At 54.7% G+C, this 57671-nt stretch carries 54 protein-coding genes and 1 pseudogene (1 of these 55 running past the window's edge); 18 read left to right on the top strand and 37 right to left on the bottom strand.

The genetic code is table 11. The annotated features are described in order from the left end of the window. From HX884_RS05300 to HX884_RS05265, 8 genes are all read right to left on the bottom strand, one after another. Positions 1–438, bottom strand: partial view of a DUF3748 domain-containing protein gene (locus HX884_RS05300; protein WP_178327795.1) — the 5' end (the start) only. The gene continues 792 nt to the left of window position 1, outside the view; only the first 438 of its 1230 coding nucleotides appear in the window; its start codon is at positions 436–438; the stop codon falls past the left edge of the window. A 50-nt stretch (positions 439–488) separates the two neighbouring features. Next, positions 489–1826, bottom strand: coding sequence for an MFS transporter (locus HX884_RS05295; protein WP_161496901.1), 1338 nt, complete (start codon positions 1824–1826; stop codon positions 489–491). Positions 1827–1942: 116 nt separating this feature from the next. Continuing rightward, entirely contained in the window at positions 1943–3091 is a 1149-nt protein-coding gene (gene dgoD / locus HX884_RS05290; protein ID WP_013094786.1) for a galactonate dehydratase, read from the bottom strand. Next, positions 3088–3705 carry a 2-dehydro-3-deoxy-6-phosphogalactonate aldolase gene (locus tag HX884_RS05285; protein ID WP_020685439.1) on the bottom strand — a complete coding sequence of 206 codons (618 nt, stop codon included), beginning with the start codon at positions 3703–3705 and terminating at the stop codon, positions 3088–3090. Before HX884_RS05285 ends, dgoD begins: the two co-directional genes overlap by 4 nt. Further along, on the bottom strand, positions 3689–4567 hold the full coding sequence (locus tag HX884_RS05280) for a 2-dehydro-3-deoxygalactonokinase (protein ID WP_095427761.1): 879 nt from the start codon (positions 4565–4567) through the stop codon (positions 3689–3691). Before HX884_RS05280 ends, HX884_RS05285 begins: the two co-directional genes overlap by 17 nt. Continuing rightward, positions 4564–5253 (bottom strand): D-galactonate utilization transcriptional regulator DgoR, encoded by a 690-nt coding sequence (dgoR, locus tag HX884_RS05275; RefSeq protein ID WP_003861109.1) that lies wholly within the window; start codon positions 5251–5253, stop codon positions 4564–4566. Before dgoR ends, HX884_RS05280 begins: the two co-directional genes overlap by 4 nt. A gap of 226 nt (positions 5254–5479) precedes the next feature. Further along, positions 5480–6292 (bottom strand): sugar-phosphatase, encoded by an 813-nt coding sequence (gene yidA, locus HX884_RS05270; protein ID WP_020685441.1) that lies wholly within the window; start codon positions 6290–6292, stop codon positions 5480–5482. A gap of 114 nt (positions 6293–6406) precedes the next feature. Next, positions 6407–7432: an NAD(P)-dependent alcohol dehydrogenase gene (locus HX884_RS05265; protein ID WP_178327794.1), complete on the bottom strand. Its 1026-nt coding sequence runs from the start codon at positions 7430–7432 to the stop codon at positions 6407–6409. Positions 7433–7543: 111 nt separating this feature from the next. On the opposite strand from HX884_RS05265, the gene HX884_RS05260 reads away from it, so the two are divergent. Further along, entirely contained in the window at positions 7544–8479 is a 936-nt protein-coding gene (locus HX884_RS05260) for a LysR family transcriptional regulator (protein WP_178327793.1), read from the top strand. A gap of 33 nt (positions 8480–8512) precedes the next feature. Here HX884_RS05260 and gyrB read toward each other — a convergent pair whose 3' ends face one another. From gyrB to dnaA, 4 genes are read right to left on the bottom strand one after another with little or no spacing between them, the layout of a single operon-like run. Then, positions 8513–10924, bottom strand: coding sequence for a DNA topoisomerase (ATP-hydrolyzing) subunit B (gene gyrB / locus HX884_RS05255; protein WP_013094780.1), 2412 nt, complete (start codon positions 10922–10924; stop codon positions 8513–8515). Positions 10925–10952: 28 nt separating this feature from the next. Then, entirely contained in the window at positions 10953–12026 is a 1074-nt protein-coding gene (gene recF, locus HX884_RS05250; RefSeq protein WP_013094779.1) for a DNA replication/repair protein RecF, read from the bottom strand. After that, positions 12026–13126: a DNA polymerase III subunit beta gene (dnaN, locus tag HX884_RS05245; RefSeq protein WP_008500170.1), complete on the bottom strand. Its 1101-nt coding sequence runs from the start codon at positions 13124–13126 to the stop codon at positions 12026–12028. Before dnaN ends, recF begins: the two co-directional genes overlap by 1 nt. A gap of 4 nt (positions 13127–13130) precedes the next feature. Next, positions 13131–14528 carry a chromosomal replication initiator protein DnaA gene (gene dnaA / locus HX884_RS05240; protein WP_014830027.1) on the bottom strand — a complete coding sequence of 466 codons (1398 nt, stop codon included), beginning with the start codon at positions 14526–14528 and terminating at the stop codon, positions 13131–13133. A 637-nt stretch (positions 14529–15165) separates the two neighbouring features. Here dnaA and rpmH point away from each other — a divergent pair. The 8 genes and pseudogenes from rpmH (at position 15166) to HX884_RS05195 (ending at position 20889) form a co-directional block, all read left to right on the top strand. Next, complete coding sequence (rpmH, locus tag HX884_RS05235; protein WP_000831330.1) at positions 15166–15306, top strand: 50S ribosomal protein L34; 141 nt, start codon at positions 15166–15168, stop codon at positions 15304–15306. A gap of 16 nt (positions 15307–15322) precedes the next feature. Further along, the gene (gene rnpA, locus HX884_RS05230; protein WP_028028049.1) at positions 15323–15682 is read left to right on the top strand and encodes a ribonuclease P protein component; all 360 of its coding nucleotides are present in this window, start codon (positions 15323–15325) and stop codon (positions 15680–15682) included. Beyond that, entirely contained in the window at positions 15646–15903 is a 258-nt protein-coding gene (gene yidD, locus HX884_RS05225) for a membrane protein insertion efficiency factor YidD (RefSeq protein WP_001307474.1), read from the top strand. The genes rnpA and yidD overlap by 37 nt, the downstream gene beginning before the upstream one ends. Before the next feature lie 2 nt (positions 15904–15905). Beyond that, positions 15906–17546 carry a membrane protein insertase YidC gene (gene yidC / locus HX884_RS05220; RefSeq protein WP_020685445.1) on the top strand — a complete coding sequence of 547 codons (1641 nt, stop codon included), beginning with the start codon at positions 15906–15908 and terminating at the stop codon, positions 17544–17546. Positions 17547–17618: 72 nt separating this feature from the next. Then, positions 17619–18983 (top strand): tRNA uridine-5-carboxymethylaminomethyl(34) synthesis GTPase MnmE, encoded by a 1365-nt coding sequence (gene mnmE, locus HX884_RS05215; RefSeq protein WP_020685446.1) that lies wholly within the window; start codon positions 17619–17621, stop codon positions 18981–18983. 98 nt (positions 18984–19081) lie between these two features. Continuing rightward, positions 19082–19390 (top strand): annotated as a pseudogene (locus HX884_RS05210) (hypothetical protein); the annotation flags it as partial. Between the two features lie 149 nt (positions 19391–19539). Next, entirely contained in the window at positions 19540–20286 is a 747-nt protein-coding gene (locus HX884_RS05200; protein ID WP_013099416.1) for a 4'-phosphopantetheinyl transferase superfamily protein, read from the top strand. Positions 20287–20322: 36 nt separating this feature from the next. Beyond that, positions 20323–20889, top strand: coding sequence for an NADPH-dependent FMN reductase (locus HX884_RS05195; RefSeq protein ID WP_013099415.1), 567 nt, complete (start codon positions 20323–20325; stop codon positions 20887–20889). 61 nt (positions 20890–20950) lie between these two features. On the opposite strand, the gene adeP is transcribed toward HX884_RS05195, so the two are convergent. Then, positions 20951–22288: an adenine permease AdeP gene (gene adeP / locus HX884_RS05190; RefSeq protein WP_023621401.1), complete on the bottom strand. Its 1338-nt coding sequence runs from the start codon at positions 22286–22288 to the stop codon at positions 20951–20953. 165 nt (positions 22289–22453) lie between these two features. Between adeP and yieH the strand changes: the two genes are divergently transcribed. After that, complete coding sequence (gene yieH / locus HX884_RS05185) at positions 22454–23119, top strand: 6-phosphogluconate phosphatase (protein WP_045901847.1); 666 nt, start codon at positions 22454–22456, stop codon at positions 23117–23119. 50 nt (positions 23120–23169) lie between these two features. On the opposite strand, the gene phoU is transcribed toward yieH, so the two are convergent. From phoU to asnC, 20 genes are all read right to left on the bottom strand, one after another. Beyond that, positions 23170–23895, bottom strand: coding sequence for a phosphate signaling complex protein PhoU (gene phoU, locus HX884_RS05180; protein WP_008500182.1), 726 nt, complete (start codon positions 23893–23895; stop codon positions 23170–23172). A 14-nt stretch (positions 23896–23909) separates the two neighbouring features. Beyond that, positions 23910–24683 (bottom strand): phosphate ABC transporter ATP-binding protein PstB, encoded by a 774-nt coding sequence (pstB, locus tag HX884_RS05175; RefSeq protein WP_008500183.1) that lies wholly within the window; start codon positions 24681–24683, stop codon positions 23910–23912. A gap of 47 nt (positions 24684–24730) precedes the next feature. After that, on the bottom strand, positions 24731–25621 hold the full coding sequence (gene pstA, locus HX884_RS05170; RefSeq protein ID WP_020690249.1) for a phosphate ABC transporter permease PstA: 891 nt from the start codon (positions 25619–25621) through the stop codon (positions 24731–24733). Beyond that, positions 25621–26580 (bottom strand): phosphate ABC transporter permease PstC, encoded by a 960-nt coding sequence (gene pstC / locus HX884_RS05165; protein ID WP_013099411.1) that lies wholly within the window; start codon positions 26578–26580, stop codon positions 25621–25623. The genes pstA and pstC overlap by 1 nt, the downstream gene beginning before the upstream one ends. A gap of 127 nt (positions 26581–26707) precedes the next feature. Next, positions 26708–27748 carry a phosphate ABC transporter substrate-binding protein PstS gene (pstS, locus tag HX884_RS05160; RefSeq protein WP_013099410.1) on the bottom strand — a complete coding sequence of 347 codons (1041 nt, stop codon included), beginning with the start codon at positions 27746–27748 and terminating at the stop codon, positions 26708–26710. A gap of 322 nt (positions 27749–28070) precedes the next feature. Beyond that, on the bottom strand, positions 28071–29900 hold the full coding sequence (gene glmS / locus HX884_RS05155; RefSeq protein WP_020690250.1) for a glutamine--fructose-6-phosphate transaminase (isomerizing): 1830 nt from the start codon (positions 29898–29900) through the stop codon (positions 28071–28073). A 237-nt stretch (positions 29901–30137) separates the two neighbouring features. Continuing rightward, positions 30138–31508 (bottom strand): bifunctional UDP-N-acetylglucosamine diphosphorylase/glucosamine-1-phosphate N-acetyltransferase GlmU, encoded by a 1371-nt coding sequence (glmU, locus tag HX884_RS05150; protein WP_013099408.1) that lies wholly within the window; start codon positions 31506–31508, stop codon positions 30138–30140. A 137-nt stretch (positions 31509–31645) separates the two neighbouring features. Then, a complete protein-coding gene (locus HX884_RS05145) occupies positions 31646–32065 on the bottom strand; it encodes a F0F1 ATP synthase subunit epsilon (protein ID WP_006177560.1) in 420 nt (139 codons plus the stop codon). Between the two features lie 20 nt (positions 32066–32085). After that, positions 32086–33468, bottom strand: coding sequence for a F0F1 ATP synthase subunit beta (atpD, locus tag HX884_RS05140; protein ID WP_003862362.1), 1383 nt, complete (start codon positions 33466–33468; stop codon positions 32086–32088). Between the two features lie 31 nt (positions 33469–33499). Further along, positions 33500–34363: a F0F1 ATP synthase subunit gamma gene (atpG, locus tag HX884_RS05135; RefSeq protein ID WP_003862364.1), complete on the bottom strand. Its 864-nt coding sequence runs from the start codon at positions 34361–34363 to the stop codon at positions 33500–33502. Positions 34364–34414: 51 nt separating this feature from the next. Continuing rightward, positions 34415–35956: a F0F1 ATP synthase subunit alpha gene (gene atpA / locus HX884_RS05130; RefSeq protein ID WP_003862367.1), complete on the bottom strand. Its 1542-nt coding sequence runs from the start codon at positions 35954–35956 to the stop codon at positions 34415–34417. 12 nt (positions 35957–35968) lie between these two features. Beyond that, complete coding sequence (atpH, locus tag HX884_RS05125) at positions 35969–36502, bottom strand: F0F1 ATP synthase subunit delta (protein ID WP_038982271.1); 534 nt, start codon at positions 36500–36502, stop codon at positions 35969–35971. 14 nt (positions 36503–36516) lie between these two features. Then, positions 36517–36987 carry a F0F1 ATP synthase subunit B gene (gene atpF, locus HX884_RS05120; protein WP_013099406.1) on the bottom strand — a complete coding sequence of 157 codons (471 nt, stop codon included), beginning with the start codon at positions 36985–36987 and terminating at the stop codon, positions 36517–36519. Between the two features lie 48 nt (positions 36988–37035). Further along, positions 37036–37275 carry a F0F1 ATP synthase subunit C gene (gene atpE / locus HX884_RS05115; RefSeq protein WP_000429386.1) on the bottom strand — a complete coding sequence of 80 codons (240 nt, stop codon included), beginning with the start codon at positions 37273–37275 and terminating at the stop codon, positions 37036–37038. A 49-nt stretch (positions 37276–37324) separates the two neighbouring features. After that, complete coding sequence (gene atpB / locus HX884_RS05110) at positions 37325–38140, bottom strand: F0F1 ATP synthase subunit A (protein ID WP_062729987.1); 816 nt, start codon at positions 38138–38140, stop codon at positions 37325–37327. Positions 38141–38148: 8 nt separating this feature from the next. Next, complete coding sequence (atpI, locus tag HX884_RS05105) at positions 38149–38529, bottom strand: F0F1 ATP synthase subunit I (RefSeq protein ID WP_008500194.1); 381 nt, start codon at positions 38527–38529, stop codon at positions 38149–38151. A gap of 616 nt (positions 38530–39145) precedes the next feature. Then, the gene (gene rsmG / locus HX884_RS05100) at positions 39146–39769 is read right to left on the bottom strand and encodes a 16S rRNA (guanine(527)-N(7))-methyltransferase RsmG (protein ID WP_178327792.1); all 624 of its coding nucleotides are present in this window, start codon (positions 39767–39769) and stop codon (positions 39146–39148) included. 107 nt (positions 39770–39876) lie between these two features. After that, positions 39877–41766, bottom strand: a complete 1890-nt coding sequence (gene mnmG / locus HX884_RS05095) for a tRNA uridine-5-carboxymethylaminomethyl(34) synthesis enzyme MnmG (RefSeq protein ID WP_008500196.1) — start codon at positions 41764–41766, stop codon at positions 39877–39879. Between the two features lie 374 nt (positions 41767–42140). Beyond that, on the bottom strand, positions 42141–42590 hold the full coding sequence (gene mioC / locus HX884_RS05090) for an FMN-binding protein MioC (protein ID WP_014833824.1): 450 nt from the start codon (positions 42588–42590) through the stop codon (positions 42141–42143). A 90-nt stretch (positions 42591–42680) separates the two neighbouring features. Continuing rightward, positions 42681–43139 carry a transcriptional regulator AsnC gene (gene asnC, locus HX884_RS05085; protein ID WP_008500198.1) on the bottom strand — a complete coding sequence of 153 codons (459 nt, stop codon included), beginning with the start codon at positions 43137–43139 and terminating at the stop codon, positions 42681–42683. A 151-nt stretch (positions 43140–43290) separates the two neighbouring features. Here asnC and asnA point away from each other — a divergent pair, with 151 nt between their 5' ends. Beyond that, positions 43291–44283, top strand: coding sequence for an aspartate--ammonia ligase (asnA, locus tag HX884_RS05080; protein WP_058661683.1), 993 nt, complete (start codon positions 43291–43293; stop codon positions 44281–44283). Here the strand turns inward: asnA and viaA are convergent, their stop codons facing one another. Further along, on the bottom strand, positions 44284–45735 hold the full coding sequence (gene viaA, locus HX884_RS05075; RefSeq protein ID WP_013099400.1) for an ATPase RavA stimulator ViaA: 1452 nt from the start codon (positions 45733–45735) through the stop codon (positions 44284–44286). Then, a complete protein-coding gene (gene ravA / locus HX884_RS05070) occupies positions 45729–47225 on the bottom strand; it encodes an ATPase RavA (protein ID WP_178327791.1) in 1497 nt (498 codons plus the stop codon). The genes viaA and ravA overlap by 7 nt, the downstream gene beginning before the upstream one ends. A 223-nt stretch (positions 47226–47448) precedes the next feature. Between ravA and kup the strand changes: the two genes are divergently transcribed. The 7 genes from kup (at position 47449) to rbsR (ending at position 55365) form a co-directional block, all read left to right on the top strand. After that, on the top strand, positions 47449–49317 hold the full coding sequence (gene kup, locus HX884_RS05065; RefSeq protein ID WP_013099398.1) for a low affinity potassium transporter Kup: 1869 nt from the start codon (positions 47449–47451) through the stop codon (positions 49315–49317). Positions 49318–49511: 194 nt separating this feature from the next. Then, entirely contained in the window at positions 49512–49931 is a 420-nt protein-coding gene (rbsD, locus tag HX884_RS05060) for a D-ribose pyranase (RefSeq protein ID WP_058679268.1), read from the top strand. 7 nt (positions 49932–49938) lie between these two features. After that, complete coding sequence (rbsA, locus tag HX884_RS05055) at positions 49939–51444, top strand: ribose ABC transporter ATP-binding protein RbsA (RefSeq protein WP_020690258.1); 1506 nt, start codon at positions 49939–49941, stop codon at positions 51442–51444. Between the two features lie 4 nt (positions 51445–51448). Next, the gene (gene rbsC, locus HX884_RS05050) at positions 51449–52414 is read left to right on the top strand and encodes a ribose ABC transporter permease (RefSeq protein ID WP_029883505.1); all 966 of its coding nucleotides are present in this window, start codon (positions 51449–51451) and stop codon (positions 52412–52414) included. A 27-nt stretch (positions 52415–52441) separates the two neighbouring features. Then, entirely contained in the window at positions 52442–53332 is an 891-nt protein-coding gene (gene rbsB, locus HX884_RS05045; RefSeq protein ID WP_013099394.1) for a ribose ABC transporter substrate-binding protein RbsB, read from the top strand. 107 nt (positions 53333–53439) lie between these two features. Continuing rightward, positions 53440–54369, top strand: a complete 930-nt coding sequence (gene rbsK / locus HX884_RS05040; RefSeq protein ID WP_038982504.1) for a ribokinase — start codon at positions 53440–53442, stop codon at positions 54367–54369. A 3-nt stretch (positions 54370–54372) separates the two neighbouring features. Then, complete coding sequence (rbsR, locus tag HX884_RS05035) at positions 54373–55365, top strand: ribose operon transcriptional repressor RbsR (protein ID WP_013099392.1); 993 nt, start codon at positions 54373–54375, stop codon at positions 55363–55365. On the opposite strand, the gene mdtD is transcribed toward rbsR, so the two are convergent. Both mdtD and HX884_RS05025 read right to left on the bottom strand, forming a co-directional pair. Next, positions 55331–56764: a multidrug transporter subunit MdtD gene (gene mdtD / locus HX884_RS05030; protein ID WP_178327790.1), complete on the bottom strand. Its 1434-nt coding sequence runs from the start codon at positions 56762–56764 to the stop codon at positions 55331–55333. The two genes, rbsR and mdtD, sit on opposite strands and share 35 nt — an antisense overlap. Continuing rightward, positions 56761–57468, bottom strand: a complete 708-nt coding sequence (locus HX884_RS05025; protein ID WP_013099390.1) for a FadR/GntR family transcriptional regulator — start codon at positions 57466–57468, stop codon at positions 56761–56763. Before HX884_RS05025 ends, mdtD begins: the two co-directional genes overlap by 4 nt. Positions 57469–57671: the final 203 nt, after the last annotated feature.

Here is a 57671-nt window from a genome sequence, read left to right as displayed (position 1 = left end):
ATGGTCGTTATAGGTGAAGCTGACGAACTGCCCGTTCGGGCTAAAGACGTGTACATGGCTACCGCCACGGAGTGCGCCTGCGGTATAGGGCGCGGTGATATCCATGGCATCGAGGTTGCTCGCCTGGCCGTTATGGACAATCACGCCCTGGCGATGGTGAAAATCGTATTGCCAGTCTGCATCCGGGTTTTTCGGGCCGTGGATAAAGACGTATTTGTCTTGTGCAGGATGAACGGTCACCACCCCGACATGCGCGCCGTGCGTGGCACGATAAATCACCTCAACCTCGCCCGTACCGACGTTTACCCGCTCTATGGTTTCGCCGGTGAACGATGCCCCGGACGGGCGCACATCGTAGACCAGCCACTGGCTGTCCGGTGTCCAGGTATTGGTATTGGTGAGCTGGTGGTTGCGGGAAGCAAAGGTGATTTGTTTCATGGGATACCCTGATGCGCAGTTATCGCATCAGGGTAAAACATCCGAAGGGATTAGCCTACTCGTTTCACGTCGCCGACCAGCAGGATGTAGGAGAGCGCTCCAATCAACGCCACGGCGGAGATGTAGACCAGGGCCGGGCCAAAGCCGTAGTCCTGCGCCAGGTAGCCGATGACCAGCGGCACAGTGATCCCGCCGAGTCCACCGACGAAGTTGAACACACCACCGGTCAGGCCAATCAGACGCATCGGCGCCAGAGACGACACCAGCGACCAGGTGATAGAGGCAAAACCGTTGCCGAAGAACGCAAGCGCCATCAGGGTCATAATCCACACCGGATCGTTGGTGTAGTTGGCGCCCATGATGCAGGTTGAGATCAGCAGCCCGCAGATAATCGGCGTTTTACGCGCAACACCTAATGAGACGCCTTTTTTGACCAGCTTATCCGCCAGCCAGCCCGAGAGCAGCACGCCAAAGAATGCGGCAAGGAACGGCACGGTGGTCATAAAGCCCGCTTTCAGCGCGGTAATCCCCTTTTCCTGGGTGAGGTAATTCGGGAACCAGGTCAGGAAGAACCACAGCGTCGACGTAACCGCAAACTGGCCGAGATAAACCCCCACCAGCTTACGATGGAAGACCAGCTTCCAGTCCGCGCGGGTCAGCGGCTGACGCGCCTCTTTTTTCACTGGCGCATCGCCGTCTACCAGGCCGCCACCGTCGCGGATGTAGTCCAGTTCCGCTTTGGTGATATTTTTTGTCAGACGCGGCGGTTGATAGACCTTGAACCAGATCAGGGACCAGATAATGCCGATCCCACCTGTGACGATAAACACCCAGTGCCAGCTTAGCAGCTCCTGGATCCAGATCAGCAGCGGGGTCAGGAACGCCAGGCCGACAAACTGCCCGGAGGTGTAAAAGCCCACCGCAGAGGCACGCTCATGCTCCGGGAACCAGCTGGTGACCATACGGTTGTTGGTGGGGAACGCGGGTGCCTCGAAAACGCCGGTGATAGCACGCAGGCCAATCAGCGACATCAGCCCGGTCGCGAAGCCCTGGAACAGGGTCGCCACGGACCAGCCTAAAATGGCGATGAAGTAGGTCAGACGCGACCCCACGCGGTCGAGGAACCAGCCGCCCGGGATCTGGCAGAGCGTATAGAGCCAGGCAAACGCCGAGAAGACGTAGCCCATTTCCGCCTTGGTGATCCCAAACTCTTCCTGAATATGGGCCGAGGCCACGGCAAGGTTGGCGCGGTCAACATAGCAAATGACCACGGTAATAAAGATCATGATTAGCGTCAGGTAGCGGCGACGCCCGGTCTTTGTAGCAGTAACTGGAATATCCATCGCAATCTGTCTCCAGATTTTGGGCATAGCGAAGCCGCTCACCATGCCCTGTAATTTACAGAGGGTTATATTTTTGTATGTACGTTTTTATTGCCCGGTGGCGCTTCGCTTACCGGGCCTACGAGAGAGTAGGCCGGATAAGCGTAGCGCCATCCGGCGATTTACCACTCGGCTACGGAGCCATCTTCATGACGCCACAGCGGGTTACGCCAGTCCGGCGCATTTTTACTGAGCTCAATGACTTTGGCTTCGTCAATGTCTACGCCAAGGCCCGGCTTCATTAATGGTTTGAAAAAACCGCCTTCCATGCTGAAGTCTTCTTTGTTTTTCACAAAGTCGAGCAATTCCGCGCCCTTGTTATAGTGAATACCCATGCTTTGTTCCTGGAACACGGCATTGCGGGAGACAAAATCCACGTGCAGGCAGGCCGCCAGCGCAACGGGCCCCAGCGGACAGTGCGGTGCCAGCGCCACATCGTAGGCTTCTGCCATCCCGGCAATTTTGTAGCATTCGGTGATACCGCCCGCATGGGAGAGATCCGGTTGCAGGATCGCAATACCGCCCGCCTCCAGCACACGTTTGAACTCGAAGCGCGAGAACATACGCTCACCCGCGGCGATAGGAATATGGGTCTGTTCAGCCAGTTTCGGATAGTATTCCGCCTGCTCGGCCAGGACGGGCTCTTCAATAAACAGCGGACGATAGGGCTCCAGCTCTTTAATTAGCACTTTGGCCATTGGCGCACTGACGCGTCCGTGGAAGTCCAGACCAAACTCAATCTCGTTACCGAAAGCTTCACGGATTTGCGCCACGGTATTCACCGCCCGGTCCACCGCGCGCGAGTTGTCAATCACACCCATCTCTTCACAGCCGTTAAGCTTAAAAGTATCGAAGCCGATATTGCGCAGCTGCGTAATGCCGTCGATCACTTCCGCAGGGCGGTCGCCACCCACCCAGCTGTAGGCTTTGATTTTGTCGCGTACCAGGCCGCCCATCAGCTGCCAGACCGGGGCATTCAGCACTTTGCCTTTGATATCCCACAGCGCCTGGTCAATACCGGCGATGGCGCTCATCAGGATTGGGCCACCGCGATAAAAGCCCGCCCGGTACATCACCTGCCACAGGTCGTTAATGCGTGCCGGATCCTGTCCAATCAGGTATTCCCCCAGTTCATGCACCGCGGCCTCCACGGTGCGCGCGCGCCCTTCTATCACCGGTTCGCCCCAGCCAACCACGCCTTCATCGGTTTCAATTTTCAGGAACATCCAGCGCGGGGGTAAACGGTACGTGGTGAGTTTGGTTATTTTCATTGCACTGCCTCTCGATACGCTTTCACAAATGCTGCCGCCTGCTGCGCGGTACGTTCAACGGACTGTCCGGCGCGATAGAGATCGCTGCCCAGCCCCGCGCCCACACAACCGGCGTTAATCCACTGCGCCAGGTTTTCTGGCGTCACGCCGCCCACGGCAAAGACCGGCACGCTGGCGGGCAAGACCGCTTTCAGTGCTTTGATATAGTCAGGACCAAAGGCTGAAGAGGGGAAAATTTTGAGCGACTGCGCACCCGCATCGAGGGCGGTAAAGGCTTCGGTTGCCGTCGCGCATCCTGGACACACGGTCATTCCATAGCTCACCGCGCGGCGGATCACCTCGGGGTTGATGTTGGGGGTGACGATGAGCTTGCAGCCCATCTTTGCCAGCCTCTCCACCTGCTCCGGCTGCAAGACGGTTCCTGCGCCAATCAGCGCTTTATCACCAAAGGCCTCCACCACTGTCGGAATGCTTTTTTCCCATTCGGGGGAGTTGAGCGGGATTTCCACCGCGTCGAATCCAGCGTCGATCACGGCACCGACGTGCGCTAGCGCCTCGTCGGGGGTAATGCCGCGCAAGATTGCGATAAGGGGAAGACTAGTTTGCCACTGCATGAGCGATGCTCCTTATTCCTGCCTGAAATGCCGTGTCGCCGGGTACCATTGATACTTCACGGCCAATCGCGCGAAACGCCTGCTCGTAGCGCGACGTCAGCGCTGCACCAGCGACAATCGTGACAGCCTGCTCGCGCCCGACGAACTCACGCATGCTGGCGACTTCTGCGCCAATCAGCAGGCCAGAAAGAAACTCGCTGACCTGCTCGCGCGGGAGATTTCCCAGCACGTGCGAGGCGCGAACCTCAAAAAGTTGCGGCAAAACATCAGGAGAAGCGATCCCACGAGCAAGGCCAGCAGCAAACGCCTCCGGCGACGGAACCTGCTCCGGCAAACCGGCCCCCAACAGCGAATGATTAAGCAGCAAATGGTGCAATTCGCCGGTCATTACGGTGCGAAAATCGTGGATATGCTGTGCATCTGCCTGGACCCACTTGCAGTGCGTGCCGGGCATGACGTAGACAGAAGAAGGAGAAAGCGTGCGCGCACCGAGCAGCTGTGTCTCTTCACCGCGCATCACGTTATGGTTATCGTCGCGCGAGACGCACAAACCGGGAACAATCCAGATATTGTCGCCAACGGACGTTAACTGCTCGCCAATGGCGGAGAAAGGAGCAGGAACAGGCAGATAAGGCGCGATTTTCCAGCCCACGTTGCTGCCCACCATCCCCGCCATCACCACGGGCGTGGCGCTGTCGCGCCAGTTTTGTGTGACCTCTGCTAACACCGCCTCGGGGGATTTTCCGTTCAGACGCGTCACGCCTGCTTCTGATTGCCTGCTCTCCAGGCACTGCTCGCCCTGGTACAGCCAGGCGCGCAGATTGGTCGATCCCCAGTCAATTGCGATGTAGCGTGATGTCATGTGATTTCCTTCAGCCTTCGTGTTGAGCTGGCAATCATGGTGAGCGCCGCCTGCTCTGCCGCATCGCCGTCCTGATGCCGTATCGCATCGAACAGCGCTTTATGTTCCTGGAGCGTTTTTGGCATATTGGCCTCATCACCCATCCAGGTACGTTCAAATACTGCTCGCTGTAGCGAGCTGATCGCCACGCTAAGCTGCTGTAACACCGGGTTATGCACCGACTGCAGTACCGCCTCGTGGTAGCGAATATCCGCCTCGTTAAATGCCTCACGGTTCTGGTTATTGGCGATCATGTCGTTCAGCGCCGACTCAATCTGCGCCAGGTCACCTGAGGTGGCGCGCTCTGCCGCCCAGCGGGCGATAGCCGGTTCTACCAGGTTTCGTACCTCGCTCATGGCGCCAATCAGCCGCGGGTCGTAATCGTTTTCCAGTACCCACTGCAGAACATCGGTATCGAGGTAGTTCCACTGGTTACGCGGGGCAACAAACGCGCCGCGATAGCGTTTCATTTCAATCAGCCGCTTCGCCATCAGCGAGCGGAACACTTCCCGGATGATGTTGCGGGAGGTTTCAAACTCCTCACACAGTTCTGCCTCTGCCGGCAGCGGCGAGCCGGGAACATATTTGCCACCCACAATCTGTGTACCCAGCGTGATGACAATGCGATCGGTTTTATTGAGAGTCATGGAGAGTCCTTGTGCTCTGTAAGTCCATCACTACTTTACCGCGACCGCTGAATTTCGCCTCACTTTTGCAGTACAAACGTGAGGTCTTTCGCCTTTGCTGTGATGACAATGTAGTACAACCAGTTAATGTTGTACTACAATCCAGATCACAAAAAGAACAATTCAATAAACTCAGGGCCAAAAAAAGCCCCGGTTGATAACCGAGGCTGATGATTAAGGGCGACTGTTAGGAGAGGACAAATTTCTCAATCGCGTAAGCCACGCCGTCTTCCAGGTTAGATTTGGTGACGAAGTTCGCCACTTCTTTCACTGACGGGATGGCGTTTTCCATCGCCACGCCCATACCCGCGTATTCAATCATTGCGATGTCGTTTTCCTGATCGCCCAGGGCCATGATCTCTTCAGGCTTAATGCCCAGCGCGTCGGCAAGCGACTTCACGCCGGTGCCCTTATTGACGCGTTTATCGAGGATTTCGAGGAAGTACGGTGCGCTTTTCAGCACGGTGTATTTCTCTTTGACCTCCGCCGGGATGCGCGCAATGGCTTTATCGAGGATCTCTGGCTCATCGATCATCATCACTTTCAGGAACTGAGTGTTCGGATCCATTTTTTCTGCTTCACAGAACACCAGCGGAATGGTGGCGACATACGATTCGTGCACGGTGTAATAGCTGATGTCGCGGTTAGCGGTGTAGAGCGTTGTACGATCGAGCGCGTGGAAGTGAGACCCGACTTCACGGGACAGTTTTTCCAGGAACAGATAGTCATCATAATTCAGCGCGGTTTGCGCAACCGTGCTGCCGTCCGCCGCTTTCTGCACCAGCGCGCCGTTATAGGTGATGCAGTAATCACCCGGCTGATTCATGTGTAGCTCTTTGAGGTAGCTGTGCACGCCCGCATACGGACGCCCGGTGGTCAGTACCACATTCACGCCCTTTGCGCGCGCCGCGGCGATTGCGTTTTTAACGGCTGGAGAGATAGTGTGGTCTGGCAGCAGCAGCGTGCCGTCCATATCGATTGCAATGAGTTTGATAGCCATGAGGTCCCCGGGATAAATGAGTGCTACCTCATGCTAACGCGATTAAGCACACAAAAATAGAGCTACATTGCGCAACAGAAAACCCCTTTTTCCGCAATCCCGGGGAACGTTGACTCACTCGCGGGTGAGGACGATTTTACCAAACGCGCCGCGATCGAGGTGTTCCAGCGCCTGCTCCAGCTGGTCAAAACGGTAGCGCTGCTCAATGACCGGTTTCAGCCCTGTCACCTCCACGGCGCGGACAAACTCTTCCAGCGCACGGCGATGCCCGACACCAATCCCCTGAATAACCGGGGATTTCAGCAACAACTCACCCGCTGATAGCGTAATCTCGCTCCCGGCCAGCACGCCAATCACCGAGATGCGTCCATGAACGGCAACGGCACGCAGGGAGTGCTGCAGGTTTTCTCCCCCCACGGTTTCAATTATGTGGTCAATGCCGCGATCCTGAGTCAGCGTTAAAAGCGCTTCAGCCCAGTCGCCTTTCAGCCGGTTGATACCCCGATCGGCTCCCAGTTTTTTGGCCCGCGCCAGCTTTTCATCACTCCCCGAGGTCACGTAAACCTCTGCACCGAGTGCTTTTGCAATTTGCAGTGCGAAAATCGCCACCCCGCCGGTGCCTTGTACCAGCACCGATTGTCCGGCTCGCAAGTTCCCGCGCTCCACCAGCGCAAACCAGGCGGTTAGCCCTGCACAAGGTAATGTGCTGGCCTCAACGTCATCCAGGGTTTCCGGAGCGGCCACCAGCCCGTTTTCATTCACGATCACGTACTCAGCCAGCATCCCCGGGAAGTACCCTCCGCTCGTTTTATAGGGCAAATGACGGGCATCCGCCTGCGGCCTGCTGTCGATCCACTCCGGGAAGAACGTCGAGATGACGCGAGCGCCGGGTTGAAAACGCGTCACGCCTTCACCAATGCTGTCCACCACGCCGGCCATGTCAGACGCCGGTGTGAACGGGAAGGAAAGCGGGATCGGCATCATGCCTTCAATAACCATTTTATCGCGATAGTTGAGCGCAACGGCATTCACCCGCATGCGCACTTCGCCTGGACCTGGCTTCGGAACAGGTTCCTGGGTGAGTTTAAGATTCTCCCGTCCGAGAGCGTTCATTGACCAGCGTTGCATTGTCTCTGCCATCGTTTTTCTCCTGCCGTTAAATAAGCTTCAGTATCGACAGTCTACCGTTGACTCCTTGTTGCCAGTGGCGATAACTTTTCCCACTATTGACGCCATAATGGGAAACAATCCATGACCAGTACGCTGAAGGATATTCCCGTTTTCGTGGCCGCCGTGGAGGCGGGCAGTTTTGCGCAGGCCGCGATCCGCCTGCATTTGTCGCGCTCCGCGGTGGGGAAAAGTATCGCTCGCCTGGAAGAGCGGCTGGGAGTCCGTCTGTTTCACCGCACCACCCGCAGCCAAAGCCTGACCGATAACGGGGCGCTTTTTTACGAGCGCTGCCTGCGCGCGCTGGAGGAGATTAGGGGCGCGGAATCGCTGCTGGAAACGGGGAAGCAGCAGATCAGCGGCCGCCTGCGTGTGGCCATGCCGGTGCTGTTTGGTCGCCAGTGTGTCGCGCCACTGCTGATAGAACTGGCGCAGGAACATCCCGGTCTTGAACTGGAAATGTCATTCAGCGACCGCGTGGTGGATCTCGTAGAGGAAGGGTTTGATATGGCGGTGCGCAACGGCACGTTGCAGGACAGTAGCGTTCTGGTCGCCAGAAGGCTGGGAGAACACCGCATGGTGCTCTGTGCTGCGCCAGAATATCTGCAAAAAAGCGGTCAGCCAGACACCGTTGCTGATTTACCCCACCATACTGCCATTAACTATCTGCGGGCAGGCAGAGTGTTACCCTGGCAGCTAATGGATAACGAAGGGAGATCGCACACCTTTACTCCCCGCTCATCCCTCAATATGGATGATTTACAGGCGATTTGCGACGCAGCGCTGGCAGGATACGGCATTGCATGGTTGCCCTGCTGGATGGCCCGCAGAGAAATACAGCAGGGGAAACTCATCCCGCTTTTAAAGCAGGCACCGGACGTACGCTTCGACGTTCATGCAGTCTGGCAACAGACGCCGCATCTGCCACTCAGAGTCAGAATTGCCGTCGATACGCTTGCCAGCCGTTTACCGTCAGTGCTGTCGCTGGATATGCCTGCGCCCAAAAAAAAGCCGCGCTAAATGCGCGGCCTGAGTCGTGCTGTATAACAACGATTAAATATCGATATTCGCCGCTTTCAGTGCGTTCTCTTCGATGAAGGCACGACGAGGTTCAACCGCATCGCCCATCAGGGTCGTGAACAGCTGGTCGGCAGCAATCGCGTCTTTAACGGTAACGCGCAGCATGCGACGGCTTTCCGGATCCATGGTGGTTTCCCACAGCTGATCCGGGTTCATTTCGCCCAGACCTTTATAACGCTGGATAGAGAGGCCGCGACGGGACTCTTTCACCAGCCATTCCAGCGCCTGTTCGAAGCTGGCCACCGGCTGACGACGTTCGCCACGTTCGATGAACGCATCGTCTTCAATCAGACCACGCAGCTTCTCGCCGAGAGTGCAGATACGACGGTATTCCGGGCCGGTCACAAACTCGTGCTCCAGCGGGTAATCGGTATCGACGCCGTGGGTACGCACGCGAATAATCGGCTCAAACTGCTGCGCCGCGTTCTGCTGAACGTCGAACTTCCACTGGCTACCGTGCTGCTCTTTCTCGTTCAGCTCGCTCACCAGCGCGTTCACCCAGCGGGTCACCGCCTGCTCGTTGCTCAGATCGGCTTCAGTCAGGGTTGGCTGATAGATCAGCTCCTTCAGCAGCGCTTTTGGATAGCGACGCTCCATACGACCAATCATTTTCTGCGTGGCGTTGAACTCAGACACCAGACGCTCCAGCGGCTCACCTGCCAGTGCCGGAGCGCTGGAGTTCGCATGCAGGGTCGCACCATCAAGTGCGATCGCGATTTGGTACTGATCCATCGCGTCGTCATCTTTGATGTACTGTTCCTGTTTGCCTTTCTTCACTTTGTACAGCGGCGGCTGTGCAATGTAGACGTGGCCGCGTTCAACGATTTCCGGCATCTGACGGTAGAAGAAGGTCAACAGCAGCGTACGGATGTGCGAGCCGTCGACGTCCGCATCGGTCATAATGATGATGCTGTGATAGCGCAGCTTGTCCGGGTTGTATTCGTCACGACCAATGCCGCAGCCCAGCGCGGTGATCAGCGTCGCCACTTCCTGAGAAGAGAGCATTTTGTCGAAACGCGCTTTCTCAACGTTGAGGATTTTACCTTTCAACGGCAGGATGGCCTGGTTCTTACGGTTACGGCCCTGCTTCGCAGAACCGCCCGCGGAGTCCCCTTCCACAAGGTACAGTTCGGACAGCGCCGGGTCGCGTTCCTGGCAGTCAGCCAGTTTGCCCGGCAGACCCGCTAAGTCCAGCGCGCCTTTACGGCGGGTCATTTCACGGGCTTTACGCGCCGCTTCACGGGCACGCGCCGCATCGATAATTTTACCGACAACAATTTTCGCGTCGTTCGGGTTTTCCTGCAGGTAGTCGCTCAGCAGTTCGTTCATCTGCTGTTCAACCGCCGATTTCACCTCAGAGGAGACCAGCTTGTCTTTGGTCTGTGAGGAGAACTTCGGATCCGGCACTTTCACGGAGACAACAGCAATCAGGCCTTCACGGGCGTCATCACCGGTGGCGCTGACTTTCGCTTTTTTACTGTAGCCTTCTTTGTCCATGTAGGCGTTCAGGGTACGGGTCATCGCCGCACGGAAGCCCGCAAGGTGCGTACCACCGTCACGCTGTGGAATGTTGTTGGTGAAGCAGTAGATGTTTTCCTGGAAACCGTCGTTCCACTGCAGAGCCACTTCCACGCCGATACCGTCTTTTTCAGTAGAGAAATAGAAGATATTTGGGTGAATTGGCGTTTTGTTCTTGTTCAGGTATTCAACGAACGCTTTGATACCACCTTCATAGTGGAAGTGGTCTTCTTTGTTGTCGCGTTTGTCACGCAGACGAATTGAGACACCGGAGTTCAGGAACGACAGTTCACGCAGGCGTTTTGCCAGGATGTCATACTCGAACTCGGTGACGTTGGTGAAGGTTTCGAGGCTCGGCCAGAAACGCACCATGGTACCGGTTTTTTCGGTATCGCCGGTCACGGCCAGCGGCGCTTCAGGCACGCCGTGCTGATAGATCTGGCGGTGAATTTTGCCTTCGCGCTGGATAACCAGTTCCAGTTTCTGCGACAGGGCGTTTACCACGGAAACACCTACGCCGTGCAGGCCGCCGGAGACTTTATAGGAGTTATCGTCAAATTTACCGCCTGCGTGCAGAACGGTCATGATCACTTCTGCGGCAGACACGCCCTCTTCCGGGTGGATACCGGTCGGGATACCACGGCCGTCATCCTGTACGGAAACGGAGTTATCGGCGTGGATGGTGACGATAATGTCTTTACAGTGACCCGCGAGCGCTTCGTCGATAGCGTTATCTACCACCTCGAATACCATGTGGTGCAGACCGGTGCCGTCATCCGTATCGCCGATATACATACCCGGGCGCTTACGCACCGCATCCAGCCCTTTCAGGACTTTGATACTGGAGGAGTCATAAGAATTCGACATCAACGTTTCTCGCTCATTTCAACTTGGGTTAATCCGTTATTTTACCCTTTTCCACGGTAAACATCTTCGAATTTTCGTCCGACATGTCCATAACGTGTTCAGCGCTAATGGCGCTGACGAAAACCTGCGACTGCGTGGCTTTCAGGCGGCTGGCAAGCAGCCCGCGCCGCGCGTCGTCAAGTTCCGAGGCAAAATCATCTATCAGGTACAGGCAGCGTCGCCCGCTTTCGCGGGTGAGGAACTCCCCCTGCGCCAGGCGCAGCGCGCACATCAGGAGCTTGAGCTGCCCGCGCGACAGGGTGTCTTCTACCGGCGCACCGTCAGCACGAATGCGGAAATCCGCCTTGTGCGGGCCGTGCGCGGTGTAGGTCAACATACGGTCGCGCTCGAAGTTTCTCTCCAGCACCTCGGCATAATCCGTCTCTTTTTCCCAGCCGCGCTGGAAGGAGAAGGTGAGAGAAAATTCAGGTAAAAACTGTTTGCAGGTGTCGGCCATATCTTCGGCGATGCCTGCGCTGTATTCGGCACGCCAGCGGCTGATTTGTTCCGCAAGAGGAATTAATTCCATGTCCCACGGGCGCAGCTGGGCGTAGCGCGTGACCTGGCGCAATGCTGCGTTACGCTGCTTAAGCAGACGCTTCAGGTTGCTCCAGGCGTTAAAGAAACCGGCTTCGTTGTGAAAGCATCCCCAGTCGAGGAACGCTCTTCTGTATTTGGGGCCGCCGTTGAGTAAAGTAAACCCCTCCGGCGTGATCAGCTGCATCGGCATCAGCAGCGCCAGCTCCGCCACTTTGTGGCCGTCGGTACCGTCGATGCGCACCTTGCTGTCGCCCTGCTTGTCTTTGGTCAGGCCAATGGCGGTTTCCCGCTCCTCACCCTGCAAACGCCCGTGCAGGACAAAGGATTCCTGTTCGTGGCGAATCACGCGACCAATCTGCAAACTGCGAAACGCCCGGCCATGGCCGAGCGTATAGATGGCTTCAAGCACGCTGGTTTTGCCGCTGCCGTTTGCGCCAACCAGGAAGTTAAAGCCAGGGGATAAAGCGAGATCCGCGCTTTCGATATTGCGAAAGTCGCGGATCAACAGACGGGTGAGCGACATTACAGTCTCATTGGCATAACAACATACGCAGCCGACTGTGATGCGGCATCTTCAATCTGTACGCTCGAAACGGAGTCAGTCAGCAGAATGCGAACGTTCTCGCATTTCAGTGCATTCAGCACGTCCAGCACGTAGCTGACGTTAAACCCGATTTCCATCTCAGCCCCGGCGTAGGTGACGTCCAGAATCTCTTCTGCCTCTTCCTGCTCCGGGTTGTTGGCGGTGATTTTGATCTGGTTTTCACTTACGTACAGGCGCACACCGCGGAATTTCTCGTTCGAGAGAATGGCCGCACGGGCAAACGCCTGCTTGAGGCTATCGCAACCCGCTTCCAGCGTTTTGTCCGGGTTCTTCGGCAATACGCGGCGATAATCCGGGAAACGACCGTCAACCAGCTTGGATGTGAAGACGAAATCGCCCACGTGAGCGCGGATGTTGTTGCTGCCGATCTGCACGCGCAGCGGCGTGTCGCCACCGTCGAGCATACGCATCAGCTCAATTACGCCTTTACGCGGCACGATCACCGAATGGTTAGGTAGTGAGTCGCCAATTGGCATGGAACAGACCGCCAGACGGTGGCCGTCGGTGGCAACGGTACGCAGCTCTTCCCCTTCGGTTTCGAACAGCATGCCGTTTAAATAGTAACGAACGTCCTGGTGCGCCATAGAGAACTGCGTGGCTTCAATCAGACGCTTCATCGTCGCCTGCGGCAGGGTGAATTCGACTTCACTTTGCCAGTCGTCCAGGTTCGGGAAGTCCGCAGCAGGCAGCGTGGAGAGGGAGAAACGGCTGCGGCCAGAGCGCACCAGCATGCGGTCGCCTTCCAGCTGCACCGCGATCTCTGCGCCTTCCGGCAGCCCGCGGCAGATATCAAAGAATTTACGTGCCGGAACCGTGGTCGCGCCTGCGTCATGCGGCTGAGTCAGCGTAACGCGCGCGATCATTTCCATTTCCAGGTCTGTGCCGGTCAGCGACAGCGTACCGTCCGCGACCTGAAGCAGCAGGTTTCCGAGAATAGGCAGCGTTGGGCGGCCACCTAGTGGGCCACTCACCTGTTGCAGCGGTTTTAATAAATGTTCACGTTCAACGGTAAATTTCATAGCGTCACGATGATAATGTTCTGATTAAATTGGAAAAATCTTCTTTTATGTCGTGGCTTTCTTCGCGTAACTGCTCAATCTTGCGACAAGCGTGCAGCACGGTCGTATGGTCACGGCCACCAAACGCATCGCCGATCTCCGGCAGACTGTGGTTGGTTAACTCCTTTGCCAGCGCCATCGCCATCTGACGCGGGCGCGCCACCGAGCGGGAACGACGTTTAGACAGTAAATCTGCCACTTTGATTTTGTAGTACTCGGCCACCGTCTTCTGAATGTTGTCGATAGTGACCAGTTTTTCCTGTAGTGCCAGCAGATCGCGCAGCGCTTCACGCACAAAATCGATAGTGATCGCGCGGCCGGTAAAGTTGGCATTGGCGATTACGCGGTTCAGCGCCCCTTCCAGCTCACGAACGTTGGAACGCAGACGCTTGGCAATAAAGAACGCCACTTCACCCGGCAGGCGAATGTCGTTCTCATCGGCTTTTTTCATCAGGATCGCGACGCGGGTTTCCAGTTCCGGCGGCTCGATCGCCACGGTCAGGCCCCAGCCGAAGCGGGATTTCAGACGATCTTCCACACCGTTGATCTCTTTTGGATAACGATCCGAGGTCAAAATGATCTGCTGGTTACCTTCCAGCAGCGCATTGAAGGTGTGGAAAAACTCCTCCTGCGATCGTTCTTTATTCGCAAAGAACTGTATGTCATCGATCAGCAGCGCATCAACAGAACGATAATAGCGTTTAAACTCTTCGATCGCATTGTTTTGCAGGGCCTTTACCATGTCCTGAACGAAGCGCTCGGAGTGCATATACACCACTTTCGCATTTGGCTTGCGCGCCATAATGCCGTTACCCACCGCGTGCAGAAGGTGCGTTTTACCCAGACCCGTGCCGCCATAGAGGAACAGCGGGTTATAGGCTCCACCGGGGTTGTCTGCCACCTGGCGAGCCGCCGCGCGTGCCAGCTGGTTCGATTTACCTTCCACGAAGTTATCGAAGGTGTGTTTGACGTTAACGTTAGAGCGGTAGGTCGGTTCTGCCGGGGCAGGCACATTATCCCAACCCGGACGTGCAGCAGGAGCAACGCGAGGAGCCGGAGCGGGTGCCGCCTGAGCAGGCGCTGCCACGTTTACGGTTTCGCGCACCGTCTGGGTAACCGGCTTTGTGCCTACTTCAAAGCGCAGCTGCGGGGCATCTGACCCGCAGAAATCATTCAGCAGTCCGTTGATGTTATTAAGGTACTTGTCCCTTACCCAATCGAGCACAAAACGGTTTGGCGCATACAAAGCCAGCGTGTTATCGCTCAGTTCCGCCTGCAACGGGCGGATCCACATACTGAATTCTGTGGCTGGTAACTCATCCTGCAATCGGGCAAGACACTGCTGCCAAAGCGAAAGTGACACGGCGGACTCCACTCGAACAATAAAAGAAAACTATTGAATATTCATGATTGTTGGCGCACATCGACATGACCCAATGAGGGGGATGTGCGAACCGCTATCTGCGGTTATACACGCCATCGTTGAAACAACCTGAACGATATTGTGTTTATGCCCGGCCAGCATCGCTGGATCCCGATCGGGACCGCGGATCATAGCCTAAACTGAGCCAGAGATCTTCTGTTTCTCACAGATTCTTCCCGATTTATCCACAGGAAGATCCGAAACCGGGTAAGTGTAAACGATCCTGGCGGGAGTGCCCCACGATTTAGCCCGCATATTGGAAAATTTAATGAGAACAGACAATTTTTTGCTTAAATGATCTAACGAAGATCCAGGACGATCCTTGCGCTTTGTTGATGAGACCGTATAATCCTCGACCCGGCGCGTGATGCTCTTCTTCCTGCGTCGTCCGTTGCTCATTTTCCACGCGAAATCGTGCGGAAATACGCGGGAAATAAGGAAAGAGAATTGACTCCGGAGTGTACAATTATTACAATCCGGCCTCTTTAATCACCCACGCTGAGGCGTTAGTCGTTCGAATCTCGTTCGGGTATACGCAAAAGTCAGTGAATTTATTCAAGTTTAGGTAGAAATCGCCATGAAACGCACTTTTCAACCGTCTGTACTGAAGCGCAACCGTTCTCACGGCTTCCGTGCTCGTATGGCTACTAAAAATGGTCGTCAGGTTCTGGCACGTCGTCGTGCTAAAGGCCGCGCTCGTCTGACCGTTTCCAAGTAATAAAGCTAACCCCTGAGTGGTTAAGCTAGCATTTCCCAGGGAGTTACGTTTGTTAACTCCCGCTCATTTCACTTTCGTCTTCCAGCAGCCACTACGGGCTGGCACGCCGCAAATCACCATCCTCGGCCGCCAAAATTCGCTGGGGCATCCCCGCATCGGTCTTACTGTCGCCAAGAAAAACGTTAAGCGTGCGCATGAACGCAACCGGATTAAACGTCTGACGCGTGAAAGCTTCCGTTTACGTCAGCACGAACTGCCTTCTATGGATTTCGTGGTGGTGGCGAAAAAAGGGGTTGCCGACCTCGATAACCGTGCTCTCTCGGAAGCGTTGGAAAAATTATGGCGCCGCCACTGTCGCCTGGCTCGCGGGTCCTGATAGCCCTCATTCGGGTCTATCAACGCCTGATTAGTCCGCTACTCGGGCCACACTGCCGTTTCACGCCAACATGCTCAAGCTACGGAATTGAGGCATTGCGCAGGTTTGGAGTGATAAAAGGCAGTTGGTTGACGGTGAAACGCGTATTAAAATGCCACCCTTTACACCCAGGTGGAGACGACCCCGTCCCCCCAGGACCCTTTGATACCAGAGAACACTAACGATGGATTCGCAACGCAATCTTCTTATCATCGCTTTGTTGTTCGTGTCTTTCATGATCTGGCAGGCATGGGAGCAGGATAAAAATCCTCAACCCCAGCAGCAGACCACGCAGACAACGAGCAGCCAGGGGAGTGCCGCCGACCAGGGCGTACCGGCCAGTGGCCAGGGGAAACAGATTACGGTTAAGACCGATGTGCTTGAGCTGACTATCAACACCCGTGGTGGTGATGTTGAGCAGGCGCTGCTGTTGACCTACCCGAAAGAGCTGAAGTCTACCGAGCCGTTCCAGTTACTGGAAACCACGCCAGAGTTTATCTACCAGGCGCAGAGCGGCCTGACCGGTCGTGATGGCCCGGATAACCCGGCTAACGGTGCGCGTCCACTGTACAACGTCGAAAACGACACCTTTGTACTGGCTGATGGCCAGAACGAACTCGTTATTCCGATGACCTACACCGACGCGGCAGGCAACACCTTCACTAAAACCTTCACCCTGAAACGCGGTGAATATGCAGTGAACGTGGGCTACAGCGTACAGAACGCCGGTGCGAAACCGCTTGAAGTATCGACCTTTGGTCAACTGAAGCAGTCCATCAATCTGCCGTCTCACCGTGACACCGGAAGCAGCAACTTTGCGCTGCATACCTTCCGTGGCGCGGCATACTCCACGCCTGACGCGAAGTATGAGAAATACAAATTCGACACCATTGCCGATAACGAAAACCTGAACGTCAGCTCCAAAGGCGGTTGGGTGGCAATGTTGCAGCAGTATTTCGCAACGGCATGGATCCCAAATAACGACGGTACCAATAACTTCTACACCGCGAATCTGGGCAACGGTATTGCGGCTATCGGCTACAAATCTCAGCCGGTTCTGGTTCAGCCGGGTCAAACCGGTAAGCTGGCAAGCACCCTGTGGGTCGGCCCGGAAATCCAGGACAAAATGGCTGCTGTTGCACCGCACCTGGATCTGACCGTTGACTACGGCTGGTTGTGGTTCATCTCTCAGCCGCTGTTCAAGCTGCTGAAGTTCATCCACAGCTTCCTGGGTAACTGGGGCTTCTCCATCATCGTTATCACCTTCATCGTACGTGGCATCATGTACCCGCTGACCAAAGCGCAGTACACCTCCATGGCGAAGATGCGTATGCTGCAGCCGAAGATTCAGGCAATGCGCGAGCGTCTGGGCGATGACAAACAGCGTCAGAGCCAGGAGATGATGGCCCTGTATAAAGCAGAGAAAGTGAACCCGCTGGGGGGCTGCTTCCCGCTGCTGATTCAGATGCCAATCTTCCTTGCGCTGTACTACATGCTGATGGGTTCCGTTGAGCTGCGCCATGCGCCGTTCGCCCTGTGGATCCATGACCTGTCCGCACAGGACCCGTACTACATCCTGCCGATCCTGATGGGCGTGACGATGTTCTTCATCCAGAAGATGTCTCCGACCACCGTGACCGACCCGATGCAGCAGAAGATCATGACCTTTATGCCGGTCATCTTCACCGTGTTCTTCCTGTGGTTCCCGTCAGGTCTGGTGCTGTACTATATCGTCAGCAACCTGGTGACCATCATCCAGCAGCAGCTGATTTACCGTGGTCTGGAAAAACGTGGCCTGCATAGCCGCGAAAAGAAAAAGTCCTGATTCGGTAAGTTAACGCTAAAATAAGGGCGGTCGATTGACCGCCTTTTTTATTTGTATTCAACGAGAGCAACCATGAGCCATAACGACACTATCGTCGCCCAGGCAACCCCACCGGGACGCGGTGGTGTAGGCATTTTGCGTATCTCCGGCCTGAAGGCGCGCGAGGTCGCTGAAGCGGTACTGGGTAAACTGCCAAAGCCGCGCTACGCTGATTATCTGCCGTTTAAAGACAGCGACGGTACCCCACTGGACCAGGGCATTGCGCTGTGGTTCCCCGGCCCGAACTCCTTTACCGGTGAAGACGTGCTGGAGCTGCAGGGTCACGGTGGCCCGGTCATCCTCGACCTGCTGTTAAAACGTATTCTGACTCTGCCGGGCCTGCGCATTGCGAAGCCGGGCGAGTTCTCCGAACGTGCCTTCCTCAACGACAAGCTCGACCTGGCGCAAGCCGAGGCGATTGCAGACCTGATCGACGCCAGCTCTGAACAGGCGGCTCGCTCCGCCCTGAACTCGTTGCAGGGCGCGTTTTCCGCACGCGTAAATCACCTTGTGGAAGCACTTACTCACCTCAGGATCTACGTCGAAGCAGCGATTGACTTCCCGGATGAAGAAATCGACTTTCTCTCTGACGGTAAAATTGAAGCCCAGCTCAATGATGTGATGGCCGATCTCGATGCCGTTCGCGCCGAAGCGCGCCAGGGGAGCCTGCTACGTGAAGGGATGAAGGTGGTCATCGCGGGTCGTCCAAACGCCGGTAAATCGAGCTTGCTGAATGCCCTCGCGGGCCGTGAGGCGGCGATCGTGACCGACATCGCCGGGACCACCCGCGACGTGCTGCGCGAGCATATTCACATCGACGGCATGCCGTTGCATATCATCGACACTGCGGGTCTGCGTGATGCCAGCGACGAAGTGGAGCGTATTGGTATCGAGCGCGCCTGGCAGGAGATTGAGCAGGCCGACCGTGTGCTGTTTATGGTAGATGGCACCACGACCGACGCCGTAGACCCGGCGGAGATCTGGCCGGACTTTATCGCCCGTCTGCCAGCTAAACTGCCGATCACCGTGGTGCGTAACAAAGCAGACGTCACCGGCGAAACGCTGGGCATCAGCGATGTGAATGGTCACTCACTTATCCGTCTGTCGGCCCGCACCGGCGAGGGCGTTGACGACCTGCGTAACCATCTCAAGCAGAGCATGGGCTTTGACACCAGCATGGAAGGCGGCTTCCTGGCGCGGCGTCGCCACCTGCAGGCGCTGGAAGAGGCGGCACGTCACCTCGAGCAGGGCAAAGCGCAGCTGATTGGCGCATGGGCGGGAGAATTGCTGGCGGAAGAGTTGCGCCTGGCGCAGCAGAATCTGAGTGAGATCACCGGGGAGTTTACGTCGGACGATCTGCTTGGGAGGATCTTCTCGAGCTTCTGTATTGGTAAGTGACCCCCGTTACTGAAGGGTGATTTCCCCCCGGGAAATCACCCTTGTCCAGTCGATTGCCGTACTCAAAGAGAGCCATCCGGCCGAAAGCTACTGAACCGTTTTTTATTAGTCGGTTATTGAACGCTACCCTGTGCGTGGCGGCGATCCTCACCTATGTAACCGTTTCCCCGGTGCTGCTGATGGAAACCATGGGTTTTAATCGCGAGCAGTATTCCACGATGGTCAGTATGGCGGTCTCGTTCTTGACGCCGTTTGCGCGCAATATGCTGATCGGGATTCTGATTGGCTGTAGCATGCTCTGCATCCTTTTACTTATGGTCCTCCAGCCCTTCACGCAGATCTGGCATAAACGGAACAGCCATAATCCGAAAATCCTCTGGCTACGCGAGACCATCAAGGCGTTATAGGGTGTCAGCGATCCAATTTTCGCCTAAGAAAATGTAAAGTTCGGTCCTCAGCCTTTTCTTACTATCATTTACTGATTAAAACAGGAGTTGAGTTAAGCGATAATGATGTAACCGTTTAACCGACTACGACCATTATCAAGGAGCGAAAAATGGCTACGCACTTTGCAAGAGGGATACTGACAGAAGGTCGTCTCGTATCGGCCAGAATTTCTTCAGCGTGTCACAGTGAAGCGCTCAAACTTCCTGAGCACCGTCGGTCGCGTTTTTTGGCGTCCCGGGCGCTTCTTGCTGAACTGCTATTTATGCTGTACGGCACCAGTGAGCTGCCGGACATCATCATCCAACCTGAAGGTCGTCCGGTCTTTGCCGACCCGGAGCTGCCGCGTTTCTCCATTGCCTATACGGGCAATATTATTGGCGTGGCACTCACCACCGAAGGCGATTGCGGGCTGGATATGGAGCTTCAGCGCGCGACACGCGGTTTTCACGGCGCCAGCCCGCATGATGATTACCCGCTCTCCAGCAATGAACAGCTGTGGGTGCGCAACCAGAACGATCCCACTGAAGCCCGGGCTCAGCTTATCACCTTGCGTCAGAGCATTCGTAAGCTCTGTGGCTGCGCGTCAGACGATGCCAGTCAACTGCAACTCCTGCCGGGCTCCGGACGCCTGCGCTCCACGCAAGCCGCGCTGGTAGAAGCGCTCAGCGATGTTGAAGACGTACTGATCTGGTCTGTAGCAGTGACACCTGCCATTGAACGGCTGAAAATCTGGGAATTTGACAGTAAACAGGGATGGAGTAGCCTTCCGGATGTGCCCGAACGAGCCAACGAGCCCGCCGCGCGCCTGATGAGATTAACCAGTTTACCGGCAGAAAAAGCATATACCCTTAGCTGATCCGTTCAGGGTCATCATGATGAAACAGGAGTAATCATGTCTGAAACGTTGAAAGTCGTTACATTACTGGGAAGCCTGCGCAAAGGTTCATTTAACGGGATGGTTGCCCGTACGCTGCCACAGCTTGCTCCGGCGGGTATGGAGATTAGCGCCCTGCCGTCCATTGGCGACATTCCCCTTTACGATGCGGACGTGCAGCAGGAAGAAGGCTTTCCGCAGAGCGTCGAAGCGCTGGCTGAGCAGATTCGCCAGGCTGACGGGGTGGTGATTGTGACGCCAGAGTATAACTACTCGGTTCCGGGTGGTCTGAAAAACGCAATTGACTGGCTATCCCGCCTGCCGGAGCAGCCGCTTTCCGGTAAGCCGGTGCTGATTCAGACCAGTTCAATGGGTGCCATTGGCGGTGCGCGCTGCCAGTATCATCTGCGCCAGATCCTGGTATTCCTGGATGCAATGGTCATGAACAAGCCGGAATTTATGGGTGGCGTGATTCAGAATAAGGTCGACCCGCAGACGGGTGAAGTGGTGGATCAGAGCACGCGTGACCATCTCTCTGGCCAACTGACGGCGTTTGGGGATTATATCAAGAGGGTGAAGGCTTAAGTGAGGTGCGGGCTGATGCCCTCACCCCAGCCCTCTCCCACGGGAGAGGGTGCAAACATGTTTATTTGGCGTCGATAAACACAATCTTCAGCACAAACAGCAGCGCCACAATGATGACACACGGGCTGAGGTCTCGGAAACGACCAGTGCCAATCTTCATCACGCAGTAAGAGATAAAGCCCAGCGCGATACCTTCAGTAATAGAGAAACTGAACGGCATCATTACCGCGGTAATAAACGCCGGTACCGCTTCGGTTAAATCATCCCACTTCACGCGCGACAGGCTGGAGGTCATCAGTACCCCCACGTAAATCAGCGCACCGGCAGCCGCATACGGTGGAACCATGCCAGCCAGTGGAGAAAGGAAGATCACCAGCAGGAACAGAATACCCACCACTACCGCGGTCAGACCGGTACGGCCCCCTACGGAGACACCGGAAGAAGACTCAATGTAAGCGGTAACAGAAGAGGTTCCGATAAAAGCACCGCTGACAGAGGAGATGCTGTCCACAAACAGCGCCTGCTTCATGCGCGGGAATTTACCTTTCTCATCCGCCAGACCCGCTTTGTCGGTCACGCCGATCAGCGTGCCGGACGAGTCAAACAGGTTCACCAGCATAAAGGAGAAAATCACCCCCGCCAGACCCAGATTCAGGGAACCCGCCAGATCAACATGGCCAATAACGGTAGAGACGCTCGGTGGTGCGGAGACAATGCCGTTATAGTGCACGTCACCCAGCATCCAGCCCAGCAGGGTGGTCACTACGATGGATACCAGCACCGCCGCATGAATATTGCGCGAAGCGAGGATCGCGATGATAAAGAAGCCCAGCACGCCCAGCAGCACGTTATGGGAGGTCAGGTGACCGATGCTGACCAACGTCTCCGGGTTAGCGACGATAACACCGGCATTTTTCAGCCCCATCATACCGATGAACAGACCGATACCGCTGGTGATACCCACGCGCAGGCTGACAGGAATGTTAGCAATCATCCAGTAGCGCACGCGGAAAATAGTCAGCAGCAGCAGACCAACCGCGCCCCAGAAGATAGCGCCCATGCCGACTTGCCACGGCAGCCCCATCGCCTGAACTACTACGAACGCAAAGAATGCGTTAAGCCCCATCGCCGGAGCCAGCGCAACCGGCAGGTTAGCGAATACGCCCATCAGAATGCTGCCAAGTGCAGCGATCAGGCAGGTGGTTACGAAGACGGCGCTGGTATCCATGCCAGCAACGCCCAGAATTTGTGGGTTAACAAAAACGATATAGACCATCGTCAGGAAGGTGGTAAAACCGGCGATCACTTCGGTGCGTGCCGTTGTGCCGTGCTCGCGCAGTTTAAACACGCGCTCAAGCAGACCCTGACCCGATGTCTGGGTTGTGTGTTGTTGACTCATCATCAATTTCCGAACAAGGAGGGAAAATTCGTCGCTATCCTATACCAAAATGCGACAATAGTGGCGGTTACGAGATACTTTTTTCATTGATTTTGCTTATACGGCAACGATTGCGTCTCGTTGAACTGCAGTACGTAAACGTTAAACTTGTAAAAAGGGAAAGGCATGTCCGGAATTGAAGCGGTATTTTTCGACTGCGACGGTACGCTGGTCGACAGTGAGGTCATTTGTTCCCGCGCGTATGTCGCCATGTTCCAGGAATTTGGCATTACGCTCGATCTCAACGAGGTGTTCAAACGCTTTAAGGGCGTGAAGCTGTACGAGATCATCGACATCATTAACGCCGAACACGGTGTGGATCTGGCGAAAACGGATCTGGAACCGGTGTACCGCGCCGAGGTCGCACGCCTGTTCGATTCTGAGCTGGAGGTCATTGCTGGCGCAAACGCGCTGCTGGATGCCATGACGGTACCAATCTGCGTGGTGTCTAACGGACCGGTCAGCAAAATGCAGCACTCGCTGGGTAAGCTTGAGATGCTGCACCACTTCCCGGAAAAATTGTTCAGCGGCTACGATATTCAACGCTGGAAGCCAGATCCTGCGCTAATGTTCCATGCGGCAAACGCAATGAACGTCAACGTAGAGAACTGTATTCTGGTGGATGACTCGTCCGCGGGCGCGCAGTCAGGCATTGATGCAGGAATGGAAGTGTTTTATTTCTGTGCCGACCCGCACAACAAGCCGATCGATCATCCAAAAGTGACGACCTTTACCGATCTGGCGCAGTTGCCGGAATTGTGGAAGGCGCGCGGGTGGAATATTACACGATAGGTTTTTGTAGGCCCGGTAAGCGCAGCGCCACCGGGCATTTTAACCACCGATTACTCTTTTGGATCTTTACCCGCCAGCAGCTTGTCCAGCTCATCGCCGCCCACGTGACGGAAGTCCTGACCTTTCACGAAGTAGAAAATGTATTCGCAAATGTTCTGGCAGCGGTCGCCGATACGCTCGATAGAGCGCGCGCAGAACAGGGCGGTCAGTACGCTTGGGATCGTACGTGAATCTTCCATCATGTAGGTCATCAGCTGGCGCACGATGCCTTCATACTCCTGGTCGACTTTCTTGTCTTCACGGTAGATACGTACCGCTTCATCCAGATCCATACGCGCAAAGGCATCCAGCACGTCGTGCAGCATCTGCACCGTGTGGCGGCCCAGCGACTCCAGGCTCACCAGCAGCGGCTGGTGCTGCTGAGAGAATTTCTCCAGCGCGGTGCGGCAGATTTTATCCGCAACGTCACCGATACGTTCCAGCTCGGCGATGGTTTTGATGATGGCCATCACCAGACGCAGATCGCTCGCCGTCGGCTGACGCTTGGCGATGATGCGCACACACGCTTCGTCAATCGCCACTTCCATCATGTTGACGTTTTTATCGCCTTCGATAACGCGCTTCGCCAGTTCGCTGTCCTGGTTATGCATCGCCGTAATCGCATCAGAAAGCTGTTGCTCGACCATGCCACCCATGGTCATGACCTGAGTGCGAATACTTTCCAGCTCTGCGTTGAACTGGCCGGAAATGTGTTTATTAAGATTGAGATTGTCCATAGCGCGCTCCTGAATCAACCGTAACGACCGGTGATATAGTCTTCTGTTTGCTTTTTAGCGGGCTTGGTGAACAGATCGTCCGTGTTACTGAACTCAATCAACTCGCCCAGGTACATAAATGCCGTGTGGTCGGAGCAACGCGCAGCCTGCTGCATGTTGTGGGTCACGATAACCACGGTGTAATCCTGCTTCAGCTCGGTGATCAGCTCTTCGATACGACCGGTTGAGATCGGGTCCAGCGCTGAACACGGCTCATCCAGCAGCAACACTTCCGGGCGGATCGCGATTCCACGCGCAATGCACAGACGCTGCTGCTGCCCGCCGGAGAGAGAGTAACCGCTCTGGTGCAACTTATCTTTGGTTTCGTTCCATAATGCGGCCTTGGTCAAGGCCCACTGCACGCGCTCGTCCATATCGGCACGGGAGAGCTTTTCAAAAAGGCGTACACCAAACGCGATGTTGTCGTATATCGACATCGGGAACGGCGTCGGTTTCTGGAAAACCATGCCCACTTTGGCGCGCAGCAGGGCGATATCCTGAGCCTGGGTCAGAATGTTTTCACCGTCCAAGATGATTTCGCCTTCGGCACGCTGCTCTGGATAGAGCGAGTACATTTTGTTAAAGGTGCGCAGCAGCGTGGATTTACCACAGCCGGACGGACCGATGAATGCCGTTACCTGGTTCTTCGCGATATCCAGGTTGATATTCTTCAGGGCATGGAATTTGCCGTAGTAGAAGTTCAAATCACGAACCTGAATCTTACCCGGGGCAGTATCAACCATACTCATTGACTCATTTCCTCATTCGGCGCCGCGAGCTGCCGCGCCGTAAAAAATTAACCGTGTTTCTTCTTCGCGAAAATGACGCGCGCCAGAATGTTCAGCAACAATACGCAAAGGGTGATGATCAGCACCCCGGCCCAGGCCAGCTGCTGCCATTCCGCGAATGGGCTCATCGCAAATTTAAAGATCGTCACCGGCAGGTTGGCGATCGGCTGCATCATGTCCGTGCTCCAGAACTGGTTGGAGAGGGCGGTAAACAGCAGCGGTGCCGTTTCACCCGCGATACGGGCAATGGCCAGCAGAATACCGGTCATGATCCCGGAAACAGAGGCTTTAAGCGTAATCGCGGAGATCATTTTCCACTTTGGTGTACCCAGCGCATACGCCGCTTCACGCAGACTGTCCGGCACCAGTTTGAGCATGTTCTCGGTAGTACGAATGACGATAGGCACCTGCAGCAGCGCCAGCGCAATCACACCCGCCCAGCCGGAGAAGTGTTCCATTTGTGCCACAACAATGGTGTAAACAAACAGACCCACCACAATAGACGGCGCAGAGAGCAGAATGTCGTTAATGAAACGAATCACTTCTGCGAGCCAGGATTTACGGCCATATTCCGCCAGATAGATACCCGCCATGATGCCAAGCGGCGTACCGAATACCGTCGCCCACAGGATCAGCAATCCGCTGCCTGCCAGGGCGTTCGCCAGTCCACCACCCGCCGTGTTCGGCGGCGGCGTCATTTCGGTGAACAGCGCCAGAGACATGCCGTCGATACCGCGAACCACGGTAGAGAAGAGGATCCAGATCAGCCAGAACAGACCGAATGCCATCGTTGCCATCGAGAGCGTCAGCGCGATACGGTTTTTGAAACGACGCTTCGCCTGCATTTTGCGGCGGGATTCCGCAAGCTGAGCAGTGCTTTGCATTTCGAGAGTTGCCATTAGCGTGCCCCCTCATTTTTCGCGAGACGCAGGATCATCAGCTTGGAGATCGCCAGTACGATGAAGGTAATCACGAACAGGATCAGACCCAGCTCCATCAGCGCCGCCACGTGCAGCCCGGATTCCGCTTCGGCGAATTCGTTCGCCAGTGCGGAGGTAATACTGTTACCCGGCATATAGAGCGAGGCACTGTCGAGCTGGTAGGTGTTACCGATGATAAAGGTCACCGCCATGGTCTCACCCAACGCACGCCCTAAGCCCAGCATCACGCCCCCGATCACCCCATTTTTGGTGAACGGAAGAACGATACGCCAGATCACTTCCCAGGTGGTGCAGCCAATGCCGTAAGCCGACTCTTTCATCATCACCGGGGTTTGTTCGAACACATCACGCATAACTGCCGCAATGTACGGAATAATCATGATGGCGAGGATCACACCAGCCGCCAGAATACCGATACCGAATGCCGGGCCGGAGAACAGCGCCCCCACAAACGGAATAGCGGAAAGAACATTACCCACCGGCTCCTGGAAATACGTGGCAAACAGTGGCGCAAAGATAAACAGACCCCACATGCCGTACACGATACTTGGAATGGCCGCCAGCAGTTCAATGGCGATACCCAGCGGACGTCGCAGCCAGCCCGGAGCCAGTTCCGTCAGGAACAGGGCGATACCAAAGCTTACCGGAACTGCAATCAGCAGGGCGATAAAAGAGGTAACCAGCGTGCCGTAAATCGGCACCAGCGCACCGTAGATATCATTCGGCGCGTCCCACTCTTTGGTCCACAGGAAGGAGAAACCGAATTTCTGAATGCTCGGCCAGGAGGAGAAAATCAGAGACACGATAATGCCCCCCAGCAGCAATAGCACAATCAGCGCAGCCAGTTTTACCAGCGCGCTGAAAATCATGTCACCTTTTTTACCCGGAGGGTTAAATGCAGGCTTGGTTGCAGCCATAAATTACTCTTCTGTTTGAGACGTTTTACGAATATGCCCGGTGGCGCTGACGCTTACCGGGCCTACAGCGTTAACCGTAGGGCGGGTAAGCGTAGCGCCACCCGCCATCTTCGTTAAATATATCCTGTTAGTACAGCGCTTTACCGCTGCTGTCTTTCACGTTGGTTTTCCATGCAGCACGAATCTGCTCAACCACGCTGTCTGGCAGGCTGGCATAATCCAGGTCATTAGCCTGTTTGCCGCCGTTTTTGTATGCCCAGTCGAAGAACTTCAGCACTTCTGCACCCTGCTCAGGTTTCTTCTGCTCTTTGTGAACCAGAATGAAGGTGGTAGAGGTGATTGGCCACGCGTCTTCACCTTTCTGATTAGTCAGGTCCTGAGCGAAGGATTTGCTCCAGTCAGCGCCTTTTGCAGCGTTGGCAAAGTTCTCTTCAGTCGGGCTGACAGGTTTGCCATCAGCAGAAACCAGTTTGGTGTAGGACAGGTTGTTCTGCTTGGCGTACGCATATTCTACGTAACCGATAGAACCTGGCAGACGCTGTACGAACGCGGCGATACCGTCGTTCCCTTTACCGCCCAGACCGGTTGGCCAGTTAACGGTAGAGCCGGAACCGACTTTAGATTTCCACTCTTCGTTCACCTTCGCCAGGTAGCTGGTGAAGACGAAAGAGGTACCAGAACCATCCGCGCGGCGAACCACGGCGATGTTCTGAGAAGGCAGCTTCAGGCCAGGGTTGAGCTTAGCGATGGCTTCGTCATCCCATTTTTTGATTTTGCCCAGGTAGATATCACCCAGGGTTTTGCCGTCCAGCACCAGCTCACCGGACTTCACGCCCGGCAGGTTGATCGCCAGAACTACACCACCGATTACGGTCGGGAACTGGAACAGGCCTTCCTGAGCCAGTTTGTCATCAGACAGCGGAGCGTCGGATGCGCCGAAATCAACGGTGTTTGCGGTAATTTGTTTCACGCCACCGGAGGAGCCGATACCCTGATAGTTAACCTTGTTACCGGTTTCTTTCTGGTAGGTATCCGCCCATTTGGCATACACCGGCGCAGGGAAGGTTGCACCAGCGCCAGTCAGGCTTGCTTCTGCGAATACAGAGAAAGCGCTCAGAGATAAGGTCGCGGCGACAACAGTTGCGACAGTGGTACGCATAACTTTCATAATGTCTCCTGCAAGGATTTCGTAAATCATTGTTTAAGTGGCTACGATGAGCAAAATAGGACAAACAGGTGACAGATAAATGTACGAATTATGACAGTTTTATGACAATGGAAATTTAGCTTAAAAACCAGCGAAAGATTCCTGATTTATCATCATGTTAGCCACAATCATGACAACAACTTTTCAGAAATATTTTCTTTATGTGACACTGAAAAAAGTAGCTGAAGATGACAGATTGTCATAAATAAAAACGCGAATGCGTTGATTAAAAACAAACCAGGCAGGGTAAAAAAGCTCCACCCGAAGGTGGAGCCTGGAGGGATTATTCTACGGTGACCGATTTCGCCAGGTTACGCGGCTGGTCAACGTCGGTGCCTTTGATCAGCGCAACGTGGTAAGCCAGTAACTGCAGCGGCACGGTGTAGAAGATAGGGGCAATAACCTCTTCTACGTGCGGCATCTCGATGATGTGCATGTTGTCGCTGCTGGCAAAACCGGCGTCCTTATCAGCGAAGACGTACAGCACACCACCGCGGGCGCGAACTTCTTCAATGTTGGACTTCAGTTTTTCCAGCAGTTCGTTGTTAGGTGCCACAACGATAACCGGCATATCCGCGTCAATCAGCGCCAGCGGGCCGTGTTTCAGCTCGCCTGCCGCGTAGGCTTCAGCGTGGATGTAGGAGATCTCTTTCAGCTTCAGCGCGCCTTCCAGCGCAATGGGGTACTGGTCGCCACGGCCGAGGAACAGGGCGTGGTGCTTGTCAGAGAAATCTTCAGCCAGGGCTTCAATGCGCTTGTCCTGAGACAGCATCTGCTCAATACGGCTTGGCAGTGCCTGCAGACCATGAACGATGTCATGCTCAACAGAAGCATCCAGCCCTTTCAGACGCGCCAGTTTCGCCACCAGCATCAGCAGAACCGTCAGCTGCGTGGTAAACGCTTTGGTGGAGGCCACGCCGATTTCAGTGCCCGCTTTGGTCATCAGCGCCAGATCGGATTCACGCACCAGCGATGAGCCCGGCACGTTACAGATAGCCAGCGATCCCAGGTAACCCAGCTCTTTAGAGAGACGCAGCGCCGCCAGGGTATCTGCCGTTTCGCCAGACTGAGAAAGGGTGATCATCAGGCTGTTACGACGCACGGCGGATTTACGGTAGCGGAATTCAGAGGCGATTTCCACATCGCACGGCACGCCAGCCAGCGACTCAAACCAGTAGCGAGAGACCATCCCGGAGTTGTAGGAGGTACCGCAGGCCACAATCTGAATGTGCTCAACCTTGCTGAGCAGCTCGTTTGCGTTGGCACCCAGTTCGCTCAGGTCCACTTCACCGTGGCTGATACGACCGGTCAGGGTGTTTTTGATGGCGTTTGGCTGCTCGTAAATCTCTTTCTGCATGTAGTGACGGTAAGCGCCTTTGTCGCCCGCGTCGTACTGCAGATTGGATTCAATTTCAGGGCGTTTCACCTGCTCGCCTTTGGTATCAAATACCGTCACGCTGCGGCGAGTCACTTCTGCGATATCACCCTCTTCCAGGAAGATAAAGCGGCGGGTGACCGGCAGGAGCGCCAGTTGGTCAGAAGCGATAAAGTTTTCGCCCATGCCCATACCGATAACCATTGGACTACCGGAACGCGCCGCCAGCAGGGTGGACGGATCGCGGGAGTCCATGATCACCGTACCGTACGCACCGCGCAGCTGTGGGATCGCGCGCAGCACCGCGTCACGTAACGTGCCGCCCTGTGCCAGCTCCCAGTGCACCAGGTGCGCAATCACTTCGGTATCGGTTTCAGAAACGAAGGTATAGCCGCGCGCTTTCAGTTCTTCGCGCAGCGGTTCGTGGTTTTCGATAATGCCGTTATGCACGACCACGATGTGTTCAGACACATGCGGGTGCGCGTTGCCTTCAGACGGTTCGCCGTGTGTCGCCCAGCGGGTATGCGCAATACCGGTACCACCGTGCAGCGGGTGTTCTTCCGCGGCCTGGGCCAGCATCTGCACTTTACCGAGGCGACGCAGACGGGTCATATGACCTTCTGCATCCACTACTGCCAGACCGGCAGAGTCGTAGCCACGGTATTCCAGACGACGTAAACCTTCGAGAAGGATTTCAGCAATATCACGCTGCGCAACTGCGCCAACAATTCCACACATAGTTAGATTTCCTGATTATGGCGTTATGCCATGCGTTGTCGCTGACCTGTATTTGCCCTTTCCGGGCACCCCGAGCCTTGTAGAGAGTGGGGTTATTGTTATGGGTACTGCTTGTGGGGGGAGGATTATATTATCCCCTCACCCCGGCCCTCTCCCCAAAGGGGCGAGGGAGAAAAACACCGCACCGAACGATCCCCTCTCCCTTTGGGGAGAGGGTTAGGGTGAGGGGTAAATCCGTTACTTCTTCTTCACAGGGCGTTTCCAGCCCTGCTTGTGCACCTGCGGCACACGGCTTAATACCAGTTCGTTTTCGGCGATATCGCGCGTAACGGTTGTCCCGGCGGCAATCGTTACGCCGTTACCCACGGTAACAGGCGCCACCAGCTGAGTGTCGGAACCAACAAACACATCATCACCGATGATGGTTTTAAACTTATTCGCGCCGTCATAGTTGCAGGTAATCGTTCCTGCGCCAATATTCACGTTGTCGCCAATTTCCGCATCGCCCAGATAGGTCAAATGACCGGCTTTAGAGCCTTTACCCAGACGCGCTTTTTTCATCTCAACGAAGTTTCCAACATGTGAGCCTTCCAGCAGCTCAGCCCCCGGGCGCAGACGCGCGAACGGCCCAATAGTGCACGCTGCGTCAAGACGGGCATCTTCCACCACGCTGTATGGGCTAATTTCGCAATCATCACCGATGATGCTGTTTTTGATCACACAGCCCGCACCAATTTTGACGCGGTTACCCAGTGTGACGTTACCTTCCAGGATAACGTTAGTATCAATTTCAACGTCGCGCCCGTGCGTTAACGTTCCACGCAGATCGAAACGCGCCGGATCGCGCAGCATCACGCCGGCCAGCAGCAGTTTTTCGGCCTGTTCGGACTGATAAACACGCTCCAGACGGGAAAGCTGAAGGCGGTTATTCACCCCTTCGGTTTCGCTGATACGCGCCGGGTGAACCGCCGCAATCTCACGCCCTTCCTGGTACGCCATCGCAATGATGTCGGTGATGTAGTATTCACCCTGCGCGTTGTTGTTGTTGAGCTTAGACAGCCAGCGCTTCATGTCCGCGCCGTTAGCCATCAGGATACCGGTGTTGATCTCCTGAATCTGGCGCTGTGCTTCGCTGGCGTCTTTATGTTCAACGATACCCGTGACGTTGCCGTTTTCACGGGTGATGCGGCCGTAGCCGGTCGGATCGTCCAGCACGACGGTTAATAAACCGATACCGCCCTGCGGTTTGGCTTCACGCAGGCGAGTCAGTGTGTCGATGGAGATCAGCGGAACATCGCCGTAGAGCATCAGAATGTCTTCGTCATCGGCAAAGAACGGTGCTGCCTGCTGCATTGCGTGGCCGGTTCCCAGCTGTTCAGCCTGAAGCACCCAGTTGAGCTTGTCATCGCTCAGCGACTTTTTAAGCAGATCGCCGCCGTGGCCATAGACCAGGTGAACCTGGCGAGCGCCCAATTCATTTGCTGCATCAATAACATGCTGCACCATTGGCTTTCCTGCCAGTGTATGAAGCACTTTAGGCAGATCGGAATACATGCGGGTACCTTTGCCTGCGGCAAGGATCACCACGCTCATCGCACTGTTTGACATACGCATCCTGACGGTAGTTTGAGTGAGAAGTAAAAACGTTTGGTGCTTAAAATTCTACATCTTTTTCGTCATGAATTAAGGACGAAAAAAAAGCCAGCCTGGTATCCAGACTGGCTTTTGTGCTTTTCAAGCCGGTGTTACATCGCTTTTTTGGTCAACTCGATAACGCGCAGTTTGGCGATCGCTTTGGCCAGCTCCGCAGACGCCTGAGCGTAATCCACGTCACCATGAGAGCTGCTAATGTGCTCTTCAGCCTTACGCTTCGATTCCAGGGCTCGCGCTTCGTCGAGATCCTGGCCACGAATAGCGGTATCGGCCAGAACGGTCACACTGCCAGGCTGCACTTCAAGAATGCCGCCGGACAGATAGATAAACTCTTCGTGACCGAACTGTTTAACGATGCGGATCATACCAGGCTTAATGGCGGTGAGCAGCGGTGCGTGACCCGGGAAGATACCCAGTTCACCTTCACTACCCGTTACCTGGATTTTCTCGACCAGACCAGAGAACATTTGTTGCTCTGCGCTGACGACGTCCAGGTGGTAAGTCATTGCCATATCACCCTCCGATTAAGGCGTTAAAGTTTTTTGGCTTTTTCCACAGCTTCTTCGATGGAACCAACCATGTAGAACGCCTGCTCTGGCAGGTGATCGTATTCGCCTTCCATGATGCCTTTAAAGCCACGGATGGTGTCTTTCAGGGAAACGTATTTACCTGGAGAACCGGTGAATACTTCCGCAACGAAGAACGGCTGGGACAGGAAGCGCTGGATCTTACGCGCACGTGCTACCACCAGTTTGTCTTCTTCAGACAGTTCATCCATACCCAGGATGGCGATGATGTCTTTCAGTTCCTGGTAACGCTGCAGCAGGGACTGTACGCCACGCGCGGTGTCGTAGTGTTCCTGACCAACAACCAGTGGATCCAACTGACGGCTGGTGGAGTCCAGCGGGTCAACGGCCGGGTAGATACCCAGAGACGCGATCTGACGGCTCAGTACCACGGTTGCATCTAAGTGCGCAAAGGTGGTTGCTGGAGATGGGTCAGTCAAGTCATCCGCAGGTACGTATACCGCCTGAACGGAAGTGATAGAACCGGTTTTGGTAGAGGTGATACGTTCCTGAAGAACACCCATCTCTTCCGCCAGCGTAGGCTGATAACCTACCGCTGAAGGCATACGACCCAGCAGTGCAGATACTTCAGTACCGGCCAGGGTGTAACGGTAGATGTTATCAACGAACAGCAGAACGTCACGGCCTTCGTCACGGAACTTCTCAGCCATCGTCAGACCAGTCAGCGCAACGCGCAGACGGTTTCCTGGTGGCTCGTTCATCTGGCCGTAAACCAGGGATACTTTGTCCAGAACGTTAGAGTCGGTCATTTCGTGGTAGAAGTCGTTACCCTCACGAGTACGTTCACCTACGCCCGCAAATACGGAGTAACCGGAGTGCTCGATCGCGATGTTACGGATCAGCTCCATCATGTTTACGGTTTTACCTACACCCGCACCACCGAACAGACCAACTTTACCGCCCTTCGCAAACGGACACATCAGGTCGATAACTTTGATACCGGTTTCCAGCAGTTCCTGAGAGCTGGACAGCTCTTCGTAGGAAGGTGCCGCGCGGTGGATAGCCCAACGCTCTTCTTCACCGATGTCGCCTTTCATGTCGATTGGCTGACCCAATACGTTCATGATACGACCCAGTGTTGCTTTACCTACCGGGACTTCGATCGGGTGCTCAAGGTCTTTAACTTCCAGACCACGACGCAGACCGTCGGAAGAACCCATCGCGATGGTACGCACGATACCGCCGCCGAGCTGCTGCTGAACTTCCAGCACCAGGCTCTCGTTACCATTCTGTACCTCAAGCGCGTCGTACACGCGTGGTACGGCGTCCTGAGGGAACTCGACGTCCACCACGGCGCCGATTACCTGGACAATCTTTCCAGTAGCCATCTTGAATCCTCTACGTAATTCGTAAACCTGGTTAAACCGCGGCGGCCCCCGAGACGATCTCGGTGAGTTCCTGAGTAATGCTGGCCTGACGAGCTTTGTTGTAAACCAACTGCAGCTCTTTAATCAGGCTGCCGCCATTATCGGTCGCGGCTTTCATCGCCACCATTCGTGCGGCCTGCTCGCTGGCCAGGTTTTCTACAACGCCCTGATAAACCTGAGATTCAACGTAACGACGCAGCAGGGTATCCAGCAGCGGTTTCGGATCGGGTTCATACAGGTAATCCCAGGCTTTCTGTTTCAGCTCGTCATCTTCTGAAGCCGGTAAAGGCAGCATCTGAGTGAGCGTTGGCACCTGAGACATGGTGTTAATAAATTTGTTGCTGACAACGTACAGTCTGTCCAGACGGCCTTCATCATAGGCCTGCAACATCACTTTAACCGGGCCGATCAGTTCGGACAGGGACGGGTTATCACCCATACCGGTCACCTGAGCGACAATGTTGCCACCAACGGAGTTAAAGAAAGAGACGCCTTTAGAGCCGATCAATGCGAGGTCGCACTGAACGCCTTTATCGGACCAGCCTTTCATATCCGCCAGCAGTTTTTTGAACAGGTTAATGTTCAAGCCGCCACACAGACCACGGTCGGTCGACACCACCAGGTAGCCCACGCGCTTAACGTCGCGTTCTTCCAGGTAAGGGTGCTTATATTCCAGATTACCGTTTGCAAGGTGACCAATCACTTTGCGCATGGTTTCTGCATAAGGACGGCTGGCCGCCATGCGATCCTGCGATTTACGCATTTTGGAAGCGGCGACCATCTCCATCGCTTTAGTGATCTTTTGCGTGTTCTGGACGCTTGCGATCTTACTACGTATCTCTTTTGCGCCGGCCATGAGCTTCTCCTCAATGCCAGGCGGCTTGTCCTGAGACAAGCCGCCGGACGATTACCAGGATTGGGTTGCTTTGAAGGAATCGAGGATAGCTTTCAGCTTGCCTTCGATTTCGTCGTTATAGCCACCGGTCTGGTTGATCTCTTGCATCAGCGGAGCGTGATCACGGTCGACGTAAGCCAGCAGAGCGGCTTCGAAGCTACCGATTTTCGCCAGTTCCACATCTTCGAGGTAACCGCGTTCAGCCGCGAACAGTACCAGGCCCTGCTGAGCAACAGACATTGGTGCGTACTGTTTCTGCTTCAGCAGCTCGGTCACTTTCTGACCGTGGCTCAGCTGTTTACGGGTTGCTTCGTCCAGATCGGATGCGAACTGAGAGAACGCAGCCAGTTCACGATACTGTGCCAGCGCGGTACGGATACCACCGGACAGTTTCTTGATGATCTTGGTCTGAGCAGCACCACCTACACGGGATACGGAGATACCCGGGTTAACCGCCGGACGAATACCGGAGTTAAACAGGTTGGTTTCCAGGAAGATCTGACCATCGGTAATGGAGATTACGTTGGTCGGAACGAACGCAGAAACGTCACCCGCCTGGGTTTCAATGATCGGCAGCGCGGTCAGAGAGCCCGTTTTACCCTTCACTTCACCTTTGGTGAAGTTCTCGACGTATTCCGCGTTAACGCGGGAAGCACGCTCCAGCAGACGAGAGTGGAGGTAGAATACGTCGCCAGGGAACGCTTCACGTCCTGGTGGACGACGGAGCAGCAGGGAAACCTGACGATAAGCAACAGCCTGTTTAGACAGGTCATCGTATACGATCAGTGCATCTTCACCGCGGTCACGGAAGTATTCACCCATTGCACAACCGGCGTATGGCGCCAGGTATTGCAGTGCAGCAGATTCAGAAGCGGTAGCCACAACAACGATGGTGTTAGACAGCGCGCCGTGCTCTTCCAGTTTACGAACCACGTTAGAAATGGTGGACGCTTTCTGGCCGATAGCCACGTACACACATTTGATGCCGGAGTCACGCTGGTTGATGATGGCATCGATAGCCATCGCGGTTTTACCGGTCTGACGGTCACCGATGATCAGTTCACGCTGACCACGACCGATTGGGATCATGGCATCAACGGACTTATAACCCGTCTGAACAGGCTGATCTACGGACTGACGGTCGATAACGCCCGGTGCGATAACTTCGATTGGAGAGAAGCCATCGTGCTCAACCGGACCTTTACCGTCGATTGGTGCACCCAGGGTGTTAACAACACGACCCAGCAGGCCACGGCCAACCGGAACTTCCAGAATACGGCCAGTACACTTAACCTTCATGCCTTCGGCGAGGTCAGCGTATGGACCCATCACAACTGCACCTACGGAGTCGCGCTCCAGGTTCAGTGCGATAGCGTAACGGTTACCCGGCAGGGAAATCATCTCACCCTGCATACAATCGGCCAGGCCGTGGATGCGGATAACACCGTCACTTACAGAAACAATAGTACCTTCGTTATGAGCTTCGCTCACAACATTGAACTGAGCAATGCGCTGCTTGATCAGTTCGCTGATTTCGGTGGAATTCAGTTGCATGCTCCAGTCCCCTTAAGACTGCAAGACGTCTGCAAGGCGCTCAAGACGGCCGCGTACGCTGCCATCAATGACCATATCACCCGAGCGGATGATTACGCCTGCCATTACAGACTTATCGATTTTGCAATTCAGCTTAACTTTGCGTGACAGACGTTTTTCCATCGCGGCGGTAATTTTCGCAAGCTGTTCATGACTCAGTTCAGTCGCAGAAGTTACTTCAACTTCAGCAATAGCTTCACTAAGGGCACGTAAGTGCTCAAACTGCTCGAGAACATCCGGGAGCACACGGAGACGACCATTTTCTGCCATTACCTTAATCAGGTTCTGGCCGTTGGCATCCAGTTGCTCTCCGCACACGGCGATGAACGACGCGGCGAGGGTTTCAGGTGCTAATGCACCAGAAAGCAACTCGGCCATTTGTTCGTTTTTCGTCACCTCAGCGGCAAACGCCAGCATATTCTGCCAGCGATCGACATTTTGGTGTTCGACAGCAAAGTCAAAAGCTGCTTTGGCGTAGGGGCGAGCTACCGTAACAAATTCAGACATCAGCCCCTCCCTCCTTACAGTTCAGCGACAAGTTTGTCCACGATGTCGCTGTTAGCAGCTTCATCCACGGAACGTTCGATGATCTTCTCGGCGCCAGCAACAGCCAGAATCGCAACCTGCTTACGCAGTTCTTCACGAGCACGTTTACGCTCAGCTTCAATTTCAGCCTGAGCCTGTGTCACGATCTTAGTACGTTCCTGTTCTGCTTCAGCTTTGGCTTCGTCCAGGATCTGAGAACGGCGTTTGTTAGCCTGTTCGATGATTACCTGAGCTTCCGCTTTCGCTTTTTTCAGCTGGTCTGTCGCGTTGGCCTGTGCAAGGTCCAAATCTTTCTTTGCACGTTCTGCAGAAGCCAGACCGTCAGCAATTTCTTTCTGACGTTTTTCGATGGCAGCCATTAAAGGCGGCCATACATACTTCATGCAGAACCAGACAAAGATAATAAACGCGATGGCCTGGCCGAGGATTGTTGCGTTCATGTTCACAGCACAATACCTCTTAAATTTCTGTGGCTTGGGGTTTTAAAACAACTACTACGCGACAGCAAACATCACGTACAGACCCAGACCTACAGCGATCATTGGGATAGCATCCACCAGACCCATAACGATAAAGAACTGAGTACGCAGCAGAGGAATCAGATCAGGTTGACGCGCAGCGCCTTCCAGGAATTTGCCCCCGAGGATGCCGATACCGATCGCAGCACCGATAGCCGCCAGACCCATCATCACAGCGGCAGCCATGTACAGCAGATCCATATTCAGGTTTTCCATGACAGTCTCCAGTTTGTTTCAATTAAAACGTAGTAGTGTTGGTAAAAAATCAGTGCTCTTCAGACGCCATCGACAGATAGACGATCGTCAGAACCATGAAGATAAAGGCTTGCAGCGTAATGATCAGGATGTGGAAAATGGCCCACGGCACATTCAGAACCCACTGTGACCACCACGGCAGAAGACCCGCGATCAGAATGAAAATCAGCTCACCCGCATACATGTTGCCGAACAGTCGCAGACCCAGTGAAACAGGTTTGGACAGCAGGCTAACGCCTTCCAGGATCAGGTTGACCGGAATAAACGCCCAGTGGTTGAACGGCTGCAAGGTAAGCTCTTTCACAAAGCCGCTTACGCCTTTCATTTTGATGCTGTAGAAAAGAATCAGGATAAACACGCCCAGCGCCATCGACAGGGTGATGTTCACGTCAGCAGACGGAACCACACGCAGCGCAGGCAGGCCGAAGATGTGCTCGCCGATAAACGGCAGAAGGTCAATTGGCAGCAGGTCCATCAGGTTCATCAGGAAGACCCACACAAACACGGTCAGTGCCAGTGGCGCAATCAGCTTGCTCTTACCATGGTACATGTCTTTCACGCTGCCATGGACGAAGCCGATGATCATCTCAACGAACGTCTGGAATTTCCCTGGAACACCGCTGGTCGCCTTTTTAGCAACACCGCGGAACATGGCCAGGAACAGAAGACCCAAAACCACCGAGAAGAACATGGAGTCGATGTTGATCGTCCAGAAGGTGGCCGGGGGGTTATGCGGATCCACCAGCGAGAATGTACGCAGGTCCAGCTGAAGGTTATTCAGATGGTGACCTATGTAATCCTGCGGCGTCATATTTTCTGAAGCCATGATGCCTTTTACCCTTTGTTATTGATTACAGCTGGAGCCAGAACTTGTACCACCAGCACCAAAACCCACGTAGCTATCAGCGGCATGAATACCACTTTCAAAACCGCCAGCGCCATCACCAGTAGAGCAAAGGTCAGCAACACCTTACACACTTCGCCGAGGGCGAAGGACCAGGCCACGCGGCCTTTGGCAGGTGTATGCGCCTGATGACGCCAGGCAAAAATCATAAACAACACGTTTGGCAGCACAACCGCCAAACCCCCGCACACGGCGGAGATGCCCCAGAAGGGGTCTTTGAGGCTAAACAGCAGTCCACTTGCTATCACAGCCAGAAACTGAATGAACAGAAGCTTACGAGCAACGTTTCTACTCAAGAGCGACACAGACATCACGTTTTTACTCCTGCTCCCTTCGAGGTATGCCGCGTGTCGTATAAAACGTCCTTTAAGGCTCAGAGTCAAGCATCAAAAAGCGGTCAAATTATACGGTGCGCACCCGTGATTTCAAACATTAAGTAGCGAAAAGGTGAATAAATGTTTAAATATTTTTCCCCGCCGCTATTTTTCAACTTTTGATGAAAGCCCCGACCTTCGAGCAAAACTGCAAACAGCGCGAAAACGTTGACTACAAAGCGTGCACGAGATCACAAAATACACATTTGCGATAAGGTTGTATTTATCAAACTCGTAAATCGCTTAATTTCATCTTTCTGAAATTAAAGATAAAATGTCGCAACTATTTTCAAAACAGCCCCGTATACAATAAAAACCTTTTATTGACATTCTTAATAAATATTTAACATTGCATTCTGGTTGCTGCTTTCCACTTTTAGCAGGCTGATATTTTCGTGGTTGATTATCTTCAGGGTGAACAATGGTGAGGAAGTTAACCATTAGAAAACCCTTAGTAAAAACACGGTTAAATTCTCTCCGGCAAAATCCGTTGTGTTGTGCTGTTTTTTAACACTGACAGAACAGCACAAATTCCACATTTTTTATTAAATTTTTAAAAATTGTTTGGCTTAATTATCACCAGATGACGTTCGCCTTCGAGCTGAGGAATCTGTAATTTCTCAATGGACTCGACGGCAAAACCGTCCGGAAGCTGTTCAATTTCATCGCAGGGCAACTGCCCTTTCAGCGCATAAAAACGGCCATTCTCTGCCGGTAAGTGCTTACACCAGCTCACCATGTCATTAAGCGAAGCAAACGCACGGCTGATAACCCCGTCGAACGGTGGCTCTGCCGGAAACTCCTCTACCCTGCTTTGCACAGGCGTGATGTTCTCAAGCTTCAGCTCATGCTGTACCTGGCGCAAAAAACGCACGCGCTTGCCAAGGCTATCCAGCAGCGTGAAATGGCTTTCCGGGCGGACAATTGACAGGGGAATACCCGGCAGGCCAGGACCCGTGCCCACATCGATAAAGCGCTCACCGTTCAGGTACGGCGCAACCACAATGCTATCGAGAATATGGCGAATCAGCATCTCGTTGGGGTCGCGTACGGAGGTGAGGTTGTACGCTTTATTCCATTTGTTCAGCATATCGACATAGGCCACCAGCTGATTTTTCTGGTGATCGGTGAGCGAAATACCTGCCTGATCCAGCAGACGAGAGAGTTTATTGAGCACGGTGAATACCTGTTGAGAGACTTAAGTGGCGGGTGACGCTTCGCTAACCCGCCCTACGGAGTTCTGTAGGCCCGGTAAGCGCAGCGCCACCGGGCGAATTACACATATTACGCGCTGCGGCGCAGCATGCCCTGCTTTTTCAGCCACACCAGCAGAATCGAAATCGCTGCTGGGGTAACGCCCGAGATGCGGGAGGCCTGGCCGATCGACACCGGTTTGTGATCGTTCAGCTTGGCGATCACCTCGTTGGACAGCCCCGTCACCTGACGATAGTCCAGCATTTCCGGCAGCAGCGTGTTTTCGTTACGCTGCTGCTTTTCGATCTCATCCTGCTGACGCGCGATGTAACCTTCGTATTTCACCTGGATCTCAACCTGCTCTGCCGCTTCAGCGTCTTCAAGACCCGGGGCAAAGGCGGTGAGTTTCACCAGATTCTCATAGGTCACTTCCGGGCGACGCAGCAGATCTTCACCGCTGGCTTCGCGCGAGAGCGGCGCAGTTAAGTGAGCGTTCACTTCCGCAGCGGTTTCAGCCTGCGGATTAACCCAGGTCGTTTTCAGGCGCTGACGTTCCTGCTCAATGCGCTCCAGTTTCTCGTTGAAGCGCGCCCAGCGTTCGTCATCCACCAGACCCAGCTCACGACCCATTTCGGTCAGACGCAGGTCGGCGTTATCTTCGCGCAGCATCAGGCGATATTCTGCGCGAGAGGTAAACATACGGTACGGTTCTTTGGTGCCCAGCGTGCAGAGATCGTCGACCAGCACGCCCAGATAAGCCTGAGAACGCGCCGGAGCCCAGCCCTCTTTCTCGGCAGAGAAACGGGCGGCGTTCAGACCGGCCAGCAGGCCCTGTGCAGCAGCTTCTTCGTAACCGGTGGTGCCGTTAATCTGACCTGCGAAGAACAGACCGTGGATGAATTTGCTCTCCAGAGTTGGCTTCAGGTCACGCGGATCGAAGAAATCGTACTCAATAGCGTAGCCAGGGCGAACGATTTTCGCATTCTCCATCCCCTGCATTGAGCGAACAATTTGCATCTGCACATCGAACGGCAGGCTGGTGGAGATGCCGTTCGGATAGATTTCGTTCGAGGTCAGCCCTTCTGGCTCCAGGAAGATCTGGTGCTGGTTACGATCGGCAAAGCGCATGACTTTGTCTTCGATCGACGGGCAATAGCGTGGGCCGATCCCTTCGATCACGCCGGCGTACATTGGGCTGCGATCGAGGTTATTGCGGATCACGTCATGGGTTTTTTCGTTGGTATGCGTGATATAGCACGGTACCTGCTGCGGATGCTGCGCTGCATTGCCCATGAACGAGAAGACCGGCATTGGGTTATCGCCGTGCTGTTGTGCCAGCACGCTGAAATCAATGGTGCGCGCATCAATACGCGGTGGAGTACCGGTTTTCAGACGGCTGACACGCAGCGGCAGTTCACGCAGACGGCGTGACAGTGGGATAGATGGCGGATCGCCAGCACGTCCACCGCTGTAATTATCCAGACCGATATGGATCTTACCGTCCAGGAATGTCCCGACGGTCAGAACAACCGCTTTGGCGCGGAATTTGAGCCCCATCTGGGTAACCGCGCCAACGACACGATCGTTCTCCACGATAAGATCTTCCACTGCCTGCTGGAAGATCATCAGGTTCGGCTGGTTCTCCAGGGCGGTACGCACCGCCTGACGATAAAGTACCCGGTCTGCCTGAGCGCGGGTCGCACGGACAGCGGGGCCTTTACTGGCGTTTAGTATCCTAAACTGAATGCCTGCGTGATCGATCGCTTTCGCCATCAGGCCGCCAAGTGCATCCACTTCTTTTACCAGGTGTCCTTTCCCAATGCCGCCAATCGCCGGATTACAGGACATTTGTCCAAGCGTGTCGATATTGTGTGTCAAAAGCAGGGTCTGCTGACCCATTCGCGCTGCGGCCATTGCGGCCTCAGTGCCTGCGTGACCCCCGCCAATGATGATGACGTCAAAAGGATCCTGATAAAACATGGTGGTCTGCCTCGCGTAAAGCGGTATGAAAATGGATTGAAGCCCGGGCCGTGGATTCTACTCAACTTTAGTCTTTCGAGAAAGCATTGGGATCCTGGGCTATTAAAAAGAAGATCTTTTTATTTAGAGATCTGTTCTATTGTGATCTCTTATTAGGATCGCGGACCTTTGTGGATAAGTCCGATCTCATAAAGAAGATCATGGGGTTAGAAAGGATCGTTTGCTGTGAATGATCGGTGATCCTGGCCCGTATAAGCTGGGATCAGATCGCGACTTTATACACAGGGCAAAAACGACTTCAACGTTGTTCTTTGGATAACTACTGCTTAATACGAGCTTTTAACCAGAGTTATCCACATCTGTTCGCGCGATCTTTAATCGTTTTTGAGTAATTTTTTCCATTCACCCAGCCAGATCTCAGCCGGATCCTCCGGAATATCATGATCGAGGATGTTGATCTTCAGCGTTTCACCCACCTGTTTAGCTCCGCAGGCGGTGACAGCGGCTTCGACTTTCTCTATAGCACCGCAGAAGGTGTCATATTCACGGCTGCCAATACCCACTGCGCCAAAACGCACGTTTGACAGGTCTGGCTGCTGTTCCTGCAGTTCGTCATATAAAGGTTGCAGGTTATCCGGTAGATCGCCTGCGCCATGCGTGGAGGTGATCACCAGCCAGACCCCATCAGTCGGGAGATCTTCAAGCAAAGGCCCGTGCAGCGTTTGTGTGGAAAATCCCGCATCCTCCAGCTTCTCAGCCAGATGTTCCGCTACATATTCCGCGCCGCCAAGGGTGCTGCCACTGATAAGGGTAATGTCCGCCATTGATCGCTCGCTCAGATAAAGAGGGGGCCATTGTACGCTGTGAACGGGCTGGGATCTACCTGTGGAAAATGTGGGTATGGATTTGCCCGATCAGGGGCGAATGGTACGCATGATCGGGTTTTGCAGGGAGATCAACGTCTCGGTGGACTGAATTTCATCGATTGTTTGGATCTTGTTGATAAGTACCTGCTGCAGGGCGTCGATGGAACGGCACATCACCTTGATAAAGATGCTGTAGTGGCCGGTGGTGTAGTACGCCTCTGTGACTTCATCGAGCGCGTTCAGCTTCGCCAGCGCGGAAGGATAATCTTTTGCGCTTTTAAGAATAATGCCAATAAAGCAGCAGACGTCATAACCCAGCTGTTTTGGGCTGACATCAATACGTGCCCCGGTAATGATCCCCGCCTGTTTCATCTTTTCTACACGAACATGAATCGTCCCCGGGCTGACGCCAAACTGCTTCGCCAGTTCGGCATAGGCGGTACGGGCATTGGCCATTAACGCCTCCAGGATGCCGCGGTCCAGATTATCGATCTGATAATTTTCCATAGCTTTTTCTTATGAAGATTAATGAATCACTCTATTCTAGCGTTAAATTTTAACGAATCAAAAGTGAAGGTGGCTTTTTGTTGTTTGATTATTGAATTGAATGCCTTTTCTGTTGCTTAATCAATACCAACAGGACGCAGGAGTATAAATAATGAAAACCGCTTATATCGCAAAACAACGCCAGATCAGTTTCGTTAAATCCCATTTTTCCCGCCAGCTGGAAGAGAAGCTGGGTCTGATTGAAGTTCAGGCACCGATTCTCAGCCGCGTGGGTGATGGGACGCAGGATAACTTGTCCGGATGCGAAAAAGCGGTGCAGGTGAAAGTGAAAACACTGCCAGACGCCCAGTTCGAAGTGGTTCATTCCCTCGCGAAATGGAAGCGTCAAACCCTGGGACAGCACGACTTCAGCGCGGGTGAAGGGCTTTACACGCACATGAAAGCCCTCCGCCCCGATGAAGACCGCCTGTCTGCCATTCACTCCGTTTACGTTGACCAGTGGGACTGGGAGCGCGTAATGGGTGATGGCGAGCGCCATGTCGGCACGCTGAAATCCACCGTTGAGGCGATCTACGCCGGGATCAAAGCGACCGAAGCGGCCGTAAGCAAAGAGTTTGGTCTGGCACCGTTCCTGCCGGAATCGATCCACTTTATTCACAGCCAGGAGTTGCTGAGTCGTTTCCCGGATCTGGATGCTAAAGGTCGTGAACGTGCGATCGCTAAAGAACTGGGTGCCGTCTTCCTGATGGGGATCGGCGGTAAGCTGTCGGATGGTAAACGTCATGACGTTCGTGCACCGGATTATGATGACTGGAGCACCATGAGCGAGGGCGAATTTGCTGGACTGAACGGCGATATTCTGGTCTGGAACCCCGTGCTGGAAGATGCGTTTGAACTCTCCTCAATGGGGATCCGCGTGGATGCTGATGCGCTGAAACGCCAGCTGGCGGTGACCGGTGATGAAGATCGTCTCACGCTGGAATGGCACCAGGCGCTGCTGCGCGGTGAGATGCCGCAGACCATTGGCGGCGGCATCGGCCAGTCCCGTTTGACCATGCTGCTGCTGCAACTGTCGCATATTGGTCAGGTGCAGTGTGGTGTCTGGCCGCAGCAGGTACGCGAAAGCGTCAGCTCGCTTCTGTAATTAACGCTGCCAGCGTCTGAGCAGGCGGCTACGCAACCCGGTATCAAAGCGCCAGATATGATCGAAGATGCGCATGATGCCGGGTTTTCCATGGGCGGACATCGCCACTGCGTGGAAACGGTGCTGATGCACCCGCTGTAACTCCTTCACTTTATTCACCACGTCATCCGGCAGCCGCTGGGCAATAAAATCGGAAATCACCACCGCGTCAGCGTCGTACCAGTCGCCGCCCTGCATACGTTCCACAATGCTGCGAAAACAGCTCGCCAGATCGGTACCGCCGCGAAAACGCTGGCTTAAAAAGCGGATCGCCTGCTCAATACCCTGCTGATGGGTCAGCTCATAGCTGACCACTTCGCTGGAAAAGAGCATGATAAAGCAGCGACGCCGGTCAGCGAGCGCCACGCGCATCAGCGCCAGGCAGAACGCTTTGGCACACTGTTCGTTGAAACCGCCCATCGAGCCAGATGTATCCACACAAACAATAAATGGGCCGCGCGGTTGCTCATCAAAATCCTGATGGACCACCGGACGTTGGCTGATTTTTTCGCGCCAGGCTTCGCCATGCAGGCGATAGGTCAGAAGCTGTTTTTCCACCAGCCGACGATAAAACTCATATTCCAGCTCGGTCATCCCGAGCGTGCTCAGCTCCGTAGGCAGCAGGCGTAAAATGTCATCGCTTTGCTGGAGCCCATCCACCTGTTCCGGCACGGTGGCCGGTTCCCGCACCAGGGTGCGGAAGGTTTCCATCGGGGCATCCTTCTTTGGGACCGATTTAGCCTCCCTTGAGCGACCCAGCTGTTCCGCAAGCTTCATCAGCTCGGGCTGCTGCGCCAGGAAATCACCATACCGGACAATCAGCTGATAATCCCCACGCCTGATTTGGCCTGCACTCATATCCCAGAGACGTCCGGCTGCGTTTTCATTCTCTACCAGTACCTGCTCCAGCTGACCGCTTAAGGTCATGCGTTCCTGAACTTCGCTGAGCAATTGTTCACGCTCTTCATCCAGCAGTTGCTGGTTCAGCGTCGTGGCCTGAACCACAAGGCTGAGGCGCCAGCGCTGTAAAAAGAGTGTGTGTAAGGCGGGGGTGAAGGTGGCGTTATCGGTGACCAGCGCCCGGGCCTGGCTGGCAAACGGGGAGTGTACTTTATCGAGTAACGTCAGGGTTTGCGGGATCTGAACAATAAACTGCGACGTGGAAAGCCGCTGGCACTGCTGATAGCAGGCCACCTCTTCGGTTAACTCCTGTGGCACTTCGGTCTCTTTAAACCGCTGTCGCAGGTTGTCCCGCCAGCGCGGGAGATCGTCCGTCATCGCTTTTTTTAGCTTCGGGAATTTTTCAAAAAAAGCCGCCAGCTGAGGAGACGCCAGAAGAGTAATGATCACCTCTTCGATCAACCCATCTTCGCTGACGGCCAGCATGACGTTAAGCGTATCCAGCGTTAGCATTGACGAGCCTGTTTGATCTGCGCGCTCACATCCTGCAGGCTGGCTTCAATGCGACCTAACCAGTCGCTGTGAATAAAGAGGCACTTTTGCTGTTCGCTGAAGCGCGTATGCTGCTGATGCCATTCGGTATCCAGCGCCTCCAGCTGCTGCGTGATCTCTTCCGGAATGCTGTCAGAGGCGCTTCCCGGGAGGGCAAGGCGTGACCCCTGCAGGCTTACGTCGCGGATCACCAGTTGCTGACTGCTGTCCACTTCCATATTCAGCGGCTGTGCAAAGCCTATACCGTTAAGCTTACCGCGGATCTCTCCGCCCTTATCAAGCCACTGGGCCAGCGCGTCACGCTCAAGCGTAATGTGCACAACCTGCATGTCATGGAGTTTAAGCGGCTGCTGGAGAAGCAGCGTCAGCGTTGGGCTGGTCAGCTCAGCGGGCAGTTCGTAGTGCGGTTTACGGGCGAACATGCCGCCAAGACGGTTCACCTTCAGCGCGGTTTTATCACTTTGCTGCTGCTGTAGCTGAATGCGCCGTTGGGCTATCGCCCCAAGCTGGTTGAGCATTGATTGCTGGCCCCAGGCGTGTCCGGTCATCAATATTTCAAGCTGCTGCTGCATCAGATTCATCCCTTCGGCATCGTGCCAGAGGCAGTCTTTCAGCAGGATCAGATCGATAGGGGCAACCGCGTCGCGCCCGCTGAACAGGGCGCTGGCCTGCAGCAGACGAATTGCTTTTTTCCAGCGACGGTCGGAAACATAAGGTGCAGAAGGAAGGAGATCAAGCTGCTGACGGAGCTGGTAGATCAACTCAAAGACCGCGTCCGGCAGTGTGATTTTGCCGATATCCACCTGCCACTGCTGATACTCCTCGTCCGTGACCTGTAGTGAAGCGGCTACCGGGTTTTCATTTTCATCCTGCTGGCTGGTCAGCATGGAGCGGAAGTTCGATTTATCCTGCACTTTGTCCAGCCACAGGCGGATCAGCATGCGGTCATACAGCGCTTCAAGGCTGCTGTCGGCCTCGGGAAGTTCGTTCGAGGCGGCCACCAGCAGGCGCATCGGGATTTTCTCTTCGCTGGCGCCGTTACGGAACCGGCGTTCGTTAATCGCCGTGAGCAGGGTATTCAGAATGGCCGGTCCCGCTTTCCAGATCTCATCGAGAAAAACAATCTCTGCTTCCGGCAGATACCCCTCGGTAAGGCGTTGATAACGCCCCTCATCTTTCAGCGCCTGGATGGACAGCGGGCCGAAAACTTCTTCAGGGGTGGAAAAGCGGGTCATCAGGTATTCGAAGGCGCGTGCATTCTGAAAGGCAAATTTCAGCCTACGGGCAATCAGGCTTTTGGCAATGCCCGGCGGGCCAAGCAGAAATACGCTTTCACCGCTCAACGCCGCCAGTAAACAGAGGCGTATGGCGTGACTGCGTTCGAAAAGACCTTTCTCCAGTGCGCTGCTGAGACGGGAAATTCTTTCTGCTAATAAATGTGAGTGAGCCATAATAGTTTTTGCATCCTTTCGCCGTCGTGGCGGCTAATTGAAGCGAGTATAGACGTTTCAGTCAGGGCTGGTAATAGGCTGAAGTGCGGCGCAATTTTCTTTGCGCTACATTAATGCGGTTGCATTTAGGGGTTCGATTTTGCAACGAATCGTGCATACTGTGCGCTTTTTGTGGACCAAGGGAACAGGAACACATTTGTTATTTAAACGAAAAGACTAGTCTATGAGCACTGATAATAAGCAATCATTACCCGCAATTACGCTTGCGGCGATCGGGGTTGTCTACGGTGATATCGGCACCAGCCCGCTTTATACGCTTCGTGAATGTCTGTCCGGCCAGTTTGGCTTTGGTGTTGAACGCGATGCCGTATTTGGCTTCCTGTCCCTCATCTTCTGGCTGCTGATCCTGGTGGTTTCTGTTAAATACCTCTCCTTTGTGATGCGTGCAGATAACGCAGGTGAGGGGGGGATCCTGACCCTGATGTCCCTTGCGGGGCGCAACACCTCGGCCAGAATGACGTCGGTACTGGTTATTATTGGCCTGATTGGTGGCAGCTTCTTCTATGGGGAAGTGGTCATCACGCCTGCTATCTCGGTGCTTTCGGCGATTGAGGGGCTTGAGATTATCGCACCGCAGCTTGATACGTGGGTGGTTCCGCTGGCGATAATCGTTCTGACGTTGCTGTTTATTATCCAGAAGCACGGTACCGGGCTGGTGGGGAAACTGTTCGCACCGATTATGCTGGCCTGGTTCCTGATTCTGGCGGCGCTCGGTTTGCGCGGAGTTATTGGCAACCCGGAGGTTCTGCAGGCGCTGAACCCATACTGGGCTATCCATTTCTTCCTTGAATACAAAGTCGTTTCCTTCGTGGCGCTCGGCGCCGTTGTGCTCTCTATTACCGGTGTTGAAGCGCTGTATGCAGATATGGGGCACTTCGGCAAACTGCCGATTCGCGTGGCGTGGTTTTTAGTTGTCCTGCCATCGCTTGTATTGAACTACTTCGGGCAGGGGGCGCTGCTGCTGAAAAACCCGGAAGCGATTAAAAACCCCTTCTTCCTGCTGGCCCCGGATTGGGCGCTGGTGCCGATGCTTATTCTGGCCACGCTGGCCACCGTTATCGCTTCTCAGGCGGTCATTTCCGGCGTGTTCTCTCTGACGCGCCAGGCCGTGCGTCTGGGGTATCTCTCTCCCATGCGTATCATCCATACCTCAGAGATGGAGTCAGGCCAGATCTACATCCCGTTTGTTAACTGGCTGCTCTATTTTGCTGTGGTGATCGTGATCGTCAGCTTTGAGCACTCCAGCAACCTGGCCGCGGCGTACGGTATTGCGGTAACAGGCACCATGGTGCTGACATCGCTTCTTTCCACCACGGTGGCGTACCGAAACTGGCACTGGAACAAGTTCCTCGTGGCGATGATTCTGGTGGGCTTCCTGTGCATCGACGTACCGCTGTTCTCGGCAAACCTCGATAAGATTGTCTCCGGCGGCTGGCTGCCGCTGACGCTTGGTCTGTTGATGTTCATTGTGATGACCACGTGGAAAAGCGAGCGTTTCCGTCTGCTGCGTCGTATGCATGAACACGGAAACTCCCTGGAGGCGATGATTGCCTCGCTGGAGAAATCACCACCGGTTCGCGTACCGGGCACGGCGGTGTATATGTCTCGTGCGTTGAACGTTATTCCGTTCGCATTGATGCATAACCTCAAGCACAACAAGGTGCTGCATGAGCGGGTTATCCTGCTGACCCTGCGCACCGAAGATGCACCGTATGTTCACAATGTGCGCCGTGTTCAAATTGAGCAACTGTCGCCAACCTTCTGGCGCGTGGTGGCGAGCTACGGCTGGCGTGAGACGCCGAACGTGGAAGAGGTCTTCCACCGCTGCGGTTTGGAAGGCTTAAGCTGCCGCATGATGGAAACATCGTTCTTTATGTCGCATGAGTCGCTGATTATCGGTAAACGTCCGTGGTATTTGCGCCTGCGCGGCAAGCTGTATCTTATTCTGCAGCGAAACGCCCTTCGTGCGCCGGACCAGTTTGAGATCCCGCCTAACCGCGTGATCGAGCTGGGAACCCAGGTCGAGATTTAAGCTCCTTAAAATGCCGGGTGGCGCTTCGCTTACCCGGCCTACTCATACTCAATATTCCCGCCAAAATTTACGTCTCATTTCACTTAGCGAAACGTTTCGACACCGATCACAATTCTGTTACGTCATGGTGGTTTTCTGAACACTCTTAAGACTAAACTGATTTCAGCGAAACGTTTCGCTAGTGGAGCAAGAAAATGAAGAAAGGCACGGTTCTCAACTCAGAAATCTCGTCGGTTATTTCCCGTCTTGGGCATACCGATACGCTGGTGGTTTGCGATGCAGGCTTACCGGTTCCGCGCAGCACAACCCGTATTGATATGGCGTTAACGCAGGGCGTGCCCTCGTTTATGCAGGTACTGGATGTAGTGACCGCGGAGATGCAGGTTGAGGCGGCTATTCTCGCAGCGGAAATCAAACAACATAATCCGCAACTCCACGAAACGTTGCTCAATCACATTGAGCAACTGCAACAACACCAGGGAAACACCATAGAAATTCGTTACACAACGCACGAACAGTTCAAACAACAAACCGCAGACAGTCAGGCGGTGATTCGCAGCGGGGAGTGTTCCCCGTATGCGAATATCATTCTCTGTGCTGGCGTCACCTTCTGAGGCCATCATGGACGCATTACTGCAACTTAAAGGGATCGATAAATCGTTCCCGGGCGTAAAAGCCCTTTCTGGCGCGGCGCTGAACGTTTATGCCGGACGCGTAATGGCGCTGGTGGGCGAGAATGGCGCCGGCAAATCCACCATGATGAAAGTGCTGACCGGTATCTATCAACGCGATGCCGGTTCACTTTTGTGGCTGGGTAAAGAGACCACCTTCAGCGGTCCAAAAGCCTCGCAGGAAGCGGGGATCGGCATTATTCACCAGGAACTGAACCTGATCCCGCAGCTCACTATTGCGGAGAACATCTTCCTTGGCCGCGAATTTGTTAACCGGTTTGGCAAAATTGACTGGAAAACGATGTATGCCGAAGCGGATAAGCTGCTGGCGAAGCTGAACCTGCGCTTCAAAAGCGACCGCCTGGTGGGCGAACTCTCCATTGGCGACCAGCAGATGGTGGAGATCGCGAAAGTGCTGAGCTTTGAGTCGAAGGTCATCATTATGGATGAACCGACGGACGCCCTGACCGATACCGAAACCGAATCCCTGTTCCGCGTCATCCGCGAGCTGAAATCGCAGGGACGTGGAATTGTCTATATCTCTCACCGTATGAAAGAGATTTTCGAGATCTGCGACGACGTTACCGTCTTCCGCGACGGGCAGTTTATTGCCGAGCGTGAAGTGGCATCGCTGACGGAAGATACGCTTATCGAAATGATGGTGGGACGCAAGCTCGAAGATCAATACCCGCACCTCGACAAAGCACCGGGTGAGATCCGCCTGAAGGTGGATAATCTCTGTGGCCCGGGCGTGGATAATGTCTCCTTTACCCTGCGCAAAGGGGAAATTCTTGGCGTGGCAGGGCTAATGGGCGCCGGCCGTACCGAGCTGATGAAAGTGCTGTACGGTGCGCTGCCGCGATCCAGCGGTTATGTCACTCTCGACGGGCATGAAGTGGTGACGCGCTCTCCGCAGGATGGCCTGGCGAATGGTATTGTTTATATCTCCGAAGACCGTAAGCGCGACGGCTTAGTGCTGGGCATGTCGGTGAAAGAGAACATGTCTCTTACCGCCCTGCGCTATTTCAGCCGCAGCGGCGGCAGCCTGAAACATAAAGATGAACAGCAGGCAGTCAGCGATTTTATCCGCCTCTTTAATGTGAAAACCCCCTCGATGGAACAGGCGATTGGCCTGCTGTCCGGCGGTAATCAACAGAAAGTGGCGATTGCACGCGGGCTGATGACGCGCCCGAAAGTGTTGATCCTTGATGAACCTACCCGCGGCGTGGACGTAGGGGCCAAAAAAGAGATCTATCAGCTGATTAACCAGTTCAAGGCCGACGGTCTGAGCATCATTCTGGTCTCTTCCGAGATGCCAGAGGTATTAGGCATGAGCGATCGCATTATCGTCATGCATGAAGGGCATCTCGGCGGTGAATTCACTCGCGAGCAGGCCACCCAGGAAGTTCTGATGGCTGCCGCTGTGGGCAAGCTTAATCGCGTGAATCAGGAGTAAGAAGATGACTACCCAGGCTGTTTCTGGTCGCCGTTATTTCACAAAGGCATGGCTGATGGAACAAAAATCGCTGATTGCCCTGCTGGTGCTGATCGCGATTGTGTCGACCATGAGCCCCAATTTCTTCACCGTTAATAACCTGTTCAACATTCTTCAGCAGACCTCCGTGAACGCCATTATGGCGGTCGGGATGACGCTGGTGATCCTGACATCGGGTATCGATCTGTCCGTCGGTTCCCTGCTGGCGCTCACCGGTGCGGTTGCTGCTTCAATCGTCGGGATTGAGGTCAACGCGCTGGTGGCCGTTGCCGCTGCGCTGGCGCTGGGTGCGGCAATTGGTGCTGTCACCGGGGTTATTGTGGCGAAAGGTCGTGTTCAGGCGTTTATTGCGACGCTGGTCATGATGCTGCTGCTGCGCGGTGTCACCATGGTGTATACCAACGGCAGCCCGGTTAACACCGGCTTTACGGACAACGCCGATCTGTTTGGCTGGTTCGGTATCGGTCGCCCGCTGGGTATCCCGACGCCGGTCTGGATCATGGCCATCGTCTTCCTGGCGGCGTGGTACATGCTGCACCACACGCGTCTGGGCCGCTATATTTATGCACTGGGCGGTAACGAAGCGGCAACGCGTCTGTCCGGTATCAGCGTCAACAAAGTTAAAATTATCGTTTACTCACTGTGCGGTTTGCTGGCCTCTCTGGCGGGCATCATCGAAGTGGCGCGCCTCTCTTCCGCGCAGCCAACGGCGGGTACGGGGTATGAGCTGGATGCCATTGCGGCAGTGGTTCTGGGCGGTACGAGTCTTGCGGGCGGTAAAGGTCGCATTGTTGGGACATTGATCGGCGCACTGATTCTCGGTTTCCTGAATAATGGTTTGAATTTGTTAGGTGTTTCCTCCTATTACCAGATGATCGTTAAAGCAGTGGTGATTTTGCTGGCGGTCCTGGTAGACAACAAAAAACAGTAACTGACGACACTACAGGACATCTTAGATATGAACATGAAAAAACTGGCTACCCTGGTTTCTGCTGTCGCGCTGAGCGCAACCGTAAGTGCTAACGCTATGGCGAAAGACACCATCGCGCTGGTTATCTCCACGCTGAACAACCCGTTCTTCGTCTCCCTGAAGGATGGCGCACAGAAAGAAGCCGACAAACTGGGCTACAACCTGGTGGTGCTGGATTCACAGAACAACCCGGCGAAAGAGCTGGCTAACGTGCAGGACTTAACCGTTCGCGGCACCAAAATCCTGCTGATCAACCCAACCGATTCTGACGCGGTGGGTAACGCCGTTAAGATGGCAAACCAGGCGAAGATCCCGGTGATCACCCTGGACCGTCAGGCAACGAAAGGCGACGTTGTGAGCCACATTGCGTCTGATAACGTGCTGGGCGGTAAAATCGCGGGTGACTACATCGCGAAGAAAGCAGGTGAAGGCGCGAAAGTTATCGAACTGCAGGGGATTGCCGGTACGTCCGCAGCCCGCGAACGTGGCGAAGGTTTCCAGCAGGCGGTTGCGGCTCACAAATTTAACGTCCTGGCCAGCCAGCCTGCTGACTTCGACCGTACTAAAGGTCTGAACGTCATGCAGAACCTGCTGACCGCGCACCCAGACGTGCAGGCGGTGTTCGCACAGAACGACGAAATGGCGCTCGGCGCGCTGCGTGCCCTGCAGACTGCAGGTAAATCTGATGTGATGGTTGTCGGATTTGACGGCACACCAGATGGAGAAAAAGCGGTAAATGATGGCAAACTGGCGGCGACCATCGCTCAGCTGCCTGAGCAGATCGGCGCGACTGGCGTGCAGACTGCTGACAAAGTGCTGAAGGGCGAAAAAGTTCAGGCTAAATATCCAGTTGACCTGAAACTGGTCATCAAGCAGTAAAAAGGCGATTCAGGCAGTCGCTGGCTGCCTGAGGGACACCAATAAAGAAAAGTGTGGCATACGCCACCGGGTAACACCGGTGGCGCTCTCAGATGGACAGCTCAACCATGAAAACCGCAGGCAACCTCGTCGTCCTTGGCAGTATCAATGCCGATCACATTCTTAACCTTGAATCCTTCCCGACGCCGGGCGAAACCGTCACCGGCAACCATTATCAGGTGGCATTTGGCGGTAAAGGTGCCAACCAGGCGGTTGCAGCAGGACGCAGTGGGGCAAATATCGCGTTTATCGCCTGTACAGGTGATGATGATACCGGTGAGCGCGTGCGTAAACAGCTCGCCAGCGATAACATCGATGTTGCGCCAGTCAGCGTTGTTGCAGGGGAATCGACCGGCGTGGCGCTGATTTTCGTCAACGCGGAAGGTGAGAATGTCATCGGTATTCATGCTGGCGCGAATGCCCGTCTTACGACGGACCGCGTTGAAGCACAGCGCGAGCTTATCGCTAATGCCGACGCGTTACTGATGCAGCTGGAATCGCCCGTAGAAAGCGTACTGGCGGCCGCTGACATTGCGCATCAAAATCATACCACTGTCGTACTTAATCCTGCGCCTGCCCGTGTATTATCAGACGAACTGCTGGCGCGGGTGGACATCATTACACCGAACGAAACCGAAGCGGAAAAACTGACGGGCATTCGTGTTGAAAATGATGATGACGCAGCGCGTGCCGCGAAAGCGCTGCACGATAAAGGCATCGGCACCGTTATCATTACCCTCGGTAGCCGCGGCGTGTGGGCAAGCGTAAACGGCGAAGGCCGTCGCGTGCCGGGCTTTAAGGTCAAGGCGATTGACACCATCGCGGCAGGCGATACGTTTAACGGAGCATTGGTGACAGCGCTGCTGGAAGGAAAGGGAATGGATGATGCTATCCGCTTTGCGCATGCTGCTGCGGCTATCGCCGTCACGCGCAAAGGTGCCCAGCCCTCCGTTCCGTGGCGTAAAGAGATCGACGAATTCTTAAGTCAGCAGGGGTAACGCTTGGCCACAATGAAAGATGTCGCCCGCCTGGCGGGCGTTTCTACGTCGACAGTCTCCCACGTCATTAATAACGATCGCTTTGTCAGCGAGGCGATTCGGGAGAAAGTCGAAGCCGCAGTGAAAGATCTCAACTATGCGCCGTCTGCGCTGGCCCGCAGCCTGAAGCTCAACCAGACGCGCACCATTGGCATGCTGATCACCGCCAGTACGAATCCCTTTTATTCTGAACTTGTCCGCGGGGTGGAACGCAGCTGCTTCGAACGCGGCTACAGTCTGGTGCTGTGCAATACCGAAGGGGATGAGCAGCGCATGAACCGTAATCTGGAGACGCTGATGCAAAAACGCGTCGACGGATTACTGCTGCTGTGTACCGAAACGCATCAACCCTCGAAAGAGATCATTCAGCGTTATCCGTCTATCCCCACGGTGATGATGGACTGGGCGCCGTTCGACGGGACCAGCGATCTGATTCAGGATAACTCCCTGCTGGGCGGAGATATGGCAACCCAGTATCTGATCGACAAAGGCCATACCCGCATCGCCTGCATTACTGGCCCGCTGGATAAAACCCCGGCGCGTTTGCGTCTGGAGGGATACCTTTCCGCGATGGCTCGGGCGGGACTCGCGGTTCCGGAGGGTTACCGTATTACCGGCGATTTTGAATTTCAGGGCGGTTTCGAGGCGATGCAGACATTGCTGGCGCAGACTCCGCGCCCGCAGGCCGTCTTTATTGGCAACGATGCCATGGCATTTGGGGCGTATAAGGCGTTGTACCAGGCGGGATTGCGTATTCCTGACGATATGGCGGTGATTGGCTACGATGATATCGAACTGGCCAGCTACATGACCCCGCCGCTGACCACGATCCATCAGCCAAAAGATGAACTGGGTGAGCTGGCCATTGATGTATTAATCCACCGAATGGCGCAGCCCACGCTGCAGCAGCAACGTCTGCAGCTTACTCCTGTTCTGATGGAACGGGGTTCGGTTTAGCTTTTGTTTTGTGGCGTTCTTTAATCAGGTTTCGACCATCTTTCGGTTTTAACAACATAAACACCAGCGCTGAAACGACGGTAAGTACGCCCATCGTGATAAAGGTATAGTGGAACTGCTCGACTGTGTTCGCGCTGTCAAAACCTTCATAGAACCGCAGTACCGCGGCACTGACAGCCACCCCAAGGCTGATTGATAACTGTTGAGTCACCGCCAGCACGCTGTTGCCACTACTGGCGTTGTCGTCAGTCAGATCCGCGAGAGTAATCGTGTTCATCGACGTAAACTGCGTTGACATTGCCATACCCAGCACAAACAGCGGCAGGATCAGCATCCAGACGGGAAGCGAGGCAGATTGTAGCGAGAACTGCGCGATCATCAGCCCGATAAAGACCGTTACGCCAACCAGCGTCTTCCGATAGCCAAACCAGCGCAGCACCTGCGTGACGGTTGATTTGGCCAGAATTGAGCCCATTGCCGTGGGCGCCATCATGCAGCCGGCTATCAGAGCCGGATAGCCGAAACCGACCTGCAGCATCAGAGGCATCAAAAACGGTACGCAGCCCGTCCCCAGGCGCGAAGCAATATTCCCCGCGATACCTACCGAGAAAGTGCGCGTATCAAAGAGAGACAGCGAGATCAGCGGTGTCGGGTGACGGCGTGCATGACGTATATAAAGAAGGAACAGCAAAATACCGCCAAGAATGACAGCCAGCGCAAGCCATGTTGCCACTATCTTCTCACCAAACAGCTCCATCCCGCTGGAGAACAATACCAGGCTCAGACCAAACAGGAAAAAACCACCCATATCGAAACTGCGTCTTGGCGTGGTGAAGTTCGGCATATATTTGCGGGCATACAGCAGCCCTGCTACGCCAATTGGAATATTAATCAGGAAGATCCAGTGCCAGCTGGCCCAGGTGACAAACACACCGCCCAGCACCGGGCCAAGTATCGGGCCGACCAGGCCGGGCATGGTGACGAAGTTGAGTACGGGAAGCAATTCACTGCGCGGATAGGCGCGCAAAAGTGCCAGGCGCGCCACGGGCATCATCATCGCGCCGCCAATTCCCTGCAGGACGCGGAAGATAACCAGTTCGGTCAGAGAGGATGATAATGCACAGGCCAGCGAACCGAGCGTAAAGAGCGTTACGGCCAACATAAATACGCGACGGGTGCCGAAGCGATCGGCCAGCCAGCCGCTCACCGGGATCAACATTGCAACCGTCAGGGTGTAACTGATGATGGCGGACTGCATCGCCAGCGGCGATCGATTAAGGCTTTGCGCAATGGGGGGAAGTGCGGTGTTGAGGATGGTGGCATCCAGTGCCTGCATAAAGAACGCCATGGCTGCAATCCATGGCAGCCCGGCCATGCTGCGTGCTTTTTTCTTTGTCATTTATTCACCTGCTGGTGGGTTGGCGCGGCCAGTAACGCCTGGCACGCGCTCAGGGCTCGTTGCCCGTCGCTCTCCTGAATGGCATCGACAATGGCCTGATGCAGATCCAGCTTCACCACTTCGTCCTGAGTAATAGAGGTAAAGTAGGTGTGGTACACCGAATGGAATAAAGAAGCAAAAGAGGTAAGGAACGGATTGGCGCTCATCATATAGATATGTTCATGCCAGGCCATATCGACCTCAACCCAGCGCTCGCGGTTGAAGTGCTTTTTCAGGAACACCATCTCTTCCATTAAAGTGTTGAGCTGGGCTTTTTGTTCGGCTGTCCCGAGCGTGGCGGCAAGCAGGCAGGCCTGCGGCTCAAGACTGCTGCGCATCACCAGAAAGTGATCGACGACCTGATTGAAGTTGTCTTCTGTCATCCACCAGGAGAGAAGTTCCTGATCGAGGAAGTTCCAGTTGCTTTGTGGCATTACCCGCGTGCCAATGCGCGGGCGCGGTAGCACCATGCCTTTTGCTGTTAAGGTTTTCACTGCTTCGCGAACGGCGGTACGACTCACGCCAAACTGCTCGCCCAGCTCCATTTCGCCCGGCAGGATGCTACCCGGGGCATATTTACCCGCTAAAATCAGCTGAGCCAGCTTTTCTGCCAGCACATAAGACAGGTTTTTTTGGGCCGCCAGCTGTTGTGCGCTCAATGGCATTGCTTTTATTCCTTAATGATTCTTGTCGATAAGTATGCCACCGTGAATGTGATTGTGGTTGCAGATACATCAAATAGAACACTTTGTAGCTTGATTTCATCGCTATTGGTGAAAAAAAACACGGACGGAAACTTTTTTTAAATTTCCTCTTGTCACTTCAGAATAACTCCCTATAATGCGCCTCCACTGACACGGAACAACGG

This window comes from Enterobacter sp. SECR19-1250 (genome assembly GCF_013391025.1).
GTDB lineage: Bacteria > Pseudomonadota > Gammaproteobacteria > Enterobacterales > Enterobacteriaceae > Enterobacter > Enterobacter cloacae.
This window is presented reverse-complemented; position numbering and strand designations above follow the sequence as displayed.

Coding starts and splice junctions, on each gene's coding strand:
- HX884_RS05295 (WP_161496901.1), bottom strand. CDS start 1,826: ATGGTGAGCGGCTTCGCTATGCCCAAAATCTGGAGACAGATTGCGATG.
- dgoD (WP_013094786.1), bottom strand. CDS start 3,091: ATGAAAATAACCAAACTCACCACGTACCGTTTACCCCCGCGCTGGATG.
- HX884_RS05285 (WP_020685439.1), bottom strand. CDS start 3,705: ATGCAGTGGCAAACTAGTCTTCCCCTTATCGCAATCTTGCGCGGCATT.
- HX884_RS05280 (WP_095427761.1), bottom strand. CDS start 4,567: ATGACATCACGCTACATCGCAATTGACTGGGGATCGACCAATCTGCGC.
- dgoR (WP_003861109.1), bottom strand. CDS start 5,253: ATGACTCTCAATAAAACCGATCGCATTGTCATCACGCTGGGTACACAG.
- yidA (WP_020685441.1), bottom strand. CDS start 6,292: ATGGCTATCAAACTCATTGCAATCGATATGGACGGCACGCTGCTGCTG.
- HX884_RS05265 (WP_178327794.1), bottom strand. CDS start 7,432: ATGGCAGAGACAATGCAACGCTGGTCAATGAACGCTCTCGGACGGGAG.
- HX884_RS05260 (WP_178327793.1), top strand. CDS start 7,544: ATGACCAGTACGCTGAAGGATATTCCCGTTTTCGTGGCCGCCGTGGAG.
- gyrB (WP_013094780.1), bottom strand. CDS start 10,924: ATGTCGAATTCTTATGACTCCTCCAGTATCAAAGTCCTGAAAGGGCTG.
- recF (WP_013094779.1), bottom strand. CDS start 12,026: ATGTCGCTCACCCGTCTGTTGATCCGCGACTTTCGCAATATCGAAAGC.
- dnaN (WP_008500170.1), bottom strand. CDS start 13,126: ATGAAATTTACCGTTGAACGTGAACATTTATTAAAACCGCTGCAACAG.
- rpmH (WP_000831330.1), top strand. CDS start 15,166: ATGAAACGCACTTTTCAACCGTCTGTACTGAAGCGCAACCGTTCTCAC.
- yidD (WP_001307474.1), top strand. CDS start 15,646: ATGGCGCCGCCACTGTCGCCTGGCTCGCGGGTCCTGATAGCCCTCATT.
- yidC (WP_020685445.1), top strand. CDS start 15,906: ATGGATTCGCAACGCAATCTTCTTATCATCGCTTTGTTGTTCGTGTCT.
- mnmE (WP_020685446.1), top strand. CDS start 17,619: ATGAGCCATAACGACACTATCGTCGCCCAGGCAACCCCACCGGGACGC.
- HX884_RS05200 (WP_013099416.1), top strand. CDS start 19,540: ATGGCTACGCACTTTGCAAGAGGGATACTGACAGAAGGTCGTCTCGTA.
- HX884_RS05195 (WP_013099415.1), top strand. CDS start 20,323: ATGTCTGAAACGTTGAAAGTCGTTACATTACTGGGAAGCCTGCGCAAA.
- adeP (WP_023621401.1), bottom strand. CDS start 22,288: ATGAGTCAACAACACACAACCCAGACATCGGGTCAGGGTCTGCTTGAG.
- yieH (WP_045901847.1), top strand. CDS start 22,454: ATGTCCGGAATTGAAGCGGTATTTTTCGACTGCGACGGTACGCTGGTC.
- phoU (WP_008500182.1), bottom strand. CDS start 23,895: ATGGACAATCTCAATCTTAATAAACACATTTCCGGCCAGTTCAACGCA.
- pstB (WP_008500183.1), bottom strand. CDS start 24,683: ATGAGTATGGTTGATACTGCCCCGGGTAAGATTCAGGTTCGTGATTTG.
- pstA (WP_020690249.1), bottom strand. CDS start 25,621: ATGGCAACTCTCGAAATGCAAAGCACTGCTCAGCTTGCGGAATCCCGC.
- pstC (WP_013099411.1), bottom strand. CDS start 26,580: ATGGCTGCAACCAAGCCTGCATTTAACCCTCCGGGTAAAAAAGGTGAC.
- pstS (WP_013099410.1), bottom strand. CDS start 27,748: ATGAAAGTTATGCGTACCACTGTCGCAACTGTTGTCGCCGCGACCTTA.
- glmS (WP_020690250.1), bottom strand. CDS start 29,900: ATGTGTGGAATTGTTGGCGCAGTTGCGCAGCGTGATATTGCTGAAATC.
- glmU (WP_013099408.1), bottom strand. CDS start 31,508: ATGTCAAACAGTGCGATGAGCGTGGTGATCCTTGCCGCAGGCAAAGGT.
- HX884_RS05145 (WP_006177560.1), bottom strand. CDS start 32,065: ATGGCAATGACTTACCACCTGGACGTCGTCAGCGCAGAGCAACAAATG.
- atpD (WP_003862362.1), bottom strand. CDS start 33,468: ATGGCTACTGGAAAGATTGTCCAGGTAATCGGCGCCGTGGTGGACGTC.
- atpG (WP_003862364.1), bottom strand. CDS start 34,363: ATGGCCGGCGCAAAAGAGATACGTAGTAAGATCGCAAGCGTCCAGAAC.
- atpA (WP_003862367.1), bottom strand. CDS start 35,956: ATGCAACTGAATTCCACCGAAATCAGCGAACTGATCAAGCAGCGCATT.
- atpH (WP_038982271.1), bottom strand. CDS start 36,502: ATGTCTGAATTTGTTACGGTAGCTCGCCCCTACGCCAAAGCAGCTTTT.
- atpE (WP_000429386.1), bottom strand. CDS start 37,275: ATGGAAAACCTGAATATGGATCTGCTGTACATGGCTGCCGCTGTGATG.
- atpB (WP_062729987.1), bottom strand. CDS start 38,140: ATGGCTTCAGAAAATATGACGCCGCAGGATTACATAGGTCACCATCTG.
- atpI (WP_008500194.1), bottom strand. CDS start 38,529: ATGTCTGTGTCGCTCTTGAGTAGAAACGTTGCTCGTAAGCTTCTGTTC.
- mnmG (WP_008500196.1), bottom strand. CDS start 41,766: ATGTTTTATCAGGATCCTTTTGACGTCATCATCATTGGCGGGGGTCAC.
- mioC (WP_014833824.1), bottom strand. CDS start 42,590: ATGGCGGACATTACCCTTATCAGTGGCAGCACCCTTGGCGGCGCGGAA.
- asnC (WP_008500198.1), bottom strand. CDS start 43,139: ATGGAAAATTATCAGATCGATAATCTGGACCGCGGCATCCTGGAGGCG.
- asnA (WP_058661683.1), top strand. CDS start 43,291: ATGAAAACCGCTTATATCGCAAAACAACGCCAGATCAGTTTCGTTAAA.
- viaA (WP_013099400.1), bottom strand. CDS start 45,735: ATGCTAACGCTGGATACGCTTAACGTCATGCTGGCCGTCAGCGAAGAT.
- ravA (WP_178327791.1), bottom strand. CDS start 47,225: ATGGCTCACTCACATTTATTAGCAGAAAGAATTTCCCGTCTCAGCAGC.
- kup (WP_013099398.1), top strand. CDS start 47,449: ATGAGCACTGATAATAAGCAATCATTACCCGCAATTACGCTTGCGGCG.
- rbsD (WP_058679268.1), top strand. CDS start 49,512: ATGAAGAAAGGCACGGTTCTCAACTCAGAAATCTCGTCGGTTATTTCC.
- rbsA (WP_020690258.1), top strand. CDS start 49,939: ATGGACGCATTACTGCAACTTAAAGGGATCGATAAATCGTTCCCGGGC.
- rbsC (WP_029883505.1), top strand. CDS start 51,449: ATGACTACCCAGGCTGTTTCTGGTCGCCGTTATTTCACAAAGGCATGG.
- rbsB (WP_013099394.1), top strand. CDS start 52,442: ATGAACATGAAAAAACTGGCTACCCTGGTTTCTGCTGTCGCGCTGAGC.
- rbsK (WP_038982504.1), top strand. CDS start 53,440: ATGAAAACCGCAGGCAACCTCGTCGTCCTTGGCAGTATCAATGCCGAT.
- mdtD (WP_178327790.1), bottom strand. CDS start 56,764: ATGACAAAGAAAAAAGCACGCAGCATGGCCGGGCTGCCATGGATTGCA.
- HX884_RS05025 (WP_013099390.1), bottom strand. CDS start 57,468: ATGCCATTGAGCGCACAACAGCTGGCGGCCCAAAAAAACCTGTCTTAT.